Here is a 43,026-nt window from a genome sequence, read left to right on the forward strand (position 1 = left end):
CTTTTATGCCAGAAGAAAGGCAAACTTGTAGAGAGTATCAATAAATATAGAGTAAATACTCAATTTCCTCAAGGGCAATATTGAATCTATAAATAGCGTTTTTAATCTTAGAAGCTTAGCAACTAAGAATCTCAGAACCTCCTTTTTAAACCTTTTAAAAAAAACAAAGTCTTATTCTCAAATAAATTCCTGCGTTATGAAAAAAAGCAATGTTTGGTCGTTACGATTGGGTTTTTCAGGTAAAGAATCTGATAAGATTGAAAAACTAGGATTAGAAAAATTTCTAAAGCATTCCTATGATTCAAAATTCGACAAACAACTTCCTGCTTTTTTAGACGATGATCCCAAAACACTTGTAGAACTTAAAGAACTACGCGAATCTATAAAAACGGCTGACTCAGAAGCTAAAAAGAAAGCTTTTAAAAAAGAAATCTATTCGGCGGTTGAATTAAAAAAATGGTGGATTGCCAAAATGCGAAACGATGAATTTCCGTTACGCGAAAACATGGTTTGCTTCTGGCACAATCACTTCGTATCTACTTCTCAAAAAGTAAAAGTTAATTACTGGATTTACCAGCACAATATGATTTTGCGTGAGCATGCTTTCGGGAACTTCAAAGAACTCACTAAGCAAATCATAAAATCGAATGCAATGGTGAGGTACTTGGATAATGTTGATAATAAAAAAGGGAAATATAACGAAAATCTAAGTCGCGAATTACTTGAATTGTTTACAATTGGAATTGGGAATTATTCTGAAAACGATGTTAAAAACGGAGCAAGAGCTTTGGCTGGACTTAATTATGGAGATGATGGTGCGGTTTACAGGCGCTTTGCAGAAGATGATACCGATAAGACGTATTTTGGAAAAACGGGAAATTGGAAAGCAGATGATTTAGTTGATATAATTTTTGAACAAAAAAGTATTCCGTATTTGATTACCCGAAAAATTCTGAAATGGTTTATTTATGATAATCCGTCAGAAGAATTAGTGACCTATTATGGCGATTATTTTAGGAAAGTGAAGTTTGAAATAGAACCGTTGCTAACTAAAATTTTTACCGAAGAATATGGTAAAGATGTTTCCGGAACCAAAATAAAAGATCCGTTAGTATATATTTTACAACTCCTAGAAGAATTACATATTGATGATCTCGATGACGGTATGGTTATGTTCTTTTTGAAACAGCAAGGAATGGATTTATATAATCAGGTGAATGTAAAAGGTTGGGATGGCGGAAATTCATGGCTGACTTCTCAGGTTTATTTGCAACGAAATAACAGCTCAGATTTACTTTGTAGCGGAAGAAGTATTACGAAAAAAGTACTGAATACAATGAGTGGTGAAAGTGAGAAGCCGAAGGCAGAATTTGATAAAATTGATGTCAAAATAGATTTTGATTCTAATGGGAGTAATAAAACAATTATCACCGAATTGTCTAACAGGTTATTATTTAAAGTAGATGAATCGGTACAAAAAGACATGGAGGATTTACTTAAATATGATTTTGATCCGAAGGATTCTCATGCCAATTATGCAGTAATCAGACTGTTTAATTACATTACAAAGTTGCCAGAATATCAATTAATCTAGAAGTTTAAAGTTATGAACAGAAGGAATTTTATATCGATAACAGGGACGTTTACTGGTGGAATGCTTTTACTTCCTGATTTTTTGCATGCTTATGGTTCTCAAAATAGTTTGGTAATTGGGGAGCAATGTGTTGTATTTGTTCAGCTTAATGGAGGGAATGACGGATTGAATACTTTTATTCCGTACGATAATCCGTTGTATTATGATTTGAGGACAAAAATTGCTTTGAATAAAGATGTTGTAGTTGGGAAGAATAAAGGAATGGCATTTCATCCTTCTTTGAAAGATTTTGCTCAAATGCAGCAAAATGGAGATTTAACGGTAATTCAGAATGTAGGTTATCCAGAGCCAATTCGGTCGCATTTTCGTAGTCAGGAAATTTGGCAAACAGCAACAGATTCTAATAAATATATAAATGAAGGATGGTTGGGGCGGTATTTGGATTTGCAATGTAAAGAACATCAGGCAACGGCAGGAATAAATCTGGACACAATAGATAATCTGGCTTTGAAAGGAGTAGAGCCCAATTCAATCACAGTTAAAGATCCAAACCGATTTAAGGTAAAATCAGATAAAGAAGAGAATGTAACATTGTCAAATAATCCGCAATTAGATTTTGTTCGAAAAATAGCTAATTCAGTTATTGAAGGATCTGATGAAATTCAGAAAGCATTGGCAAAATCTAAAACTGAAATAAGTTATCCTAAAACAGAATTATCTAAAAATCTAGAATGGATTGGTAGATTAATAAAAGGAAATTTAAATTCAAAAGTTTATTATACATCACTTGGCGGATTTGACACACATGATAATCAGCTTGCGATCCATGAGAAAAAGTTATCCGATTTGAATGATGCTTTGTACGCTTTTTATCAGGATTTAAAACAGGCACAATTACTTCAAAATGTTACGGTTGTTGTGTTTTCGGAATTTGGAAGAAGAGTAAAAGACAACGGAAACGGAACCGATCACGGAACAGCAGCGCCGATGTTTATTATAGGTGGGAATAATAAAGGAACAATTTTAGGGAATAATCCAGATTTGTCTAATTTGGATAACGGGGACTTAAAATATGAAATTGATTTTAGAAGTGTATATGCTTCCTTATTACAGCAAAAAATGAATTTTGATTATTCTAAAATTGGAATAAATAATAAGCCTGTTGGCGGATTGTTCTCGTAAGTTTTATTTTCTGTCCACAATATTTCATTTCGAGGAACGAGAAATCTCCACAAGTAACTCCATTCGCAGAATCGTCAATCTTTATCGAGCTTCTTGCGGAGATTTCTCGTTCCTAGAAATGACAAGATGGAGTAAAAACATTCCTTTTAGTTTGAGAAAATGATATTCAAAGTCAGAATGAATTTGTGCTAATTTGTGAATTCGTGGCGAAAAAAAATCGTGTTTTTCTTAAACCCAATGCATCGTAATTTTGATTAAATTTGTAACATTGATAATATTAGTAATACTGAAAATATGGAAATTAAAAATTTATCTAAATATAGTGATGCAGAAAAAATTGTTTTGGCAGAACAATTATGGGATAGTGTTTCTAAAGAGAATTTAGAAGTTTCTGATGATGTGAAGAGGGAATTAGATATTCGTATTCAGAATTTAGAAGAGGGGAAAACTGAGTTATATACTTGGAATGAGGTTAAGGCTCATTTAAGATCGATTAGATAATGCGTAGGATTAGGTTTGTTAAAGAAGCGTTATTTGATGTTGAAGATGTTGTTATTTGGTATGAAGAACAAAGAATAGGGCTTTCGTATGATTTTGAGCTTTGTCTGGAAGTGGGACTTGATGAAATCTCAAGAAACCCGAATGCTTTTCAAAAGAAATATAAAAATGTAAAAATCAGATTTATTTAAAGATTCCCTTATGGGATTCATTATCGATTTGAGAAAGATGAAATTGTTGTTATAGGAGTATTTCATACATCGCGTTCTCCTAAAAACTGGTCTAAAAGACTAAGGTTATAAAATCTCATTTTCTTTGCAATTAAGTGTCATGAAAATTTCACAATGCAATAGTGAATGTGCAGAAGTTGTCTGTAGTAAATTAATAAAGAAAGCCATCATTAAGATGGTTTTTTTTATGGGAAATCCTTTTGTAGGTAAAATTTATGAAATAATAATGCTCCATAAATGGATGAAAAGAATTGATTAAATTTGTAAAAAACAATAGTAATGAGTTATCCGGTTTTAGAAATTGCACATAAAATTATTGCACACACAGACGCTAGTCAGGGAGAGATTATTTCTAACTTAAAACTGCAAAAAATACTGTATTATATGCAAGGTTTTTTTATTGCTGTATATGATAAGAAATTATTTGAAGAAGAATTTGAAGCTTGGCAATATGGTCCAGTTGTGAGGGATATGTTTGACCATTTTAAAGATTTTGGTTCGGGTGCCATAACGCTAAACGAAGATGTGCAAATTATTGAATTGACTGAGGAAGAAAATGAATTGTTTAAGGAAGTAATGACGGAATTTGGACAATTTTCTGCTATAAAGTTGATGGAAATGACACATGCAGAGTTACCATGGAAGAAAATTTTTCATGAAAATCCTCAAGGAGAAATCTCTTATGACTTGTTGAGAGCGTATTTTAAAACTCAAATCATCGAGTAGATGGGTAAAATTAAAAAGAGAGATATTAAGGAAAGTAAAATTACAGTTCCTAATCAAAATAATACCGAATTAAACTATCCAATTTTTTGCTTCAAGTATTTGCAGACGGAGCCAAATAAAGATTATAAGTTTTATGCGGACTTTGTGGAGAGGTTAAAGAAACTATCTAATTTATCTTGGAGTCAGATAAATGTGGCCCAAAAACATGGCTTTGGAACTGAAAAAATACCCGTAGCACAAATAAAACCAGATTTACCTAAATTTGTTTCACCAGATGTAACAGATTTAATTGTTTTTAGAGCAAATGGGGATAATCGACCTTTTCTGGGTTTAAGAAAACAAAACGTTTTTCATATAATATTCTTGGAAGAGAAGTTTGGAGATATCTATAATCACTAATTAGCAATTGGTTAAATCGCATTTTAAGGCTGATTTATTTAAATATCTTACAAAATTGAGCTTATTTGTTAAGAAATCCTTTTTTGTTTCATAAAATGCATTATTTTTTTTGGTGCAGTAAAAATAATTTATACATTCGCAGAGAATTTATTGAAAAACACAAACAAAATGTCAAGCAACCGTTTTTATTTTAGCAACTCTTTTTATTTCTTCTTTAGTAGAAGTGAGGATTGTGCTATGGTTATTTGAGAAAATTTAAAAGACAAATAAAACTAATATACAATCCTGATGCAAATCAGGATTTTTTTTTGAGTATATGACAACAAAAATTGCAATACAAGGTATTAAAGGTTCATTTCATCATCAGGTAGTGAATGAGTATTTCTCTGAAAACGTGGATATTGACGAATGTTTATCATTTGAAGAATTAATTGATAGCGTACTTTCGGGAAAATCAGATCAGGCTGTAATGGCGATTGAAAATTCGATTGCGGGACCAATTATTCCGAATTATGCCTTGATAGATAAGAACAATTTGCACATAATTGGCGAGCATTATTTAAATATCGCTCAGAATTTAATGGCATTAAAAGGCCAAAAAATGGAAGATATTACAGAGGTTCATTCGCACCCAATGGCATTGTTACAATGTATGGATTTCCTAAAAAAATATCCAAATATTAAATTGGTAGAGGATAAAGATACTGCCGAAACAGCAAGAAGAATCCAAGAGAAACAATTAAAAGGGATTGCAGCAATTGCAAGTAAAGCGGCTTCGGTAATGTATGATTTAGAAATTCTGGCACCAGAAATTCAAACAATCAAAAACAACATGACCCGTTTTGTGATTATCAAGAAAGAGAATTCGTTTTTGCCTACAACTGAGATCAATAGAGCGTCGATTAAATTCGAGCTGAATCACAAAAGAGGAAGTTTGGCAGCAGTTTTAAACGTAATGAGCGATTGCAAACTGAATCTAACAAAGATTCAATCGTTACCAAAAATTGAGACACCTTGGAAATATTCATTTTTTGTAGATGTAACTTTTGAAGATTACGAAGATTATGCTAAAGCAAAAAGATTAACAGAAATAATGGCTGAGTATTTTAAAGTTTTAGGAGAATATAAGAATACAAAACCATAAAACACGGAATTTTCAAATTCCAAATTCCAATCCTTCGGGACGCTCAGGATGACAAAAAAATAAAATAGGAAGCATAAAGCTTATGGCTTAAAGCCTAAAGCAAAAACAAAAGAACCATGATAACAACAGCAAAAAGATTAGATGTCGTAGAGGAATACTACTTTTCTTCGAAGCTTAGAGAAGTAAGACAATTACAATCTGAAGGAAAGTCAATCATTAATATGGGAATTGGAAGTCCGGATTTAAACCCTTCTAAAGCAGTTGTCGAAGCAGTAGTTTCGGCAATGCAAGATGAAAACGCACATCAATATCAAAGTTATCAGGGGTTGCCAGAATTGAGAAAAGGAATGGCCGATTTTTATCAGGATAATTATGGTGTTGCTTTAAATCCTGTTAATGAGATTTTACCATTAATGGGTTCGAAAGAAGGAATTATGCATATTTCATTGGCTTTCCTAAATGAGGGAGATCATGTTTTAATTCCGAATCCAGGATATCCAACATATACTTCGGTTACAAATTTGGTTGGTGCAGTTCCTGTTTATTATGATTTGAAAGAGGATAATAACTGGGAACCAGATTTTGAAGCTTTAGAGAAATTAGATCTTTCGAAAGTAAAGATTATGTGGTTGGGCTATCCGCACATGCCAACTGGAGCAAGAGGAAGTTTGGAGTTATTTGAAAAATTGGTTGCTTTTGCTAAAAGACATAACATTTTATTGATTAATGATAATCCGTATAGTTTTGTCTTGAATGATAAACCAATGAGTTTGTTACAGGTTGAAGGAGCAAAGGATGTAGCATTAGAGCTTAATTCGTTGAGTAAAACTTTTAACATGGCAGGATGGAGAGTTGGGATGGTTTTAGGAAACGCTGCAACTATTGATGCTGTCTTGAAAGTGAAAAGTAATATGGACAGCGGGATGTTCTACGGAATCCAAAAAGGAGCAGTTGCAGCATTAAATTGTGATAAATCATGGTTTGAAGAGCAAAATGTAATTTACAGACGCCGTCGTGAATTAACCAATAAACTAGCTGAAAAGCTAGGTTGTAAAGTATATGCTGAGGGAGTTGGATTATTTGTTTGGGCAAAATTACCAGAAGGTATAGCATCGGCAGAAGATTTTATCGACCAGATATTATATGAGAAACATATTTTTATTACGCCGGGAACTATTTTTGGTAGTAATGGAGAAGGATACATAAGGTTTGCACTTTGTGTAAAAGAAGAGAAAATACAAGAGGCAATAGAGAGATTTTAAATTGTCATTGCGAGGAACGAAGCAATCTCTGATGCTGAATCAATTGCTAGTGTGATTGCTTCGTACCTCGCAATGACAAACGTCTTGAAAAAACGAAAAGTTTAGCCCTGATGGAAGCGGCATCCTTTTTCTTGCTTCTTTAGAAAGAAAAAGATACAGCGGACAGCAGGATTAGCTTTAAATAAAAAATAAAAATGAACATACACGTAATAGGAATAGGGTTAATAGGAGGTTCAATGGTTTTAGATATCAAAGAATTATATCCGGAGGCTACTATTTACGGAATTGATAATAACGAAGCGCACTTACAAGAAGCAATTGCGTTGGGTGTTATCGATAAAGCGTCGACTTTTGATGATTTGGTAACTGCCGATTTTGTAATTGTTTCGGTTCCTGTAGATGTTGCGCTTACTGTTTTGCCTAAAGTTCTGGATGTGATTGGTGAAAATACAATTGTTTTTGAAGTAGGTTCTACTAAAAAACCAATTTGTGAAGCGGTTGCAAATCACCCAAGAAGAAGAAACTTTATAGCAACTCATCCGATTGCGGGAACGGAATTCTCTGGACCTTCGGCGGCGATAAAAGGTCTTTTTAAAGGGAAAACGAATATAATTTGTGAGGTAGAAAAAACCACTTTTAAACTACAGGAAAAAGCCTTGCAACTTTTTACAGCAATTGGAATGCGTATACGATATATGGAGCCAAAATCGCATGATAAACATATTGCTTATGTATCACATTTATCTCATATAAGCTCATTTATGCTTGGTAAAACGGTAATAAATAAGGAGAAAGACGAACAGGATATTTTTGATATGGCGGGAAGTGGATTTGAAAGCACTGTACGTTTAGCAAAAAGTTCTCCAGCAATGTGGACGCCGATTTTTAAACAGAATAAAAAACAGGTAATCGAAACCCTGGAAGAATATATATCAAATCTTACCCAGTTTAAAGATTTGCTGGCTGCGGATGATTATAATGCCATTTATGAGGAAATGGAAAGCGTGAATAAAATAAAAGAAATCTTAAACGGAATAACAATAAAAAAATAAAAAAAAATGGAAAACAAGAAAGAAATGAGAAATTGGTTAAATGATTTCAATTTAACTCATCCGCTTGTAATTGCAGGACCTTGTAGTGCTGAAACTGAAGAACAAGTATTGAAAATTGCTCATGAATTAAAAGACTCTGACGTAAGTATATTCAGAGCTGGAATCTGGAAACCAAGAACGCGTCCGGGAGGATTTGAAGGTGTTGGAGAAATTGGTTTGAAATGGTTACAAAAAGCTAAAAAAGAAACTGGTTTATTAATGGGAACTGAAGTTGCGACTGCTGCTCATTGTAAATTGGCTTTGGAACATGATATTGATGTTTTATGGGTTGGTGCTCGTACTACAGCAAATCCGTTTGCAGTTCAGGAAATTGCAGATACTCTTAAAGGAACTGATAAAATCGTTTTGATTAAAAACCCTGTTAACCCAGATTTATCTTTGTGGTTAGGTGGTGTTGAACGTTTACATATGGCGGGAATCGAAAAACTAGGTGTAATACACAGAGGATTTTCGACTTACGAAAAAACTAAATACAGAAACATTCCAGAATGGCAGATTGCTATCGAATTACAAAATAAATTCCCTGATTTACCTTTAATCATTGATCCATCTCATATTACTGGAGATCGTAAAATGATTCTTGAAGTAACGCAAGAAGCTTTGGATTTAAATTATGATGGTATGATTATCGAAACTCATACTGATCCTGATAATGCATGGAGTGATGCTGCACAACAAGTTACACCAGATGCTTTGAAACAAATTTTTAAAGATTTGAGAGTAAGAAAGACTGATGATAAGACTGACGAATACAGCCAGAAAATGTCTAAATTAAGAGCTAATATCGACGTTCTTGATGCTAATTTATTAGACTTATTAGGAAAACGTATGAAGGTTGCTGACGAAATTGGTCAGGTGAAAAAAGATGCAAACGTTGCTATTCTTCAAAACAATCGTTGGAACGAAATTCTAGGTAAAATGATCCTGGAAGGAGAGAAAAAAGGATTGTCGGAAGAATTTGTTCTTAAAATGTTTAAAGCAATTCACCAAGAAAGTATTAGTCACCAAGAAAGAATATTGAACGCATAAGTCGTTTTAAATCATATAAGAGGTATGAGTTCGGATAAGGGTTTGTAAGCATTAAACTTAGATGTACTTATACCGCTTAAATGGTTAATCATTCTCGAAAATAGAATCTTCATCACTTTTAATTAAGAGATGGAGATTTTTTGTTTATACAGATTTACAAAAAAAATGGACTTTGAACTTTTAACGAAAACAATCATTTATCTTTGCAAAGATTTTGGTTTTGAATCTAAAATCTAAAATCAGAATATCTAAAATTAAAAAATGACAGGAACCGTTTACAAATCTACAGGAAGTTGGTACACCGTAAAATCTGAAAAAGGAGATTTTATAGAGTGTAGAATGAAAGGAAAGTTTAGGATTAAGGGTATTAAAAGTACTAATCCTATTGCTGTAGGAGATGTTGTGGATTATGAACTCGAAGAAAGTTCGGATACTGTAACAGGAACGATTCATAATATTCACGAAAGAAAAAATTATATCGTTCGTAAATCGGTGAATTTATCCCACCAGATGCATATTATTGCGTCTAATATTGATTGTGTTTTTTTATTGGTAACTATCAATAATCCTCCAACGACATTTAATTTCATTGACCGTTTCTTGGTTACGGCCGAAGCATATGGAATTGAAACTATATTGATTTTTAATAAAATCGATACTTTTGATGAAGCTACGCTCGACGAGCAATTGTATATGCAGTATGTATATGAGCAAATAGGATATAAATGTTTGCGTGTTTCATCGACAGAAGGAAAAGGTGTTGAGGAATTAAAAGATATGATGATTGGTAAAGTAACGATGTTCTCAGGACACTCTGGAGTTGGTAAATCGACTCTTGTAAATGCAATGGAACCTAGTTTACATCTTAAAACCAAAATGATTTCGACAGCCAGTAAACAAGGACAACATACAACAACATTTGCAGAAATGTTTGATTTGTCTTTCGGTGCTCGTATTATTGATACGCCTGGAATTAAAGGTTTTGGTATTGTCGATATGGAGAAAGAAGAAGTTAGTGGTTATTTTCCTGAGTTTTTTAAATTAAAAGACCAGTGTAAATTTAACAACTGTTTACATAAAGACGAACCTCATTGTGCTATTAAAGCTGCTCTGGAAAGAGATGAGATTGCTTGGTCACGTTATAATAGTTATCTTAAAATCCTAGAAGGAGAAGACGAACATTACCGTACAGATATTCATAATGAAGATCGCGCAGCAAGCGATGAGACGAGGAAATAATTGTGAATTATTAATTGTGAATTATTAATTGTGAATTGTGAATTATGGCAGAGAATATAATAAAGACAAAGTCATTTAGCTTTGCCCTAAGAATTATTAAATTATTTCAATTCTTAAATCAAGAAAAGAAAGAGTTTATTTTGAGTAAACAATTACTTCGTAGCGGTACATCAATTGGAGCATTAGTTCGAGAATCGGAACAAGCAGAAAGTAAAAAAGATTTTATTCATAAGCTTGCAATAGCTCAAAAAGAAGCTAATGAAACAGATTATTGGTTAGAATTGTTGTTTCAGTCAGATTATTTAAATGAAACTCAATTTAAATCTATAAAATTTGATATTGTAGAAATAAATAAAATTTTAGCTTCTATAATAATAACTACTAAACAAAAAATAGAAGCGAAATGAATTCACAATTAACCATTTATAATTTACCATTATTTTGAGAGTTGTTCTTCAAAGAGTTTCTTCAGCCTCGGTAGTGGTTGATGGTAATAAAGTAGCCGATATCCAAAAAGGGCTACTTGTTTTTGTTGGGATTGAAGATGCCGATACACAGGAAGATATTGACTGGTTGGCTGGGAAAATAACCAAAATCAGAATTTTTGGTGACGAAAATGATGTCATGAACTGTTCTGTTCAGGATATTAAAGGCGAAATTATAGCCGTAAGCCAGTTTACACTTCATGCTGGGACGAAAAAAGGAAATCGTCCGTCTTACATAAAAGCTTCAAAGCCAGATATTGCAATTCCGCTTTATGAAAGTTTTGTGGCAACGCTGGAAAAGGAATTTGGAAATAAAATTCAGACAGGAATTTTTGGTGCTGATATGAAAATCAGCCTATTAAATGATGGTCCTGTAACAATAATAATAGATAGTAAAAATAGAGAGTAAAAAGAACGAACATTTGTTAAAGATTTCTAAAAATGATATATATTTGGCGAAATTACTTATAAAATGAAATCGATTTTCTGTTCTCTATTTTTTATTTTGTTTACTTTTTCTTCAACTGCTCAAAAAGGAGAATATATTGCTGCAAGTATTTCTGATAGTCTTAAAGAAAATGCAGAAGCTGTTATTCGTTTAAATCAAATAGATGTTGTAATTGCTTCTCAAAGAAGTATGAAAACGAAGCATAAAAGAGTTATAACAGTATTTAATGAAAAAGGGTTAAGTGCAATTGATGCTACTGAATATTACGATAAATCGGTAACGGTTAAAAATATTGAAGCTACAGTTTTTGATGCCTTAGGCAAAGAAATAAAGAAAATAAAACGTAAAGATTTTCGAGATCAAAGTGTTATAAGTGGCGGGACATTGTTTTCTGAAAGTCGCTATATTTATTTAGATTATACTCCTGTTCAATATCCGTTTACTTTAGTATACGAAAGTGAAGTTGAAACTTCTACAACTGCTTTTATTCCTAAATGGTTACCTCTTGATAATTATTACATGAGTGTAGAAAAAAGCATCTTAAATGTAACGTATCCAAACAATTTAGGATTTAAGAAAAAAGAACTCCATTTCTCTGGATTTGATGTAAAAAAGACAAAAGATACCGATACGCAACTTTCTTATGTGGCAACTAATATTCTGGCTCAAAAAAGAGAAGATTATAGTCCTGCATTTAGCGATATTTTTCCTTGTGTTATGATGGGATTAGAGAATTTTCATCTCGAAGGTGTAGATGGAAGTGCAACAACATGGGAAGCTTTTGGGAAATGGTATGCCGATAAAATTTTATTAGGTACAATAGATTTGTCTGATGAAACAAAAGCAAAAATTAAAGCTCTTGTTGGAACGGAAAAAGATCCTGTTAAAAAAGCTAAAATAGTATATGACTATGTACAGAAAAAATCAAGATATGTAAATATTGCGATTGGTATTGGTGGATGGAAACCGATGTTTGCAAATGATGTAGATAGATTAGGATATGGAGATTGTAAAGCATTAACTAATTATACAAAAGCACTTCTGGAAGCTGTTGGCGTTCCTTCTTATAATACAATTTTATATGGGAATCCGTATAAAATGAATATAGACTCAGACTTTGTTTCTATGCAGGGAAATCACATGATATTATCTATTCCGAACGGAGATAAATATATTTGGCTTGAATGCACAAGTCAAGACGACCCTTTTGGGTATCAAGGTACTTTTACAGATGATAGAGATGTATTAATAATTAAACCAGAAGGAGGAGTAATTGTTAGAACAACTATTTATGATGATAAAAATAATACGCAGATAAGTAAAGGGAATTACGCTTTATCCGATGAAGGTAATTTATTTGGAGCAATCGCAATAGTTTCAGGAGGTTCTCAGTACAGTAAAAAAATGGGAGTTGAGAAGATGCCACCTACTGATAAAGATGCACATTATAAAGATTACTGGGATAATATTAATAATCTGAAAATAAATAAGACGGTTTTTTCTAACGACAAAGAGAATGTCAAATTTACCGAGGATGTCCAAATAAACGCTTCTAATTATGGTGTTATTTCAGGAAGTAAAATGATGTTTGTGGTAGATGCTTTTAATCAATACACAGGAAGTATAAAGAGAATTAGAAATCGAAAAAGTCCATTAGAAATACAAAGAGGTTATTTTGATACTGATGAAATAGAAATTAATTTACCAGCAAGTTTTACAATCGAATTTTTACCAGCAAGTTTTGAACTGAAAGGTAAATTTGGAGAATATAAAACTGAGATAATTAAAAAGGAGAATAATAAGTTGCTCTATAAGCGTTCCATGCTTCTAAATAAAGGAAAATATTCGGCTAAAGAATACGATGAATATCGCCTTTTTATGGAGCAAATTAATAGAAATGATAATGCCAAAATTATACTAACCAAGAACTAAAACCAATGAAATTTAACCAACTAACAATCGTTTTATTTGTTGTGCTTTCCTTTTCAAAAATTACAGCACAAGAATTTAAATTAGGGAAAGTATCCATTCCAGAATTACAGGAAAAAGTACATGCCAAAGATACTTCAGCTTCAGCTGCAATTTTATTCAGAAAAGGGACCTCTTATTTTGAATATGATCCGGTTGATGGTTTTGTAATTATAACTGAGGTTGAAAGCCGAATTAAAATCTATAAAAAAGAAGGTTACGAATGGGCTAATCAAGGGGTAAGGTATTACATAGGTGATTCTAATACAAAGGAAAGTGTTTCGTTTTCTGATGCGGTTACTTATAATCTTGTTGATGGAAAAATAGAGAAAACTAAACTTAAAAGTGATGGAACTTTTGATGAGAATTTTAATAAATATTATAATAAGAAAAAGATAACAATGCCTAATGTAAAAGAAGGTTCTGTTATTGAATTTAAATATAGAATAAAAGCTTTGACAATTGGTTCCATGAGGGATTGGTATTTTCAAACTTCTATTCCGGTTAACTATTCTGAATTTATAACCCGAATTCCAGAATATTTTGTTTACAATAATAAGCAAAAAGGGTATATCTTCCCTAAAGTTAATAAAGAAACAAGTACTAAGTATATTGTATTTAACAATAAAGAAAGATCAGGAGGAAGAAATTTAGGAACTACTTTTTCTCAGGATAAACTAGAATATCAGGAAGAGAAAACTACTTATACAGCAGAGAATTTGCCTGCGATGAAAGAAGAGGCGTATGTTAATAATATTAATAATTATACCTCATGTCTGGAGCTTGAATTGTCTATGACAAAATACCCTAATCAGCCAATGAAGTTGTTTTCAACTGATTGGAATTCAGTTGTAAAAACAATATATAACTATGAAAGTTTTGGCCCAGAATTAAATAAAACAGGATATTTTGAAGATGATTTAAAAACATTACTTGCAGGTGTAGATGTGCAAGATGATAGAATTAATCTAATATTAAATTTCGTAAAAGCAAGAGTTAAATGGAATGGTTATACTGATTATGGATGTGATAACGGGGTAAAAAAAGCTTATAAAGAAAAAACAGGGAATGTGGCTGATATAAATCTTATGTTAACAGCTATGTTGAGACATTCAGGATTAACTGCAAATCCTGTTTTAGTAAGTACACGTTCTAACGGAATCTCAATATTTCCTAATAGAACTGCTTTTAATTATGTAATTGCGGCTGTTGAAACTCCTAATGGAATTATTTTACTAGATGCTTCAGATAAGTATTCAACCCCAAATATTTTACCATTTAGAGCTTTAAACTGGATGGGTAGATTAATACGTAAAGATGGGACTTCTGAGGAGATTGATTTAATGCCTAAAATAGTATCTGCCAACAATGTGTCTATGATTTATAATGTAGATGCTAGTGGGAATGTGAGTGGAAAAACTAGAAAGCAGTATACAAATTACAATGCCATGATGTTTAGGGATAATATTGGTGATGTGAAAGAAGATGTATATCTTGAAAAATTAGAAAATGATAATAATAAAATTGAGATAAGCGAGTATTCCAGAACAAATGAAAAAGATTTATTATTGCCTGTAATCGAGACCTTTTCGTTTTCGGGTAATAACCTTTGCGAAATAATTGGTGATAAAATTTATATAGATCCAATGTTGTTTCTTACCGATAAGAAGAATCCTTTTACACAAGAGAATCGTGAATATCCTGTAGATTATGGTTTTCCATCTTCAGATAAGTATAGTATTAATATCACTATTCCAGATGGGTTTGCTGTTGAAACTTTGCCAGCTTCGGGAGGATTTGCTATGGAAAATGATTTAGGTTTATTTAAGTTTATTAGTTCTGTAAATGGAAACATTTTACAAGTTGTAATAACACACCAGATAAATGAGCCAGTAATACTACCAGATGATTACTCAGTTTTAAAAGAGTATTATAAAGGGATGATTGCTAAAGAGAATGAAAAAATAGTTTTAAAAAGAATATAATATGAGGTTTTGGAGTTTAGTAATGGTTGTTTTTCTGTTTTTTTATTTTTCAAAAATTGAAGCACAAGAATTTAAATTAGGAAAAGTATCTATTTCTGAATTACAGGAAAAAATATATGCCAAAGACACTTCGGCAGCAGCAGCAATTTTATATAAAAAAGGTGTTTCTCGTCTTGAATATGATATGACAGACGGATTTATAATTATGACAGAGGTCGAAAGCCGAATTAAGATTTATAAAAAAGAAGGTTATGATTGGGCAAATCAAAACATATCATATTATATAGGGGCTTCTGGTTTAAAAGAGAATGTTACTTTTTCAGATGCGGTTACTTATAACCTTGTAGATGGAAAAATCGAGAAAACTAAACTTAAAAGCGATGGGGTATTTGATGAGAACTTTAATAAATATTTTAATAGAAAGAAGATAACAATGCCTAATGTAAAAGAAGGTTCTGTTATTGAATATAAGTACACCATAAAATCACCAAGTATAAGCTCAATGAGAGATTGGTATTTCCAAGCCTCTATACCAGTAAACTATTCTGAATTTGTAACTAAAATTCCAGAATTTTATGTTTTTAATGCAAAGCAAAAAGGATATATTTTTCCAGAGGTAAATGTCGAGAAAAATACTAGGTCTATCATGTTTGTGAGTAAAGAGCAATCACGAGGTGGTGGGTTTAACGTGGCTCAAACTAGTTATTCCAATGAGAAAGTTGATTATTTGGAAAACAAAACTACCTATACAGCAAAGAATTTACCTGCTATGAAAGAAGAGAGGTATGTTAATAATATACGTAATTATACTTCGTGTATTGAGCATGAATTGTCTGCGAAGAAATTTCCTAATCAACCAGTTAAATCATTTTCAACCGATTGGAATTCAGTTGTGAAAACAATATATAATTATGAGAGTTTTGGCCCAGAATTAAATAAAACAGGATATTTTGAAGATGATTTAAAAACATTGCTTGCAGGCGTAGATACTCAAGATGAAAGAATTTATCGAATATTAAATTTCGTAAAAAACAGAGTTAAATGGAATGGTTATACTGATTATGGATGTGATAATGGGGTAAAAAAAGCCTATAAGGAAAAAACAGGAAATGTGGCTGATATAAATCTTATGTTAACGGCTATGTTGAGGTATTCAGGATTAACTGCAAATCCAGTTTTAGTAAGTACACGTTCTAATGGAATTGCAATTTCTCCTAATAGAACGGCTTTTAACTATGTAATTGCGGCTGTTGAAACGGCCAATGGAATTATTTTACTAGATGCTTCAGATAAATATTCAAATCCAAATATATTACCTTTTAGAGCTTTAAATTGGATGGGGAGATTAATACGTAAAGACGGAACCTCAGAAGAAATTAATTTAATGCCTAAAATAGTATCTGCAAATAATGTATCTATGAGTTATAATGTAGATGCTAGCGGGAATGTGAGCGGAAAAACAAGAAGGCAGTATACAAATTACAATGCCATGATGTTTAGGAATAATATTGGTAATGTGAAAGAAGATGTATATCTTGAAAAATTAGAAAATGATAATAATAAAATTGAGGTAAGCGAGTATTCAAGAACAAATGAAAAGGAATTGTTACTGCCTGTGATAGAGACTTTTTCGTTTTCAGGTAATAATCTTTGTGAAGTTATTGGAGGTAAAATTTATATAGATCCAATGTTATTCTTTACAAATAAGCAAAATCCTTTTACACAAGAGAATCGTGAATATCCTGTAGATTATGGTTTTCCATCTTCAGATAAGTATAGTATTAATATCACTATTCCAGAAGGATTTGCAGTTGAATCGATGCCAGTATCAGGAGGATTTGCTATGGAAAATGATTTAGGTTTATTTAAGTTTATGAGTACTGTAAATCAAAACGTATTACAGATAGTAATGACACACCAGATAAATGAAGCAATAATACTAGCTGAATATTATCCTATGTTAAAAGGTTATTACAAAGGAATGATTGCTAAAGAGAATGAAAAAATAGTTTTAAAAAGAATATAAAATGGATTTAAAAAATGCCCAACTAGATGTCGATACCTGGATAAAAGAACATGGAGTTCGTTATTTTAATGAATTGACTAATATGGCACAACTTACAGAGGAAGTAGGGGAAGTTGCCAGAATTATTGCGCGTCGTTATGGAGAGCAATCAGAGAAAGAAAGCGATAAGAATAAAGACCTTGGCGAAGAATTAGCCGATGTTGTTTTTGTGGTTTTATGCTTGGCAAATCAAACAGGAATTGATCTTCAGTCTGCATTTGATAAAAAAATGGATTTGAAATCTGTTCGAGATAAAGACCGTCATAAAAACAACGATAAACTAAAATAATGTGATAAGTTAGGGTAAAGCTTTGGAGTATCCTTTTTTTAAAATAAATTTGCAAAAACGCACAAAACAATTACCCTATAATGAATTTACTATTAAAAACATCTCAAGCTAATTTACAAGGACAAATTGCAGTAACTGGCTCAAAAAGCGAAACCAATCGATTATTATTATTGCAAGCATTGTTTCCGAATATTACTTTGGCAAATACATCAAACTCTGATGATAGCGAAGTAATGCAAAAAGCATTAGTTGGTAATGAAGAAATAGTAGATATTCATCATGCAGGAACAGCAATGCGTTTTTTAACAGCCTATTTTGCGGTTAAAGATGGTAGAGAAGTTGTAATGACGGGTTCTAGCAGAATGCAAGAGCGTCCGATTAAAATTTTGGTAGAAGCTTTAGCTCAGTTAGGGGTAGAGATTTCATATTTAAAAGAAGAAGGATATCCGCCAATTCGCATTAAAGGAAAAAAAATCACAGCTTCAAAAGTTACCTTGGCTGCCAATGTAAGTAGTCAGTATATTTCGGCATTATTACTTGTAGCTTCTAAATTAGAAAATGGTTTAGAGTTAACATTAGAAGGAGAAATTACTTCTATTCCATATATCAAAATGACTTTGGCTTTGCTTAATGATTTAGAAATTCAAACTAGCTTTGAAGGAAATGTAATCAAAGTATATCCAAAAGCTGAGGTGGTTGCAAAAGAAATGGTTGTAGAGTCTGATTGGAGTTCGGCTTCTTATTTTTTTAGTTTAGCAGCACTTGCAGATACAGCTTCGATAACACTTAGTAGTTACAAAGAAAATAGCCTACAAGGAGATTCAGCTTTAATATCACTTTATGAGAAAATGGGTGTTGAGACTACGTTTCAGGGAAATAAAATGACTTTGGTTAAGCAGCCAAATTTTAAATTCGGAACGGTAAATTTTGATCTGAACAATACCCCAGACATTGCACAGACAATTGTAGTGACTTGTCTTGGCTTAGGAATTGGTTGTCATTTAACAGGTTTGCACACTCTAAAAATTAAAGAAACAGATAGATTGGAAGCTTTAAGGATTGAGTTAACTAAATTAGGAGCTAATATTTCGGTTACTAATGATAGTTTAACGCTTGTTGCTACAAATGAAATAAATTCTAATGTAAAAATTGCTACTTATAATGACCACCGTATGGCAATGGCATTTGCTCCATTGGCATTAAAAGTGCCAATAATAATCGAAGATGCAGGAGTAGTTTCTAAATCTTATCCAGATTTTTGGAAAGATTTAACAAATTTAGGTTTTGAGACAACAGAAATAGGTGCATAATAATCAATGTTTACGGCTAAAATCAGGAATAAATTTTGAAGTTTGCAATTTTCTAACTAAATAAAAGCCAAAACACTTGACAACGCCTATCTCACAATCGTATATTTGCACTCTAAATAAATAGACTACATGAAATTATCTCATTTTCAATTTAATTTACCAAAAGAACTTTTAGCTGAATTCCCTGCTGAAAACAGAGATGAGTCTCGTTTGATGGTAATTGATCGTAAAAAACAAACTATAGAGCACAAAATGTTCAAAGATGTAATCAATTACTTTGATGATGGTGATGTTCTTATATTAAATAACACTAAAGTTTTCCCTGCTCGTTTGTATGGAAACAAAGAAAAAACTGGAGCAAGAATCGAAGTTTTCTTATTAAGAGAACTAAATTCAGAGCAACGTCTTTGGGATGTTTTGGTAGATCCAGCTCGTAAAATCCGTATCGGAAATAAATTATATTTTGGTGATGACGATTCGTTAGTTGCTGAGGTTATCGACAATACTACTTCTCGTGGTAGAACATTGCGTTTTCTTTACGATGGCTCTTACGAAGAATTCAGAAATAAACTAACAGAACTTGGAGAAACTCCAATTCCTAAATATATCAGCAGAGAGGTAACTCCAGAAGATGCTGAAAGATACCAAACGATTTATGCTAAAGAAGAAGGAGCTGTTGCAGCACCAACTGCTGGATTGCATTTCTCGAAACACCTTTTGAAAAAATTGGAAATTAAAGGAGTAAACTTTGCAGAAGTTACACTTCACGTAGGTTTAGGAACTTTTAATCCAGTTGAGGTTGAAGATTTATCAAAACACAAAATGGATTCAGAAGAGTTAATCATTACTGAAGAAGCTTGTGAAATTGTAAATCATGCAAAACAAAACAAGAAACGTATCTGTGCTGTAGGAACAACTTCAATGCGTGCTATTGAAAGTTCAGTTTCATCACAAAATACATTAAATCCTTTTGAAGGTTGGACTAATAAATTTATTTTCCCTCCTCATGATTTTAGTATTGCAAACTGTATGATTACAAACTTCCATACACCAAAATCAACATTGTTAATGATGATTTCTGCATTCTGTGGACATGATTTAATGAAAAGAGCATATGAAGAAGCTATAAAAGAAGGATACAAATTCTACTCTTATGGTGATGCAATGCTTATCATCTAAGAAATATAAAATAAGGTTAATTCAAAAATCTCGCTAGTAATAGCGAGATTTTTTTTTGAAATCTAGTTAACCTGATATACTAGTTTTACGGTAATATTAGCCGTTTTGTTTTTAGAGGTTGTATTAAATGATCCTCCATAAGAAAAGTCTTCAGATGAATTTTGCCCTGTAATTTGGAAAACTCCCATGTCTGATTTTTTTAATTTCCCTAAAGAAGCATCTGCATTTTCAGCAATGCTTTTGGCTCTGGAACTAGCATCTTTAGTTGCCTCAGCAATCATTTTTATTTTAAGTTCAGCTAGTTTGGTATAATAATACTCAGGAGGATTAGAATAGAATTCGACTCCGGAATTTATTAATTCGCTAGATTGTCTGGAAATTTCCTCAATTTTATTTACTTCTTTAGATTGAATAGTTACACTTTGGGTTAATGTAAATCCCGTAAAAACTTGTTGTTTTGGTGTTCCATTTTCATTGTGTGAAGTGTCAAAATCTTTATTGAAGTTTATTGCAGAGAAAACCATTTCTGAAGCTTTGATTCCTTTGCTAGCCAAGTAGTTTTTTATTTTCTCTCTATCGCTGTCTAATGATGCATAAGCTTCTTTTAGCGTAAGACTCTTTTTAGAGAATGAACCACTCCAGACAATTAAATCCGAAACAAAATCTTTTTTCCCCAGACCTGTAACACTAATAGTATCATTGCTTTTATTTCTATTTTGGAATGCATTAGAAAACAAATAGGCAGAGATAATCACTGCTAAAGAAATAATAATAACATTTAAATTGTTTTTGAACATGGCATATAATTTTAAATTCAATCAAATATATCGAATTAATTGTGTTCATTTTTAACACAGGCTTATATTTTTCTCCTTTTGTCTTCGTTGTTTTTTTTCTACATTTACCAAACAAAATTCAAACAATGACTTTCGAAAACACACGTGAATTTGCACAAAAACTTGATTCACAAGATATATTGCATAAATACCAAGACGAATTTATTTTTCCTGAAGTAAATAATAAAAAGGTTATTTATTTTACAGGAAACTCTTTGGGATTACAGCCAAAGCGTACAAAATCCTATGTTGATGAAGTAATGGCAGATTGGGCAAATCTTGCTGTTGAAGGGCATTTTTATGCCGAAAAACCTTGGTGGGATTATCAGGAACGTTTTGCCAAACCACTTAGTAAAATTGTAGGTGCTTTGCCAAGCGAAGTTACTGTGATGAATACATTAACGGTTAACCTTCATTTATTGATGGTATCTTTTTACAGGCCAACTGCAACCAGATATAAAATTATTTGTGAGGAAAAAGCATTTCCTTCAGATCAGTATATGTTTCAGAGTCAAGTACATTTTCATGGTTATAAAACAGAAGATGCTATTGTAGAGATCAAGCGTCGCGAAGGAGAACACAATATTCGACTAGAAGATGTTTTGGCCAAAATTGAAGAAGTTGGAGATCAATTGGCTTTAGTCTTAATTGGTGGAGTGAATTACTATACAGGGCAAGTTTTTGATATGAAAACCATTACTGCAGCAGGACAAAAAGTAGGAGCCAAAGTAGGTTGGGATTTAGCACACGCTGCAGGAAATATAAAACTAGAATTGCACGATTGGAATGTCGATTTTGCAGCTTGGTGTAGTTATAAATACATGAACTCTGGACCAGGAAATGCATCTGGTTGTTTTGTACATGAAAAGCATCATAATAACCCCGATTTACCTCGTTTTGCAGGTTGGTGGGGACATAATAAGGAACGCCGTTTTAAGATGGAACCTAATTTTGACCCAGTTCATGGTGCAGATGGTTGGCAAATAAGTAATTTACCTGTGCTTTCTTTAGCACCATACTTAGCATCGGTAGAAATGTTTGATGAAGTAGGAATGGATGCTTTAATTGCAAAAAGAGATAAAATAACAGCTTATCTGGAGTTTATCTTACATGAAATAGATAAAGAAGTAAAAGGTAATTTTGAAGTTATTACTCCAGCTGATCCTAAGGAAAGAGCGTCGCAATTGTCTGTGTTTTTGCATGGAGAAGGACGTAGCTTATTTGATTATTTAATGAAAAATGGAGTTATTACAGATTGGCGCGAACCTAATGTTATTCGTTTAGCTCCAGTTCCTTTGTATTGTTCTTTTGAAGACATGTATGAGTTTGGACAAATTTTAAAAAGAGGAATTTTAGAATAGTCTAAACCTAAATAAATAAAAAATTTTAAAGTCAGCTAATTCAGATTGTTATGAATTGGCTGACTTTTTTGCGTAGTTTAATTTTGTAACGATCTCTTAAAATTATGTAATTCCAGACAAAAGTTTAGGCTTTACTTTGTTGTGTTATAAATACCTAAAATTTACAATCATGAAAACATTATATTTAGTATTATTTTCTTTTGCGATTATCTCGTGTCAGAATCAAGGGAAAATAGATATTCAAAAAGCCAAGCAAGCGAGTATTGACTCTATGAAAGTTGAAATTAATAAACAAAAAGTTATTGATTCAATGAAAACAGAGATGGCAAAAGTTCAAGAAGAAAAAGAGCAAGTTCAAGCTCAAGCAGAATTAGCACCTCAAAAAGTGGTTGTTGTAAATCAGCAAGCGCCAGCTGCTGCCGCACCAAAGAAAAAAGGATGGAGTTCGACCGCAAAAGGAGCTGTAATAGGTGCTGGAGTTGGAGCTGTTACAGGAGCAATTATCAGTAAGAAAAAAGGCGAAGGAGCAATAATAGGAGGATTAGCAGGTGCTGGTGTTGGTGCAGGAACTGGAGCAATTATAGATGGAAAAAAGAAAAAAGAATAGAGTAGACCGCTATTCTTCGAATAAATGTTAGTTATATTCAAATTAGAAAAACCACCTCAAATTAATTTTAGAGGTGGTTTTTTGCATAATAAAGAAATGTGGTATTATTGCCTTATGATGGAATAGTTATAGCAATAAGCTTAGTTCTATAATCATTAAATTGATTTTGAATTTCTGCTTTATCATTCTTAAAATAAGAAGAAGCTGCAAGCAGATTTTCGTAATATGCAATTCCGCTTAAAAGATTGTCTTTAAAAGCTTGTAATTTTTTAGTTTGTGCAGCTGTTATTTCTGCCGAAATATTCTCGATATCTTTCTTAAAATAATCCAGATACATCTTTAATTCTTTTACGAATAAATTCGGACGATTTTTAACGCGTATAACCGACTTGTTTCCGTAGATGTGCTGTACCATATCGTTCAGAGATACTTCTTGGTCAAAATAGGCCATATTTGGACCAGGGCATATAACAACACCTTGCGCTTGTCCTTTTATTTTAATATCGTTCTCTATATAAGATGCATTTGCGAGTCCTACACATAAACATGATTTTTCGGTAATAGCAGCTTTTGATCTTTCAAAAGATTCTGGTGAAACAGTATCTTTTATAGTTTCTAATTCGGCTAATTTTAAATCTTGGTATTTTTTTGAAGCCGAACAAGTTCCTTTTGGATCATATTCTTTGCTTAATGCCAAAAATTTCTTCGGGCAAGAACTTCCTGCTTTATTATCGTGAATACGTTTTTGTTTCAGGATTTCGTTAGAGGTTCCTCTTAAGGTATTAAACGGTACGCCTAAAGGAGAAATATGACTTAAATATAAATCCTCTTCTTGAGCTTTCATTAATAAGTTGCGAGTAGGCTGATCTACAGATGTCGCTTCCGGAACTAATAAAAAAGGAGTTCCCCAACCTACAGAATCTACACTGTAATTATCTAATAAAAACTCGTGTTCTTCGGCAGTTCCTACACCACCTTGTACGGTAATTTTAAGAGGTAAAGGATTTTCGGGAACTAGAAATTGTTTTTGCTGTAACGCTTTTACCATTAAATCATGAGCAGATTGAATCAATTGATCTTTTTTCTGCTTAAATTCTTTTAAGATAGGACCTAATAATAAACCTTCGGTAGCAAATGCATGTCCGCCACAGTTTAATCCTGATTCTATACGATATTCAGAAACCCAAAGTCCTTTTTTTGCCAAAAAGTTACCTTGAATCATGGCTGATCTAAAATCACTTACTTTTAGTATAATTTTCTTTTTAAGCTCATTATTACTGTTTGGAAAAAAGTCTGGGAAATTCTCAAAGTAACTATATAGTCTAGGATTCATTCCGGCAGAAAGAACTAAAGAAGATTCTAGATTGCTGTTTGCAAAACCACGAAGAGCTGCATGAGCATCATTAAATTCAATAGGTAATTGTTCGTCTTTGATAAAGTTATCTTTATCAAGTTTTGTCATAATATTTACATCAATTGCTCCTGCAGAAAGATGTGATTCGATATAATTTTGGATGTTTTCTTTAAACGAAATACCATCTTCCATTAAGTTTAAAAAACCTTTTTTTATCTCAGAACTATTAGGCAGCATCGAGATATAGTTTTCCAGCGCTTGTTTGCTCTCAGATAATTCGGTTTTAAAATTTTCAAATTTTTGTTTTACGATTTTATCTACTAAGTTTAAGTAGGTTGTAATACGTTTGGCTCTGTAATCGTGAATTTTTTGGCTTATTTCCTGATAAGAAGAATTGAATTTTTCAGAATAAAAAGCGGTCATCTTTTCAATTAACTCATCATCTGCAATCGAGATTACCGATGAAATACCATATTTAGCTACTCGAATCGGGCTGTCAATAGTATAAGCGAGTCCCATTACAGGGATATGAAAAGAGTGTATGGGGGTTTTTGTCATTTGAGATTATTATAAAATTTAATAAATGACAAATGTTGTAAAATCATTTTATAAAAAAACTGATATATATCATGTTTATAGCGGATTAAGTTTGTTTTTTGGTGTGATTAAATTAAAATTTTCTTAAAAGATTCAGCTATACCTCTCCATAAAAAATTATAAAAAGACTTTTCCTGAATTCGTTCTAATTCTATTTCAGTTTTTTTAGCTTCATTATCAGAGTCTTTTTTAAGGATTAAATTAGCTAAAGAAGTTTTTAATTTTGCCTCTTTTTCAGGATCTTTCTTTTTGTATAAAGTAACTTTTAAGTCCTTGTATTTTAAGCTTGCATTTCCTGTAGCCTTTTTGTCGTTTCCAGTAATATCAAAATGGTAATCATCAAAAGTACCTTTAAACGATGTATTAGTATATGGTTTTGTGAAAGCATACATGGCCTGAACATCAAATTTGGCAATACTCCCTTTTATACGGAAACCATCGTTTTTGTCTAGCACATTTAATGTCCAATGTACTTTTAAAGGAGAGTTTTTCATAAAAAGGCAATTGATTTTAATATCTAAATCGGGTGCTTTTTTTAATCCAAAACCACTCTGCAGATTTGTAGCGTTTAAGTTAAAACGACTGAAAGTTAATATTGCAGGTCCTTTCTGGAAATTGATTTCTTCTTCATATACTAATTTTGAATTTCGGATAGAAAGGGTGTCAATTTTTAGTGGAAACGGAATCTTTCGGAGTAATGCATTATACAATGGTTTTTTACTTAAATCATCTGCGGGTATTTTATTTCGATAGATATTTGCATCTAAATCATCAAAAACAATAGAATTTGCATTAAAGAAAAACACATCATTTTTAAATCCCCAATTCATCGAATTGATATTTATATCAGTTGCCTTTATGGTAAAAAGATCTTTTTCTTTAGCTAATTTCTGTACAAATTGATGGCGAGAATATAAAGGGATATAACTGAAGTTTTTTACTTTTAAAGAATGATTATTAGTTGTTATTTGCGACGCATTAATGGTGTAAAAGGGGTTTGGCTTGTAATATATACTATCACAATTTAGGGCGTATTTTTGATACGAAAAAGGGATTTTCTGTTTAAGAATTTCATCATTAACAACAATTCCTTCTAATACAATAGCGATATTTCGAGTGTATAACATAGGCTTATTTGTTTTGGTAGACATGATGTCTAAACTTGCTTCATTGAGATAAATATTAGAAACAACAATGATTTTCTGGAAAGGTTCAATTACTTGTGTACGAATACTATTGCTGTTGTCAATTGCATTTTCATCTTTTTTATACAAGATTACTCGCGCATGATCTATCGTGATGCTTTTTGCACGTAACACATCATTAAATACAAGATTCCAGATGCTGAAATCATTTATGGCAACTGTTTTTATTTTAGAATAAATTCCAATTTTGGTAGTATCGTTTTTTGGTGCATTTTTAGGATTAATAACAATATTAGATGCATAAATATCGGCCGCCCAAAGGTCTATTTTTATTGTTTCGTATGTAATTTGATACGGCGTTTTATTATTGTCCTGAATGATTTTTGGGAGTTGTTTTTTTACCCAAAAATTTAGCCCTGAATTTATTAAAAACAAGAGGGCTAAAAACGAAATGATTCCTATGATTATTTTTTTATTTAAAGACATTTAGTGCATATTTTATTTTAAATATATAAATTTAAAGACTTAAAAGGAATAACTTTTGGATACAATTGTGATTTTGATAATAATACATTTCATTAAAATATTTATTTATACAATTTAGAAACATGAAAAAAATCAAAAAAATACTGCTTGTTTTGTTCTTGATACTTGTTGTTTTAGGAATCGGTTTATGTACTTATATTTTTCATTTAAAACCGAAATATGAAGGAGAAGTAAAACTGAAAAACATTCAAAAAGAGACAACGGTATATTTTGATGATTTTGGAGTGCCACATATTTATGCAAATTCACAAAAAGAAGCCATGACAGTTTTGGGTTATGTACACGCTCAGGATCGTTTGTGGCAAATGGAGTTGATGCGTCGTATTGCATCAGGGAGATTGTCGGAAATTTTTGGTTCGGTAATGCTAAAGAACGATAAATTTTTTTCGGGATTAGGAATAGAAGAAGCTTCGGCGAAAGCAATTGCGCAATTGGATAAAAATAGCCCGAGTTATCAATTAACGATGGCTTATCTGGATGGAATTAATCAATATTTGGAAGAAGGAGTTACACCAATAGAATTTCAGTTGGTTGGAGTGAAAAAAGAAAAATTTACTATAAAAGATGTTTATAATATTTTTGGGTATATGTCTTTCAGTTTTGCAATGGCACAAAAGACAGATCCTTTAATGACTGATATTCGTAATAAATACGGAAATGAATATTTAAAAGATTTTGGTTTAAATGGAGAATTTAATACGACTCAGATAAGAAATGCAAAAGAGAATCCAGAAGAATTTGCAGTGATTTCAAAATCTGTTGCTTCGCTTCTTGAAAAATCTCCAATTCCTCCTTTTATAGGAAGTAATAGTTGGGTGGTTTCTCCTCAGAAAACGAAAAATGGAAAGGTTATTTTTGCTAATGATCCGCATATCGGATTTTCTCAACCAGGAACTTGGTATGAGGCACATTTGATAACTCCGGATTTTGAATTATATGGTTGTTATCTTGCTGGAACGCCATATCCTTTATTAGGTCATAATCGTGATTATGCATACGGATTAACAATGTTCGAAAATGATGATATCGATTTTTATCAAGAAGAAAATAAATCGGGAGATGCTAATGAATATAAAACGCCAAATGGTTTTGAAAAATACGAAACCAGAAAGAAGGTTATAAAGGTTAAAGATTCATCGGATGTTATTGTAGATGTAAAAATAAGCCGCCATGGTCCTGTTATGAATGGCTTGATCGAAGATTTAAAGAATAGTAATAATCCTATCGCAATGTCTTGGGTTTATACGCAACAGCCTATAAAAATTCTAGATGCTGTTTATGGACTTTCGCATGCAAAGAATAAAAATGATTTTAAGAAAGCGGTTTCACTTGTTGCTGCTCCGGGCTTAAATGTAATGTATGGTGATGCAAAAGGTAATGTAGGATGGTGGGCAACCGGAACTTTATACAAGCATAATAAAGGTGTAAATCCTAATTTTATTCTGGATGGGGCAAGTGGTAAAGATGATATTGCCGAATATTTGGATTTCTCCAAAAATCCATCGGCAGAAAATCCAAAATGGGGTTATGTATATTCGGCTAATAATCAGCCAGAAGTTATCGATGGGTTTTTATATCCTGGATATTATTTACCAGAAGATCGTGCTAAAAGAATTACGCAATTGCTTGATGCAAAATCTGATTGGGATAAAGAAGCGATTAGTAAAATGATTTTTGATAATACATCTCCAGTTGCTCCAACGGTGGTTCAGAATTTACTTTTGAATGTAAAAAATGAATCGCTTACAGCAAATGAAAAACAGGCATTATCTATTCTTAAGGATTGGAAAGGAACTAATAATCTGGAAGATGTTGCACCTACGATTTACAATAAATGGGTATATGCGTATTTAAAAAACACTTTTGAAGATGAATTGAGAGAAGAAAATTTTAAAAATTTCTTAGAAACACATCTTGTAAAACAAATTATAGCGAAACAAATACAAAACGAAAACTCGGTTTGGTGGGACAATATATTGACCAAAAATGTAAAAGAAACTAAGAAAGATATTTTAACAAAATCATTTCATGAAGCAATTGCGGGACTTGAGAAGCAATTAGGGAATACGGTTCAAGACTGGAAATGGGAGAAAGTACATACTGTAGAGTATCATCATCCTTTAGGGCAAGTGGCTGCTTTAAGAGGAATCTTTAATGCTGGGCCTTTTGCGGTTTCTGGCTCAACTGAAGTAATCAATAATCAGTTTTTTGATTTTACTGATAAAGGAGTTTATAATGTAAAAGGCGGACCATCGACAAGAAGGATTATTGACTTCTCGGATATAGAAAATAGTTGGAGTATTTTGCCAACAGGGCAATCTGGGAATCCATTTAGTAAACATTATAAGGATCAAGCCGAGCTTTATAATGCAGGAAAGTTCCGAAAAATGAAATTAAATAAGGAGGAGATTGTTAAAACTTCGACTAAACTGGTTTTTAAACCAAGATAGAAAATGGAAGGTTTTATATCTGGATTTATTTCATTATCTAACTGATTGCGTGAAGGATTGAAGTGAAAATCCTTTTTTGAGGAACGAAAAAAAGATTGTAGCGAAAAGCCTGACCCGACCTTTTTGGGAGGGGCACGCCCAAATATTTCTTTGATTTATAGCCTATTCTATAGATTATATACTTATTTTTACGAGCGTATAATCACATTTTTTTTTGATGCAAACTCCACTTAAAATTGCTATTGTAGGTTCTGGATTGGTTGGCTCATTGTTGGCAATTTATCTTAAAAAGGAAGGTCATGAAGTTCATGTTTATGATCGAAGCCCAGATATTCGTAAAATTAATTTTTCGGGACGATCGATAAATTTGGCAATGTCTAATCGAGGCTGGAAAGCACTAGATGGCGTTGGTGTAGGAGATGCTGTTCGAGAAATTGCTATTCCGATGGATAAGCGAGCCATACATTTGGTTGATAAACTTAATTTTCAGAATTACGGACAAGAAGGCGAAAGTATTTATTCGATTTCGAGAGGAACCTTAAACCGTAAAATGATTGATTTGGCAGAAAATGCCGGAGCCGATTTTTTCTTTGAGCAAAAGATATGGGATGTAACTTTAAGCGATGCTACATTACATATTGGTGATACGGAAAGAGGGGAGTGGGAAGAGAAAAAATACGATATGGTTTTTGGAGCCGATGGTGCTTTTTCTAGAATTCGTCATCGTATGCAACGCCAAAGCATGTTTAATTATTCGCAGGAATTCTTGAATATGGGATATAAGGAATTAAATATTCCGGCAAATCCTAATGCGACACATAAACTAGATAAAAACTCATTTCATATTTGGCCACGTGGGGAATATATGCTTATTGCATTGCCTAACTTGGATGGTAGTTTTACGTGTACTTTGTTTATGCCTTTTGAAGGAGAAAATTCTTTTGATTCGCTAACGGATAGAAAACAGGTTGAAGACTTTTTTGAGAAAAACTTCCCGGATTCTATTGAGGTTATACCAAAATTAGCCGAAGATTTCTTTAATAATCCTACAAGTACATTGGTAACTATGAAATGTTTTCCTTGGACTTATAGTGATAAGATTGCTTTAATCGGCGATGCGTGTCATGCTATTGTTCCTTTTTATGGACAAGGAATGAATGCTGGTTTTGAAGATATCACGGTTTTGTACGAAATGATTCTTAAATATGGAGATGATTGGAAAAAGATCTTCTCTGAGTATGAAATTTCACGTAAACCCAATGCGGATGCAATTGCAGAACTTTCGTATCGCAATTTTATGGAAATGAGTACGAAAACGGCTGATGAAAAATTCTTGTTACAAAAAAAGATAGAAAAAGCTTTTTCGGATAAACATCCAGATAAATGGATTCCGCTTTATAGTCGTGTTACTTTTAGTGATCGCCCTTATGCCGAAGCATTGGCAATAGGAGATTTTCAGAATACGATTATGGAAGAGGTTTTAAGAATGGAAAATATAGAAGCTATTTGGGATAGTCCAGTTGTTGAAAATAAGATCCTTGATTTATTAAAATAAGATATAGTTAGATATATAAAACAAGAAACCCTTTTAATACAACATTAAAAGGGTTTCTTGTTTTTTAGAATTTACTTCTTGAACATTTTTGATAAAACGCCAAACACACCTCTTATAAAAGTAGCACTGGTTACTACTTTTAGTACTGATTTACCAACTACGCTTGCAGTACTTGGTTCATTACTCGTTTTCTGAGAAGTTTTCTCTTCTTGTTGAGAAGAAGCTTCTTGTTCGGCATCGCTAATTTTCTTGGTTAATATTTCGTAAGCACTTTCACGGTCGATTACCTCGCTATATTTTTTAACCAATTTTGATTTTTGGTTAATTTCCTGAATTTCACTTTCTGTTAATACATCCATTCTGCTCATTGGTGCTCGCATCATAGTGGCTACTAATGGTGTTGGAACTCCTTTTTCATTTAAGGCTGTAACTAGAGCTTCTCCTATTCCTAAACTTGTAAGTAGTTCGTCAGTCTTATAATATTTAGATGTAGGGTAGTTGTCGGCAGTTTTCTTGATGGCTTGCCTGTCATTTGCTGTAAAGGCTCTTAAAGCATGCTGAATCTTTAAACCTAACTGTGCTAAAACTCCACTTGGTACATCCATTGGGTTTTGAGTTACAAAATAAACTCCAACTCCTTTTGAACGAATAAGTTTTACAATAGTTTCAATTTGCTCTAGCAATACTTTACTAGCTTCGTTGAAAATTAAGTGCGCTTCATCTATAAAAATGACTAATTCAGGTTGGTCAACATCTCCCTTTTCGGGCATTTGTTGGTATATTTCGGCAAGTAAACTCAACATAAAAGTCGAGAATAATTTAGGTTTATCCTGAATATCCGTTAAACGAATGATATTTACGTATCCTTTACCGTTTTCGTCGATGCGCATTAAATCATCAATTTCAAATGATAATTCACCAAAAAAGATATCTGCTCCTTGTTGTTCCAGTTCGATTATTTTTCGGAGAATTGTTCCAGTTGTGGCTGTAGATATCTTGCCATAACTGGCTGCGATTTCATCTTTTCCTTCTTCAGTAATATAATTAATGACCTTTTTAATGTCCTTTAAATCTAATAAAGGCATTTTATTATCGTCACAATATTTAAAAATTACCGAAATAACACCCGATTGAGTATCATTTAAACCTAATATTCTAGAGAATAAAACAGGTCCAAATTCTGAAACTGTAGCGCGTAATCTAACCCCGCTTTGTTCAGAAAGAGACATTAATTCTACAGGAAATTGGGATATATTATAAGGTATATCGATTTTTGCATGACGTTCGGTAATAAAAGACTTTTCTTCACCTTCTTTAGCAATACCACTAAAATCTCCCTTAATATCCATCATCAAAACAGGGATTCCTGCTAATGAAAGTTGCTCAGATAGTACCTGAATCGTCTTAGTTTTTCCAGTTCCAGTCGCTCCAGCTATTAATCCGTGACGGTTTAATGTTTTTAATGGGATTTTTACGTGTGCATTTAGAGGTTCCCCATCGAAAATTGCTCCACCAAGAATAATACTTTCCCCTTTGGTTTGATAACCGTCATTTATACTTTGAATAAATTCGTCTTTTTGGCTCATATTTATGTAACATTAATTCAGTTGCAAGGTATAGATTTTTTCTTAAAACGTTTAATTTAGCTATGTTAGCGTAAAAAAAAACTAATTTTGTTAAAAATAATAATAAAAAATATTTTCTTAACACATTATGAAGATTTTGAGAGATTGCATTGCTTTTTACTAAATCGTTGTAAATTTTATCATAAATAATTATTTTTTTACTTCGATTTTATTTAAAATACAATTAATTCAATTAGATATTTTTTGTTTTAAGGTTAAATTAATTGGAATTAAATTGAAAAAAGTTTTTTTATTTAAACTAAAAATATAAATTTGCTGCACTACAAGTTTATTATAACTAAAAAATAAAAATTATTTAAAACTATTAAAATTAAAAAAAATGGCAAACGTTAAAGTTAAAAAGGAAAGTACTTCAAATGGCGGAGGAATGGTGTCAGGATTGATTATTGCAGCATGTATTTTTGTGGGTTGGTGTATTTGGAATTTCCTAATGGGTTCTCCATCGAATTTTGAAGGTGGTACAGTTGAAGGGCACCCGTTGAATATATTAGGTATGGTTTACCATGGAGGTATTATCGTTCCTGTTTTGTTAGGTATGTTATTAATGGTTATCGTATTTTCTATTGAAAGATTTACAGTTATCTCTAAAGCTGCTGGAAAAGCAAACTTAGATAAATTCATGAAAAGTGTACAAGGAAGCATTAAAGAAGGAAACATTGATGCAGCTATCGCTTCTTGTGACAAACAACAAGGTTCAGTTGCAAATGCAATTAAATCAGCTTTAATTAAATATCAAGAAGTTAAAAAAGAAGGTTTCAACAGTGAAGAAGCTTCTGAAACTATCCACAAAGAAATCGAAGAGATTACTTCATTAGAAATGCCAATGTTAGAGAAAAACATGACAATCATTTCTTCATTAGTATCTTTAGGTACATTAGGAGGATTGTTAGGAACAGTATCTGGTATGATTAAAGCATTTAGCGCGTTAGCTTCTACAGGTTCTCCTGACCAAGCTGCACTTGCAAATGGTATTTCTGAGGCACTTGTAAATACTGCAACTGGTATTAGTACTTCTATCTTTGCTATTATTGCTTACAACTTCTTTACATCTAAAATTGATGATTTAACTTATTCTATTGACGAAGCAGGTACTACAATCGTAAATACTTACAGACACTTTAGAGGAAGTTTAAAACAATAAATAATTTTTTAGCATGATTATTGTGCTAAATTTAAAATAAAAGATAATGGCAAAAATAAAAATGAAAAAAAAGTCAACGTCTACGGACATGACTGCCATGTGTGATGTTGCATTTCTTTTGTTGACATTCTTTATTTTGACTGCTACTGCAAAAGTGCCTGAGGCACTTCCTGTAGACACGCCTTCATCTACTGTACAAACTAAATTACCTGAAACGGATTTAGCTACACTTACAATAGGAAAAGGAAAAGTATTTTTTGATTTAAAAGGAAGAGAAGTTCGTAAAAGAACTTTGGAGCTAATGGGTGAGAAATACGGTGTTGCTTTTTCTGACAATGATAAAACTGAATTTGCTCTAATGGAAGGATTTGGAGTTCCAATTACAAGTTTAAAGCAAATCATTGACATGAAAGCGGCTGATAGAAGTAAAGCTGATCAACCTGGTATTCCTAAAGATTCTTTAGATAATCAGTTAAAAGAATGGATTTACAATGCGCGTATTGCAAATATTGAAATTGCTGATAAAGAATTACAATTTGCGATAAAAGGTGATGCTAAAGAAGAGTATCCTGCGATTCATAAAGTAATGGACATCTTGCAAGATCAAAAAATCAATACCTTTAGCTTAGTTACTGGTTTGAGAGGAAAAGACTTTTAATTAAAAAACATACACTAAAATGGCTGAATTAAATACCGACGGCGGTGGAGGCGGAAAAGGTGGTAAAGTAAGAAGTAAAAAGCAAAACTCAAAAGTAGATTTAACTGCGATGGTAGATTTGGCTTTCTTACTAATCACATTCTTTATGCTTACCACAACGTTGTCAAAGCCTCAATCGATGAACTTGGGGTTGCCAGATAAAGAGAAGGATCCTAATGAAAAGAATGATATTAAAGTAGATGAAAATCGTACAATGACTTTATTATTAGGCCCAGATAATAAATTAACTTATTATATGGGATTGTTAGCAACTCCTATCGCTGGACCTAAAGATATTGCTTATGGGAAAGACGGAATCCGTAAAGAATTAGTAAGCAGAAAAAAATCTGTTTTAGAATATTCTGCTGGAATTGGGAAACCAAAAAACGGAATTATCGTAATTATAAAACCTACGAAAAAATCTAGTTACCGTAATTTGGTTGATATCTTGGACGAAATGGCTATTACTGGCGTAGAAACCTATGCAATCGTTAATGAGTTTTCGCCAGAGGAAACAAAATTGGTAGAGAAAAAATAAGAGCAATCTTATCTTTTAACACCCTAATAATCAAGAAAAATGAAATTAGATATTATAAAAAACCAGTGGCTTGATATCGTATTCGAAGGGCGTAATAAGATATATGGTGCATATGAGTTAAGAAAATCTAACACAAAAACTACGGTAAGAGCACTTATCGTTGGGTCAGTTATTTTTTCAATTGCTGTTGCTGCGCCAGTTATTGCAAGCCTTTTGCCAGATTCTAAAGCAGATGAGGCAAGTAAGGATATTAAGATTACCACTGTAAAATTACCACCTAAAAAAGAGGAGGTAAAACCAAACCTTCCGCCTCCACCACCTCCACCTCCAAAAGTGGATCAAGTGAAGTTCGTGAAGCCAGTTGTAGCAAAAGCTGATGAAGTAACTGAAGAGCCGCCAAAATTAGTGGAGCTTAAAGAGAAAAAAATTGGTGCTGAAACTATTAAAGGAGATCCTGATGCAGTATTAACTGTTGAGCCAGTAGGTACAGGAACAGCTGCGGTAGTTGAAGAAGATACACAAATTTACAACACAGCAGGTATCGAAGTAAAACCTGAATTCCCTGGAGGGATTGAAAAATTCTACAAGTTTGTAGGTAATAACTACAAAACTCCAGAAGAAGAAGGATTGAAAGGTAAAGTATATGTTACTTTCGTAGTTGAAAAAGATGGATCGTTAACAGACATTAAAGTTTTAAGAGATATTGGTTATGGAACAGGAACCGAAGCTATTAGAGTTTTAAAGAAATGTCCAAAATGGAATCCAGGTGAGCAAAATGGTAAAAAAGTTAGGGTATTATACTCTCTTCCTATTACTATTCAATCTGCAGACTAATGTTGAAGAAACTGCTTGATAATATTAAGAAGAAATCGCTAAAAGAGCGATTTCTTCTTGTTTTAGGAATGTTCTTCTTTCTAATGTATTTTGTAATAGGTTTAGTAATTATTTTTTGGAAAGCTTTACCAATTGCAATGGAATTTAAATATAGAGTTGCTTTTGGTATATTATTAATCGTATATTCGTTTATAAGATTTGTGAGGTTTTTTAATTCAAACACTGATTAGTTATGCTAAAGAATAGTAAAGTTTTGTTTTTAGTATTGTTTGGTTTATTGTTTATTACTTGTAATCAGAAAGATAAAAGTAAAGTAGACAAAGAATCAATACTAAAAGGATCTATGGATATTACTGTAGATGAAACGTTGGTTCCTATTGTTGAGGATCAGGTGCTTATTTTTGAAAGCACTTATGATGCAAAAATTGCTATAAAACCAAAATCAGAAGCGGAACTTATTAATGATTTACTAAATCAAAAAGCTACTGTTGCTTTTACAGCAAGAGATTTGACAAAAGAAGAGAGAGAAGTTTTTAATAAAAAGAAAATTGCCCCTAGAGTAACGCCAGTTGCTACAGATGCAATTGCATTTATTTCAAACAAAGACAATAATGATACTTTAATTGCGTTGAAAACAGTGATTAATTTAATGCAAGGTAAACCCGAAGCAAGTATCAAAGGATTAGTTTTTGATAATCCAAACTCTAGTACAGTGCGCTATTTAAAAACTTTGGCAGGAACTAAAGATATTCCTAAAGAAGGAGTTTTTTCATTTAAAACAAATGAAGAAGTAATTAAATTTGTATCTGAGAATAAAGGAATGGTAGGAGTTGTAGGAGTAAATTGGTTGTCACAACCATCTCCTAAAATGAAAGATTTTGTTGCTAAAGTTAATGTATTGAGCGTAAAAGGTCTTACTAGTGATAAATTTGTTGCTCCAACTCAAAACAATATAGCAGAGGGTACTTATCCTTTGGCACGTGATTTGTATATTATCAATTGTCAAGGATACTCAGGATTAGGTATTGGGTTTGCTTCTTTTGTAGGAGGCGATATTGGACAAAGAATAGTTTTAAAATCTGGATTGTTACCAATACGTGTTCCTGGAAGAAAACTCAATGTTAGAAGTGAAATTATTAACGAAAAAGAATAAATTAATTACAACAGAGATGAATAAATTTAAAATTTTTAGTGTTGCGTTAATGGCTACAGCTGCTGGAACTTATGCACAAGACATAAGTCAAGCTAAAAAAGCTATCGATGCAGAGCAATTTGAAAAAGCAAAATCAGTTTTACAATCAATTATAAAAGCAAAACCAACTGATGGTGAAGCTCCATTTATATTGGGTAATATTTATTTAAGTCAACAAGTTGCTGACTCTGCAAAAATATATTACCTTAATAGTACAGCTGCATCTAGCCGTGCTAATCTTGGTTATATTGGTTTAGGTCAATTAGATTTAGATAATAAAAATACAACTGCAGCTCAGGCTAATTTTGCTTCAGCTATAAAGCCAATGAAAAGAAAAGATGTAGAGGAATTTATCTATATCGGTAAAGCATACATGAATTCTGTTAATCCAGATTACAAAAGTGCTATAACTTCTTTAAATCGTGCGGTAGCAGTAGATCCACAAAATGCTCAAGTACTTTTAGCACTTGGAGATGCATATTATGGAGACAATAATCAAAACGAAGCTTACAAATCATATCGTAATGCATTCCAAGCAGATCCAACATTGTTGAGAGCAAAAATGCAACTAGGAGTATTATTAAAAGGAGCTAAATCTTACGATGAAGCTATTAAATCTTTTAATGAAGTTATTGCATTAGATCCTAATTATGGTCCTGTTTACAGAGAATTAGCTGAAACATATTACAAATGGGGAAGAAACAAGCCTTCTAAGTCAGAAGAGAATATGCAAAAAGCTATTACTAGCTATGAAAAATATTTAACGCTTACGGATTATTCTATACATTCAAGAATGCGTCATGCAGACTTTTTAATTCTTGTAAAAGATTATAAAGCTTTAGAAGTTGAGGCAAACAAAATGATCGAATTGGATAAAGTAAACCCTAGAATCTTCAGATATTTAGGATATGCTGCATATGAAAATGGTAATGTAGATGTTGCTATCAAATCATTAGAGGATTATGTAAAAAATCCTAAAAATAAAATTATTGCAAAAGATTATTTGTATTTAGGTTTTGCTAAAATCAAAAAAGGAACAAATGCTGAAGGTACTTCAGTTGATCCAGCTGCATTCGAAGCAGGTTTGGTAGAGATTAGAAAAGCTATTGCAATGGAGCCTTTAGCGGTTCAGGATTTAGGTGATCTTGGAAAAGTATTGTTTGGTAAAAAATTATACAAAGAATCAGGAGCACTTTTTGAATTTGGTACAAAAGTTCCTGAGTCTGCAACTTATTTAGATGATAATATCTACTATGGTTTGTCTATCTACTATGATAACAACAAAGCTAATACTAAGCCAGATGCAATTGCTTTACAAAAAGCAGATGCTGCATTTGTAAATGTAATTACAGCTTCACCAACTTATCAAGAGGCTTACCTTTATAGAGCAAGAACAAACAGATTGCTTGAGAATGATGAGGCAATGACTAAAAACTACGAAGATTATATTGCAAAATCTACTGAAAAAGGAGCTGAAGAAATTGCTAAACCAGCAGTTAAAGCTAAATTCGTAGAGGCTTACAATAACATCGCAGCAAGTTATGCAAATACAGATAAAGCGAAAGCAATTGAGTATTTTAATAAAACTTTAGCATTGGATCCTACTAATGCTTATGCTACACAATCTTTGAATACTTTAAAATAATATAAAGATTCTTAATATTTTAAAACCGATAGTTCTTTGAATTATCGGTTTTTTTATTGTTCCATTTTTTATTGACTATCTTTGCACTTTAAAATTTAGTAATGTTATCAAAAGAAATACAATTAGAAGTAAATAAAGGTGCAATGTTACCCTTAATGGAAGAGTTTTACACGATTCAGGGAGAAGGATTTCATACAGGTACAGCAGCTTATTTTATCCGTATTGGAGGGTGTGATGTAGGTTGTCATTGGTGTGATGTTAAAGAAAGTTGGAATGCAGAATTGCATCCGCCTACAAGTGTTGATTTAATTGTAAATAATGCAAGTAAATATGCTGATACAGTTGTTGTTACAGGTGGAGAGCCATTAACATGGGATATGACTGTACTTACGACAGAATTAAAAAATAAAAATCTAAAAGTTCATATCGAAACCTCAGGAGCTTATCCGCTTACAGGAACGTGGGATTGGATTTGTCTTTCTCCAAAAAAGAATAAATTGCCAACGCAAACAGTTTATGATAATGCACATGAATTAAAAGTAATTATTTACAATAAGCATGATTTTATCTTTGCCGAAGAACAAGCAGAACTAGTAAACGGAAAAGCAATATTGTTTCTTCAGCCGGAATGGAGTAAAAAAGAAGAAATGACTCCTCTTATTGTAGAGTATGTCATGAATAATCCGAAATGGAGAGTATCACTTCAAACACATAAATATTTGAATATTCCTTAATCAAGGATATTTATATGTTACAAAAACAAAAGCCTCTTCATGCATGAAGAGGCTTTTGTTTTTATCGCTAATTATGTATGATAACCAATATGTATAAATAGTATACAAGCTGTGTAAAATGTTTTCATTTTGAGTTTAGCTAGGAAAACAAATATAATTACCATCCCTTGCGTTTCTTCAGAGCTGTAATGTGAGCTAAATGATGATTACCGTGCCAGGCATACGTTCCTATCATTTGCTTGATAGAAACTATAGAATTATTTTCGGGGTGAATAAAAGTTTTTTCAAGTTCTGCTTGAGATAAGCTTTTCATGATGTATCCTAAACGAAAATGCAAACCATCCAATAAAGACAAAGTGGGTTGTATAGGCATTGTCAAATTATCAGGTAATTCAGCCCAAAGGTCCTCGTGGTAAGCCTTTATTATTGGTTTGTCCTCAGTCAAAGCCCATTTTATTAGTATAAAACAATTCATATGGCTTTCGGCGCAATGATGAATGAGTTGTCTTACCGTCCAACCTTCCGGTCGATAAGGAGTGTCAAGTTGTTCGTCGGATAAACTAATCACTTCTTTTTTTAGTCTTTCGGGGAAAGAAGAGATTTCTTCAATTTTATTTAAAATATAATCAGGAGAATAATTTTCAGGAGTTATAAATTTTCCGATAGGATATTTTAATTTTTCTAAATCTAAATTTTCCATGTTATGTGTTTTGTTTTTTAAACAGAAAGTTTGGCTAGATAATCATAATGTTCGCCTTCTAGAACAAGTTCACATTTAAAACCATTAGCGACAGCTGCATTTTGGAGTGTATTGTAATCTAAGTATAACCAGTCAAAAGCAGATTCTTTATCGCCTTTATAAGATATATTAAAAACGAGTTCGCCATAATACTCAGTATCCGATGGAATCCATTTCCCTCCATCTTCATCTTCGTCAAACATATATATAATGTCCGAACTATCCAGTAAGATTTGTCCACCAGGATTTAGAAGAGACTTTAGCTTTGATAAAAATTTATTGCAATTTTGAAGTTTTCCAAAAATGCCAACACCATTCATTAATAATATAATTGTATCGTATTTTTCGCCATCTAGAGTTAGTATATCTTGTGTTTTGGCATTTTTTACACCACGGAGATTACAGGTTTCAATGGCTTTTTCCGAAATATCTATAGCGGTTACGTCTAAATTTCTTTCGTTTTGTAAATACAAACTATGACTTCCGGCTCCACAACCTACGTCAAGTATTTTTCCTTTGGCAAGTTCTAATGCTTTTTGCTCCAGTTTAGGCATTTCTTTAAAAGAGCGAAACAAATAAGCAACGTTCATTTCGTCAGCTTCAGAAATAGTGGTTTCGGTAATTAAATCCTCAGGCGAATTGTTGGTCTGGAAATCTAGCATTGCTTTCCCAAAAAGGTCTTTCATTGTATTTTAGTTCAAAGTTTAAGGTTTCGAGTTTAAAGTTGTTTAATTTTGCAAATCAACTTTAAAAATTAAACTTGAAAGAAATTTTAAACAACTTAAATAAGTTAGCCAAAGATAAGCATATCGAAAACAAAAAGTATTTCGATAAGCTTAAAAAGAAACAACCTAAGAATTTAGATTATGTAATGCGAGAATTACATGACGCAGAATTCAAAAAAACAGATTGCCTAAAATGTGCTAACTGTTGTAAAACGACAGGCCCCTTATTTACAGATGCCGATATCGAGCGTATCTCAAAACATTTGCGACAAAAGCCGCAACAGTTCATCGAGCAATACTTGCGTATAGATGAAGATAAAGATTATGTTCTGCAAAGTGTTCCGTGTACATTCCTGGATAATGAAAATTATTGCATGATTTACGATGTACGCCCAAAAGCCTGCCGTGAGTTCCCGCATACAGATCGTAAAAAATTCCAGCAAATTTCTGATTTAACGCTTAAAAACGTCGCAATGTGTCCAGCGGCATTTAATATTGTCGAGGCAATGAAAAAGCGTTTGCCTTTATAAGAGGCTATTTAGGCTTAAATATTTCGTAATTGTTTTTACGAGTAATTTATGTTTGTTTATTAAACCGTATTTTTGAACATATTATAAGACAACCCTATCAATTTTGAATCTAGAATATTTTATAGCCAAAAGACTTATTACTGCAAAGGATTATAAAAGCAGTATATCAGCACCAATTATAAAAATTGCAATCTCGGCTATTGCAATCGGAATAATAATGATGTTGGTTTCAGTAGCAACCGGAATTGGATTGCAACAAAAAATCCGCGAAAAAGTCTCCGCTTTTAATGGTCAGGTAATTATTTCTAATTACGATAATAACCAATCCGAGGTAACGTTAAGTCCAATTTCCAAAAAGCAAGACTTTTATCCTAAGTTTACTTCTGTTCCAGAGGTAAGTCATATTCAGGCAATAGCTAGTAAAGCAGGAATAATAAGAACTGAAACAGCTTTCGAAGGAATAATATTCAAAGGAGTTGGTGCCGATTATGATTGGAATAATATAAAAGAGTATTTAGTCGACGGAAGGCTCCCGGATTATTCCAAAGCAATTAATCAAGAAGTGTTATTATCGAGATTTCTTGCAGATAGATTAAATCTAAAAGTAGGAGATGAGTTTAATACCTTCTTTATAAAAGAAGATCAGAATAAATTACCAAATGTTCGCCGATTCAAAATCGCGGGAATCTTCAATTCAGGATTTCAGGATTTCGATGCTACCTATATAATAGGAGATATTCGCCATATACAACGTATTAATAAATGGGCTCCAAACGAAGTTGGGGCATTTGAGGTTTTCTTAAAAGACTTTGATAATATAAAAACGACAGGAGACGAAATCTATCAGCAAACATCATCAACGCTAGATACTAAAACCATAATCGAAAAATACAGTTATATATTTGATTGGTTGCAACTCTTCGATTTTAATATTATAGTTATTCTTGCTATCATGATCATTGTAGCAACAATAAATATGGTAGTAGCACTATTGGTGTTAATACTAGAACGCACACAAATGATCGGAATCCTAAAAGCATTAGGAGCTAATAATTGGGTCATTCGTAAAATCTTCCTTTATAATGCACTTTACCTTATATTAAGAGGATTGTTCTGGGGGAATCTTATTGGGATTTCGCTATTGTTGATACAGCAGCATTTTGGAGTGATTCAGCTTAATCCAGAAAACTACTATGTTAACCAAGCGCCGGTTTATCTCAACTGGGGATATGTATTGTTAGTAAATCTGCTTACGGTATCAGTTTGTTTCTTAGTGTTATTGATTCCTTCCTATATAATAACGAAGATTTCTCCAGTTAAAGCAATACGATTCGAATAGTTTCAGGAGCTATTTCCTGCTATCCGCTACAATCTTGTCCTTTTTAAAGAAAAAAGGACAAGGATTTTCGCTACTATCAGGGCTAGGAGATACAAAACACAACAAAACTCCCATAAGAAAGACAATAAAAGAGACTTTGTGCCTTAGTGACTTTGCGCGAAACCTAGCAAAACCTAGCAAAACCCAGCAAAAACAAGGAAAACCTAGAGGGAGAGTCTTAAAAAGACAGAGATAAAGAAAAAACAACACCCGTAAACATACTGTTATCAGACTGTTAAAAAATAAACAAAAAATACTCTATAAAAAGTATTGATTATCTATATAAAGGTGGTAGTTTTGCACCCGCAACAACGACAAACGTTCCTTTAAATACTGGCAAGCAAGACGAATCAAATTAGAAATAAAATTCTAAAAAAAAAGATTTCGAAAAGCTTGTGAGAATGGAAAACGGATGTTACATTTGCACCCCGCAAAACAACGGAAAGTTCCTTGAAAGATTGATAAGAAAGAAGAAAACGGAAACGAAAATTTTCCAAAAAAAACTTCATAAATTTCTTGCCAGTTAGAAAAGACTTTTCTACTTTTGCACCCGCTTTGAGAAACAAGCGATATTAAAAAAAGAAGAACACGTTCCTAGACATATTGAATTGACAGCCGTTTTAAGAGAGATC

Annotated in this window: 38 protein-coding genes; 32 read left to right on the top strand and 6 right to left on the bottom strand. The window is 32.4% G+C overall.

The features are described from left to right. The first annotated feature begins 196 nt into the window (after positions 1-196). From SHI72_RS21755 to queA, 19 genes are all read left to right on the top strand, one after another. Positions 197-1,594, top strand: a complete 1,398-nt coding sequence (locus tag SHI72_RS21755; RefSeq protein ID WP_323491384.1) for a DUF1800 domain-containing protein — start codon at positions 197-199, stop codon at positions 1,592-1,594. Positions 1,595-1,606: 12 nt separating this feature from the next. Beyond that, a complete protein-coding gene (locus SHI72_RS21760; protein ID WP_323491385.1) occupies positions 1,607-2,776 on the top strand; it encodes a DUF1501 domain-containing protein in 1,170 nt (389 codons plus the stop codon). A 294-nt stretch (positions 2,777-3,070) separates the two neighbouring features. After that, positions 3,071-3,277: an addiction module protein gene (locus SHI72_RS21765; RefSeq protein WP_039112900.1), complete on the top strand. Its 207-nt coding sequence runs from the start codon at positions 3,071-3,073 to the stop codon at positions 3,275-3,277. After that, positions 3,277-3,465, top strand: coding sequence for a hypothetical protein (locus SHI72_RS21770; protein ID WP_323491386.1), 189 nt, complete (start codon positions 3,277-3,279; stop codon positions 3,463-3,465). Before SHI72_RS21765 ends, SHI72_RS21770 begins: the two co-directional genes overlap by 1 nt. A 318-nt stretch (positions 3,466-3,783) precedes the next feature. Further along, positions 3,784-4,230, top strand: coding sequence for a Panacea domain-containing protein (locus SHI72_RS21775; RefSeq protein WP_086895431.1), 447 nt, complete (start codon positions 3,784-3,786; stop codon positions 4,228-4,230). Next, a complete protein-coding gene (locus SHI72_RS21780) occupies positions 4,231-4,629 on the top strand; it encodes a hypothetical protein (RefSeq protein WP_323491387.1) in 399 nt (132 codons plus the stop codon). It begins immediately after the preceding gene. A 316-nt stretch (positions 4,630-4,945) separates the two neighbouring features. After that, positions 4,946-5,773: a prephenate dehydratase gene (locus SHI72_RS21785; protein ID WP_323491388.1), complete on the top strand. Its 828-nt coding sequence runs from the start codon at positions 4,946-4,948 to the stop codon at positions 5,771-5,773. Positions 5,774-5,889: 116 nt separating this feature from the next. Continuing rightward, the gene (locus tag SHI72_RS21790) at positions 5,890-7,035 is read left to right on the top strand and encodes a pyridoxal phosphate-dependent aminotransferase (protein ID WP_323491389.1); all 1,146 of its coding nucleotides are present in this window, start codon (positions 5,890-5,892) and stop codon (positions 7,033-7,035) included. Positions 7,036-7,229: 194 nt separating this feature from the next. Continuing rightward, on the top strand, positions 7,230-8,087 hold the full coding sequence (locus SHI72_RS21795; protein WP_039117860.1) for a prephenate dehydrogenase: 858 nt from the start codon (positions 7,230-7,232) through the stop codon (positions 8,085-8,087). 6 nt (positions 8,088-8,093) lie between these two features. After that, positions 8,094-9,176: a bifunctional 3-deoxy-7-phosphoheptulonate synthase/chorismate mutase type II gene (locus SHI72_RS21800; RefSeq protein WP_039112909.1), complete on the top strand. Its 1,083-nt coding sequence runs from the start codon at positions 8,094-8,096 to the stop codon at positions 9,174-9,176. 261 nt (positions 9,177-9,437) lie between these two features. Then, positions 9,438-10,415 (top strand): ribosome small subunit-dependent GTPase A, encoded by a 978-nt coding sequence (gene rsgA, locus SHI72_RS21805; RefSeq protein WP_039112910.1) that lies wholly within the window; start codon positions 9,438-9,440, stop codon positions 10,413-10,415. 44 nt (positions 10,416-10,459) lie between these two features. Continuing rightward, positions 10,460-10,822 (top strand): four helix bundle protein, encoded by a 363-nt coding sequence (locus SHI72_RS21810; protein WP_039112911.1) that lies wholly within the window; start codon positions 10,460-10,462, stop codon positions 10,820-10,822. Between the two features lie 34 nt (positions 10,823-10,856). Continuing rightward, positions 10,857-11,309, top strand: coding sequence for a D-aminoacyl-tRNA deacylase (dtd, locus tag SHI72_RS21815; protein ID WP_039117859.1), 453 nt, complete (start codon positions 10,857-10,859; stop codon positions 11,307-11,309). 63 nt (positions 11,310-11,372) lie between these two features. Continuing rightward, positions 11,373-13,280 carry a DUF3857 domain-containing protein gene (locus SHI72_RS21820; RefSeq protein WP_323491390.1) on the top strand — a complete coding sequence of 636 codons (1,908 nt, stop codon included), beginning with the start codon at positions 11,373-11,375 and terminating at the stop codon, positions 13,278-13,280. Positions 13,281-13,285: 5 nt separating this feature from the next. Then, positions 13,286-15,301 (top strand): DUF3857 domain-containing protein, encoded by a 2,016-nt coding sequence (locus SHI72_RS21825; protein ID WP_323491391.1) that lies wholly within the window; start codon positions 13,286-13,288, stop codon positions 15,299-15,301. 1 nt (position 15,302) lies between these two features. Beyond that, complete coding sequence (locus SHI72_RS21830; protein WP_039112915.1) at positions 15,303-17,327, top strand: DUF3857 domain-containing protein; 2,025 nt, start codon at positions 15,303-15,305, stop codon at positions 17,325-17,327. A 1-nt stretch (position 17,328) separates the two neighbouring features. Continuing rightward, entirely contained in the window at positions 17,329-17,655 is a 327-nt protein-coding gene (locus SHI72_RS21835) for a nucleotide pyrophosphohydrolase (RefSeq protein ID WP_039112916.1), read from the top strand. Between the two features lie 80 nt (positions 17,656-17,735). Continuing rightward, entirely contained in the window at positions 17,736-18,965 is a 1,230-nt protein-coding gene (gene aroA / locus SHI72_RS21840) for a 3-phosphoshikimate 1-carboxyvinyltransferase (protein ID WP_039112917.1), read from the top strand. Between the two features lie 129 nt (positions 18,966-19,094). After that, positions 19,095-20,144: a tRNA preQ1(34) S-adenosylmethionine ribosyltransferase-isomerase QueA gene (gene queA, locus SHI72_RS21845; protein ID WP_039112918.1), complete on the top strand. Its 1,050-nt coding sequence runs from the start codon at positions 19,095-19,097 to the stop codon at positions 20,142-20,144. Positions 20,145-20,206: 62 nt separating this feature from the next. Here the strand turns inward: queA and SHI72_RS21850 are convergent, their stop codons facing one another. Next, positions 20,207-20,941: an SIMPL domain-containing protein gene (locus tag SHI72_RS21850; RefSeq protein WP_323491393.1), complete on the bottom strand. Its 735-nt coding sequence runs from the start codon at positions 20,939-20,941 to the stop codon at positions 20,207-20,209. A 125-nt stretch (positions 20,942-21,066) separates the two neighbouring features. Between SHI72_RS21850 and kynU the strand changes: the two genes are divergently transcribed. Together kynU and SHI72_RS21860 are read left to right on the top strand one after the other, a co-directional pair. Beyond that, positions 21,067-22,341: a kynureninase gene (gene kynU, locus SHI72_RS21855; RefSeq protein ID WP_039112920.1), complete on the top strand. Its 1,275-nt coding sequence runs from the start codon at positions 21,067-21,069 to the stop codon at positions 22,339-22,341. 169 nt (positions 22,342-22,510) lie between these two features. Beyond that, positions 22,511-22,948 (top strand): glycine zipper family protein, encoded by a 438-nt coding sequence (locus SHI72_RS21860; protein WP_039112921.1) that lies wholly within the window; start codon positions 22,511-22,513, stop codon positions 22,946-22,948. Positions 22,949-23,060: 112 nt separating this feature from the next. Here the strand turns inward: SHI72_RS21860 and SHI72_RS21865 are convergent, their stop codons facing one another. Both SHI72_RS21865 and SHI72_RS21870 read right to left on the bottom strand, forming a co-directional pair. Next, positions 23,061-24,860: a hypothetical protein gene (locus SHI72_RS21865; RefSeq protein ID WP_323491394.1), complete on the bottom strand. Its 1,800-nt coding sequence runs from the start codon at positions 24,858-24,860 to the stop codon at positions 23,061-23,063. A gap of 107 nt (positions 24,861-24,967) precedes the next feature. After that, complete coding sequence (locus tag SHI72_RS21870; RefSeq protein WP_323491395.1) at positions 24,968-26,530, bottom strand: hypothetical protein; 1,563 nt, start codon at positions 26,528-26,530, stop codon at positions 24,968-24,970. 122 nt (positions 26,531-26,652) lie between these two features. On the opposite strand from SHI72_RS21870, the gene SHI72_RS21875 reads away from it, so the two are divergent. Together SHI72_RS21875 and SHI72_RS21880 are read left to right on the top strand one after the other, a co-directional pair. Beyond that, positions 26,653-29,040, top strand: coding sequence for a penicillin acylase family protein (locus tag SHI72_RS21875; protein ID WP_323491396.1), 2,388 nt, complete (start codon positions 26,653-26,655; stop codon positions 29,038-29,040). A gap of 217 nt (positions 29,041-29,257) precedes the next feature. Then, positions 29,258-30,595, top strand: a complete 1,338-nt coding sequence (locus SHI72_RS21880) for an FAD-dependent oxidoreductase (protein WP_039112925.1) — start codon at positions 29,258-29,260, stop codon at positions 30,593-30,595. A 71-nt stretch (positions 30,596-30,666) separates the two neighbouring features. On the opposite strand, the gene SHI72_RS21885 is transcribed toward SHI72_RS21880, so the two are convergent. Continuing rightward, entirely contained in the window at positions 30,667-32,181 is a 1,515-nt protein-coding gene (locus tag SHI72_RS21885; RefSeq protein ID WP_323491397.1) for a helicase HerA-like domain-containing protein, read from the bottom strand. A gap of 379 nt (positions 32,182-32,560) precedes the next feature. Between SHI72_RS21885 and SHI72_RS21890 the strand changes: the two genes are divergently transcribed. From SHI72_RS21890 to SHI72_RS21920, 7 genes are all read left to right on the top strand, one after another. Beyond that, positions 32,561-33,382 carry a MotA/TolQ/ExbB proton channel family protein gene (locus SHI72_RS21890; RefSeq protein WP_035617242.1) on the top strand — a complete coding sequence of 274 codons (822 nt, stop codon included), beginning with the start codon at positions 32,561-32,563 and terminating at the stop codon, positions 33,380-33,382. Between the two features lie 46 nt (positions 33,383-33,428). Next, on the top strand, positions 33,429-34,040 hold the full coding sequence (locus SHI72_RS21895) for an ExbD/TolR family protein (RefSeq protein WP_039112927.1): 612 nt from the start codon (positions 33,429-33,431) through the stop codon (positions 34,038-34,040). Positions 34,041-34,059: 19 nt separating this feature from the next. Beyond that, the gene (locus SHI72_RS21900) at positions 34,060-34,617 is read left to right on the top strand and encodes an ExbD/TolR family protein (RefSeq protein WP_039112928.1); all 558 of its coding nucleotides are present in this window, start codon (positions 34,060-34,062) and stop codon (positions 34,615-34,617) included. A 39-nt stretch (positions 34,618-34,656) separates the two neighbouring features. Further along, positions 34,657-35,451 (top strand): energy transducer TonB, encoded by a 795-nt coding sequence (locus tag SHI72_RS21905; protein WP_035617235.1) that lies wholly within the window; start codon positions 34,657-34,659, stop codon positions 35,449-35,451. Between the two features lie 232 nt (positions 35,452-35,683). Then, on the top strand, positions 35,684-36,604 hold the full coding sequence (locus tag SHI72_RS21910) for a PstS family phosphate ABC transporter substrate-binding protein (RefSeq protein ID WP_039112930.1): 921 nt from the start codon (positions 35,684-35,686) through the stop codon (positions 36,602-36,604). A gap of 16 nt (positions 36,605-36,620) precedes the next feature. Next, positions 36,621-38,288 (top strand): tetratricopeptide repeat protein, encoded by a 1,668-nt coding sequence (locus SHI72_RS21915; protein WP_086895449.1) that lies wholly within the window; start codon positions 36,621-36,623, stop codon positions 38,286-38,288. Between the two features lie 101 nt (positions 38,289-38,389). Beyond that, positions 38,390-39,022: a 7-carboxy-7-deazaguanine synthase QueE gene (locus SHI72_RS21920; RefSeq protein WP_039112931.1), complete on the top strand. Its 633-nt coding sequence runs from the start codon at positions 38,390-38,392 to the stop codon at positions 39,020-39,022. Between the two features lie 157 nt (positions 39,023-39,179). On the opposite strand, the gene SHI72_RS21925 is transcribed toward SHI72_RS21920, so the two are convergent. Beyond that, positions 39,180-39,722, bottom strand: a complete 543-nt coding sequence (locus tag SHI72_RS21925; RefSeq protein WP_323491398.1) for a YfiT family bacillithiol transferase — start codon at positions 39,720-39,722, stop codon at positions 39,180-39,182. 17 nt (positions 39,723-39,739) lie between these two features. After that, entirely contained in the window at positions 39,740-40,447 is a 708-nt protein-coding gene (locus SHI72_RS21930; RefSeq protein ID WP_323491399.1) for a class I SAM-dependent methyltransferase, read from the bottom strand. A 74-nt stretch (positions 40,448-40,521) separates the two neighbouring features. On the opposite strand from SHI72_RS21930, the gene SHI72_RS21935 reads away from it, so the two are divergent. Both SHI72_RS21935 and SHI72_RS21940 read left to right on the top strand, forming a co-directional pair. Further along, on the top strand, positions 40,522-41,016 hold the full coding sequence (locus tag SHI72_RS21935) for a YkgJ family cysteine cluster protein (RefSeq protein WP_323491400.1): 495 nt from the start codon (positions 40,522-40,524) through the stop codon (positions 41,014-41,016). 103 nt (positions 41,017-41,119) lie between these two features. Continuing rightward, on the top strand, positions 41,120-42,355 hold the full coding sequence (locus SHI72_RS21940) for an ABC transporter permease (RefSeq protein ID WP_039117848.1): 1,236 nt from the start codon (positions 41,120-41,122) through the stop codon (positions 42,353-42,355). The last annotated feature ends 671 nt before the right edge of the window (positions 42,356-43,026 follow it).

It is taken from the genome of Flavobacterium sp. PL02 (assembly GCF_035013205.1).
Taxonomy (GTDB): Bacteria; Bacteroidota; Bacteroidia; order Flavobacteriales; family Flavobacteriaceae; genus Flavobacterium.

Coding starts and splice junctions, on each gene's coding strand:
- SHI72_RS21875 (WP_323491396.1), top strand. CDS start 26,653: ATGAAAAAAATCAAAAAAATACTGCTTGTTTTGTTCTTGATACTTGTT.
- SHI72_RS21895 (WP_039112927.1), top strand. CDS start 33,429: ATGGCAAAAATAAAAATGAAAAAAAAGTCAACGTCTACGGACATGACT.
- SHI72_RS21810 (WP_039112911.1), top strand. CDS start 10,460: ATGGCAGAGAATATAATAAAGACAAAGTCATTTAGCTTTGCCCTAAGA.
- SHI72_RS21770 (WP_323491386.1), top strand. CDS start 3,277: ATGCGTAGGATTAGGTTTGTTAAAGAAGCGTTATTTGATGTTGAAGAT.
- SHI72_RS21755 (WP_323491384.1), top strand. CDS start 197: ATGAAAAAAAGCAATGTTTGGTCGTTACGATTGGGTTTTTCAGGTAAA.
- aroA (WP_039112917.1), top strand. CDS start 17,736: ATGAATTTACTATTAAAAACATCTCAAGCTAATTTACAAGGACAAATT.
- SHI72_RS21780 (WP_323491387.1), top strand. CDS start 4,231: ATGGGTAAAATTAAAAAGAGAGATATTAAGGAAAGTAAAATTACAGTT.
- SHI72_RS21795 (WP_039117860.1), top strand. CDS start 7,230: ATGAACATACACGTAATAGGAATAGGGTTAATAGGAGGTTCAATGGTT.
- kynU (WP_039112920.1), top strand. CDS start 21,067: ATGACTTTCGAAAACACACGTGAATTTGCACAAAAACTTGATTCACAA.
- SHI72_RS21860 (WP_039112921.1), top strand. CDS start 22,511: ATGAAAACATTATATTTAGTATTATTTTCTTTTGCGATTATCTCGTGT.
- SHI72_RS21785 (WP_323491388.1), top strand. CDS start 4,946: ATGACAACAAAAATTGCAATACAAGGTATTAAAGGTTCATTTCATCAT.
- SHI72_RS21760 (WP_323491385.1), top strand. CDS start 1,607: ATGAACAGAAGGAATTTTATATCGATAACAGGGACGTTTACTGGTGGA.
- SHI72_RS21765 (WP_039112900.1), top strand. CDS start 3,071: ATGGAAATTAAAAATTTATCTAAATATAGTGATGCAGAAAAAATTGTT.
- SHI72_RS21880 (WP_039112925.1), top strand. CDS start 29,258: ATGCAAACTCCACTTAAAATTGCTATTGTAGGTTCTGGATTGGTTGGC.
- SHI72_RS21885 (WP_323491397.1), bottom strand. CDS start 32,181: ATGAGCCAAAAAGACGAATTTATTCAAAGTATAAATGACGGTTATCAA.
- SHI72_RS21905 (WP_035617235.1), top strand. CDS start 34,657: ATGAAATTAGATATTATAAAAAACCAGTGGCTTGATATCGTATTCGAA.
- queA (WP_039112918.1), top strand. CDS start 19,095: ATGAAATTATCTCATTTTCAATTTAATTTACCAAAAGAACTTTTAGCT.
- SHI72_RS21915 (WP_086895449.1), top strand. CDS start 36,621: ATGAATAAATTTAAAATTTTTAGTGTTGCGTTAATGGCTACAGCTGCT.
- SHI72_RS21900 (WP_039112928.1), top strand. CDS start 34,060: ATGGCTGAATTAAATACCGACGGCGGTGGAGGCGGAAAAGGTGGTAAA.
- SHI72_RS21835 (WP_039112916.1), top strand. CDS start 17,329: ATGGATTTAAAAAATGCCCAACTAGATGTCGATACCTGGATAAAAGAA.
- SHI72_RS21850 (WP_323491393.1), bottom strand. CDS start 20,941: ATGTTCAAAAACAATTTAAATGTTATTATTATTTCTTTAGCAGTGATT.
- SHI72_RS21865 (WP_323491394.1), bottom strand. CDS start 24,860: ATGACAAAAACCCCCATACACTCTTTTCATATCCCTGTAATGGGACTC.
- SHI72_RS21930 (WP_323491399.1), bottom strand. CDS start 40,447: ATGAAAGACCTTTTTGGGAAAGCAATGCTAGATTTCCAGACCAACAAT.
- SHI72_RS21920 (WP_039112931.1), top strand. CDS start 38,390: ATGTTATCAAAAGAAATACAATTAGAAGTAAATAAAGGTGCAATGTTA.
- SHI72_RS21830 (WP_039112915.1), top strand. CDS start 15,303: ATGAGGTTTTGGAGTTTAGTAATGGTTGTTTTTCTGTTTTTTTATTTT.
- SHI72_RS21825 (WP_323491391.1), top strand. CDS start 13,286: ATGAAATTTAACCAACTAACAATCGTTTTATTTGTTGTGCTTTCCTTT.
- SHI72_RS21775 (WP_086895431.1), top strand. CDS start 3,784: ATGAGTTATCCGGTTTTAGAAATTGCACATAAAATTATTGCACACACA.
- SHI72_RS21870 (WP_323491395.1), bottom strand. CDS start 26,530: ATGTCTTTAAATAAAAAAATAATCATAGGAATCATTTCGTTTTTAGCC.
- SHI72_RS21910 (WP_039112930.1), top strand. CDS start 35,684: ATGCTAAAGAATAGTAAAGTTTTGTTTTTAGTATTGTTTGGTTTATTG.
- rsgA (WP_039112910.1), top strand. CDS start 9,438: ATGACAGGAACCGTTTACAAATCTACAGGAAGTTGGTACACCGTAAAA.
- SHI72_RS21790 (WP_323491389.1), top strand. CDS start 5,890: ATGATAACAACAGCAAAAAGATTAGATGTCGTAGAGGAATACTACTTT.
- SHI72_RS21890 (WP_035617242.1), top strand. CDS start 32,561: ATGGCAAACGTTAAAGTTAAAAAGGAAAGTACTTCAAATGGCGGAGGA.
- SHI72_RS21800 (WP_039112909.1), top strand. CDS start 8,094: ATGGAAAACAAGAAAGAAATGAGAAATTGGTTAAATGATTTCAATTTA.
- SHI72_RS21925 (WP_323491398.1), bottom strand. CDS start 39,722: ATGGAAAATTTAGATTTAGAAAAATTAAAATATCCTATCGGAAAATTT.
- SHI72_RS21820 (WP_323491390.1), top strand. CDS start 11,373: ATGAAATCGATTTTCTGTTCTCTATTTTTTATTTTGTTTACTTTTTCT.